This window comes from Agrobacterium salinitolerans, assembly GCF_002008225.1.
Classification (GTDB): Bacteria; Pseudomonadota; Alphaproteobacteria; order Rhizobiales; family Rhizobiaceae; genus Agrobacterium; species Agrobacterium salinitolerans.
This window is the reverse complement of sequence record NZ_MRDH01000013.1, coordinates 1-57671: the sequence shown is the minus strand read 5'-3', so window position 1 is coordinate 57671 and position 57671 is coordinate 1. Positions and strand designations below refer to the sequence as shown.

At 60.3% G+C, this 57671-nt stretch carries 52 protein-coding genes; 29 read left to right on the top strand and 23 right to left on the bottom strand.

What is annotated here, in order from left to right:
- The first annotated feature begins 145 nt into the window (after nt 1-145).
- Nucleotides 146-1174: an alcohol dehydrogenase AdhP gene (gene adhP / locus BS627_RS11435; RefSeq protein ID WP_077983357.1), complete on the top strand. Its 1029-nt coding sequence runs from the start codon at nt 146-148 to the stop codon at nt 1172-1174.
- A 118-nt stretch (nt 1175-1292) separates the two neighbouring features.
- The gene (locus tag BS627_RS11430) at nt 1293-2168 is read left to right on the top strand and encodes a dienelactone hydrolase family protein (protein WP_077983355.1); all 876 of its coding nucleotides are present in this window, start codon (nt 1293-1295) and stop codon (nt 2166-2168) included.
- A gap of 235 nt (nt 2169-2403) precedes the next feature.
- On the opposite strand, the gene moaB is transcribed toward BS627_RS11430, so the two are convergent.
- The 4 genes from moaB to BS627_RS11405 all read right to left on the bottom strand — a co-directional run bounded on the left by moaB (nt 2404) and on the right by BS627_RS11405 (nt 6920).
- Nucleotides 2404-2949 carry a molybdenum cofactor biosynthesis protein B gene (gene moaB / locus BS627_RS11420; RefSeq protein ID WP_162520469.1) on the bottom strand — a complete coding sequence of 182 codons (546 nt, stop codon included), beginning with the start codon at nt 2947-2949 and terminating at the stop codon, nt 2404-2406.
- A 26-nt stretch (nt 2950-2975) separates the two neighbouring features.
- Nucleotides 2976-3860, bottom strand: a complete 885-nt coding sequence (locus BS627_RS11415; RefSeq protein ID WP_077983353.1) for a 4-(cytidine 5'-diphospho)-2-C-methyl-D-erythritol kinase — start codon at nt 3858-3860, stop codon at nt 2976-2978.
- Nucleotides 3861-3866: 6 nt separating this feature from the next.
- Nucleotides 3867-5762, bottom strand: a complete 1896-nt coding sequence (locus BS627_RS11410) for a tetratricopeptide repeat protein (RefSeq protein ID WP_165691227.1) — start codon at nt 5760-5762, stop codon at nt 3867-3869.
- 141 nt (nt 5763-5903) lie between these two features.
- Nucleotides 5904-6920: a polyprenyl synthetase family protein gene (locus BS627_RS11405; protein ID WP_077983421.1), complete on the bottom strand. Its 1017-nt coding sequence runs from the start codon at nt 6918-6920 to the stop codon at nt 5904-5906.
- 111 nt (nt 6921-7031) lie between these two features.
- Between BS627_RS11405 and BS627_RS11400 the strand changes: the two genes are divergently transcribed.
- The 10 genes from BS627_RS11400 (at nt 7032) to BS627_RS11355 (ending at nt 17242) form a co-directional block, all read left to right on the top strand.
- On the top strand, nt 7032-7262 hold the full coding sequence (locus BS627_RS11400; RefSeq protein ID WP_020813603.1) for a putative signal transducing protein: 231 nt from the start codon (nt 7032-7034) through the stop codon (nt 7260-7262).
- Nucleotides 7263-7268: 6 nt separating this feature from the next.
- Nucleotides 7269-8069, top strand: a complete 801-nt coding sequence (locus tag BS627_RS11395; protein ID WP_089153243.1) for a tRNA1(Val) (adenine(37)-N6)-methyltransferase — start codon at nt 7269-7271, stop codon at nt 8067-8069.
- Between the two features lie 91 nt (nt 8070-8160).
- Entirely contained in the window at nt 8161-9027 is an 867-nt protein-coding gene (locus BS627_RS11390) for a S49 family peptidase (RefSeq protein WP_162520471.1), read from the top strand.
- 20 nt (nt 9028-9047) lie between these two features.
- Nucleotides 9048-9242, top strand: coding sequence for an NfeD family protein (locus BS627_RS11385; protein WP_020813606.1), 195 nt, complete (start codon nt 9048-9050; stop codon nt 9240-9242).
- 130 nt (nt 9243-9372) lie between these two features.
- Complete coding sequence (locus tag BS627_RS11380; RefSeq protein ID WP_077767818.1) at nt 9373-10305, top strand: glycine--tRNA ligase subunit alpha; 933 nt, start codon at nt 9373-9375, stop codon at nt 10303-10305.
- Between the two features lie 78 nt (nt 10306-10383).
- On the top strand, nt 10384-10935 hold the full coding sequence (locus BS627_RS11375; protein WP_020813610.1) for a LemA family protein: 552 nt from the start codon (nt 10384-10386) through the stop codon (nt 10933-10935).
- A gap of 87 nt (nt 10936-11022) precedes the next feature.
- Nucleotides 11023-12300 carry a 3-phosphoshikimate 1-carboxyvinyltransferase gene (locus BS627_RS11370; protein ID WP_077983351.1) on the top strand — a complete coding sequence of 426 codons (1278 nt, stop codon included), beginning with the start codon at nt 11023-11025 and terminating at the stop codon, nt 12298-12300.
- Between the two features lie 22 nt (nt 12301-12322).
- Nucleotides 12323-14263 (top strand): DUF2207 domain-containing protein, encoded by a 1941-nt coding sequence (locus tag BS627_RS11365; RefSeq protein WP_077983350.1) that lies wholly within the window; start codon nt 12323-12325, stop codon nt 14261-14263.
- A gap of 98 nt (nt 14264-14361) precedes the next feature.
- Nucleotides 14362-16515, top strand: coding sequence for a glycine--tRNA ligase subunit beta (gene glyS, locus BS627_RS11360; RefSeq protein ID WP_077983349.1), 2154 nt, complete (start codon nt 14362-14364; stop codon nt 16513-16515).
- A gap of 232 nt (nt 16516-16747) precedes the next feature.
- Nucleotides 16748-17242: a 2-thiouracil desulfurase family protein gene (locus BS627_RS11355; protein WP_077983348.1), complete on the top strand. Its 495-nt coding sequence runs from the start codon at nt 16748-16750 to the stop codon at nt 17240-17242.
- A 57-nt stretch (nt 17243-17299) separates the two neighbouring features.
- Here BS627_RS11355 and BS627_RS11350 read toward each other — a convergent pair whose 3' ends face one another.
- From BS627_RS11350 to purD, 3 genes are all read right to left on the bottom strand, one after another.
- Nucleotides 17300-19123, bottom strand: coding sequence for a methyl-accepting chemotaxis protein (locus BS627_RS11350; RefSeq protein ID WP_077983347.1), 1824 nt, complete (start codon nt 19121-19123; stop codon nt 17300-17302).
- A gap of 327 nt (nt 19124-19450) precedes the next feature.
- Complete coding sequence (locus BS627_RS11345; protein ID WP_077983346.1) at nt 19451-19960, bottom strand: plant virulence effector HPE1-like domain-containing protein; 510 nt, start codon at nt 19958-19960, stop codon at nt 19451-19453.
- A 157-nt stretch (nt 19961-20117) separates the two neighbouring features.
- The gene (gene purD / locus BS627_RS11340) at nt 20118-21389 is read right to left on the bottom strand and encodes a phosphoribosylamine--glycine ligase (protein ID WP_077983344.1); all 1272 of its coding nucleotides are present in this window, start codon (nt 21387-21389) and stop codon (nt 20118-20120) included.
- 201 nt (nt 21390-21590) lie between these two features.
- On the opposite strand from purD, the gene BS627_RS11335 reads away from it, so the two are divergent.
- The 4 genes from BS627_RS11335 to ubiA all read left to right on the top strand — a co-directional run bounded on the left by BS627_RS11335 (nt 21591) and on the right by ubiA (nt 27467).
- Entirely contained in the window at nt 21591-23915 is a 2325-nt protein-coding gene (locus BS627_RS11335; RefSeq protein WP_077983420.1) for a Tex family protein, read from the top strand.
- A 168-nt stretch (nt 23916-24083) separates the two neighbouring features.
- The gene (locus BS627_RS11330; protein ID WP_077983343.1) at nt 24084-25340 is read left to right on the top strand and encodes an SAM-dependent methyltransferase; all 1257 of its coding nucleotides are present in this window, start codon (nt 24084-24086) and stop codon (nt 25338-25340) included.
- A 254-nt stretch (nt 25341-25594) separates the two neighbouring features.
- On the top strand, nt 25595-26395 hold the full coding sequence (locus BS627_RS11325; protein WP_077983342.1) for a MipA/OmpV family protein: 801 nt from the start codon (nt 25595-25597) through the stop codon (nt 26393-26395).
- A gap of 118 nt (nt 26396-26513) precedes the next feature.
- Nucleotides 26514-27467 (top strand): 4-hydroxybenzoate octaprenyltransferase, encoded by a 954-nt coding sequence (gene ubiA, locus BS627_RS11320; RefSeq protein ID WP_077983341.1) that lies wholly within the window; start codon nt 26514-26516, stop codon nt 27465-27467.
- 76 nt (nt 27468-27543) lie between these two features.
- On the opposite strand, the gene BS627_RS11315 is transcribed toward ubiA, so the two are convergent.
- The gene (locus tag BS627_RS11315; protein WP_077983339.1) at nt 27544-28110 is read right to left on the bottom strand and encodes a DUF6101 family protein; all 567 of its coding nucleotides are present in this window, start codon (nt 28108-28110) and stop codon (nt 27544-27546) included.
- Nucleotides 28111-28477: 367 nt separating this feature from the next.
- Here BS627_RS11315 and BS627_RS11310 point away from each other — a divergent pair, with 367 nt between their 5' ends.
- Nucleotides 28478-30916, top strand: coding sequence for a DUF1217 domain-containing protein (locus tag BS627_RS11310; RefSeq protein WP_077983336.1), 2439 nt, complete (start codon nt 28478-28480; stop codon nt 30914-30916).
- 36 nt (nt 30917-30952) lie between these two features.
- Here the strand turns inward: BS627_RS11310 and BS627_RS11305 are convergent, their stop codons facing one another.
- Nucleotides 30953-31903 (bottom strand): LysR substrate-binding domain-containing protein, encoded by a 951-nt coding sequence (locus BS627_RS11305; protein WP_077983334.1) that lies wholly within the window; start codon nt 31901-31903, stop codon nt 30953-30955.
- Between the two features lie 201 nt (nt 31904-32104).
- On the opposite strand from BS627_RS11305, the gene BS627_RS11300 reads away from it, so the two are divergent.
- Nucleotides 32105-32398, top strand: coding sequence for a YjiS-like domain-containing protein (locus BS627_RS11300; RefSeq protein ID WP_077983333.1), 294 nt, complete (start codon nt 32105-32107; stop codon nt 32396-32398).
- Nucleotides 32399-32557: 159 nt separating this feature from the next.
- Here the strand turns inward: BS627_RS11300 and BS627_RS11295 are convergent, their stop codons facing one another.
- From BS627_RS11295 to BS627_RS11265, 7 genes are all read right to left on the bottom strand, one after another.
- The gene (locus BS627_RS11295; RefSeq protein ID WP_077983332.1) at nt 32558-33931 is read right to left on the bottom strand and encodes a glutamate--cysteine ligase; all 1374 of its coding nucleotides are present in this window, start codon (nt 33929-33931) and stop codon (nt 32558-32560) included.
- A 118-nt stretch (nt 33932-34049) separates the two neighbouring features.
- On the bottom strand, nt 34050-34787 hold the full coding sequence (locus BS627_RS11290) for a 16S rRNA (uracil(1498)-N(3))-methyltransferase (protein WP_165691225.1): 738 nt from the start codon (nt 34785-34787) through the stop codon (nt 34050-34052).
- Nucleotides 34788-34804: 17 nt separating this feature from the next.
- Nucleotides 34805-36310 (bottom strand): inorganic phosphate transporter, encoded by a 1506-nt coding sequence (locus tag BS627_RS11285; RefSeq protein ID WP_077983331.1) that lies wholly within the window; start codon nt 36308-36310, stop codon nt 34805-34807.
- 162 nt (nt 36311-36472) lie between these two features.
- Nucleotides 36473-36913: an NUDIX hydrolase gene (locus BS627_RS11280; RefSeq protein ID WP_165691224.1), complete on the bottom strand. Its 441-nt coding sequence runs from the start codon at nt 36911-36913 to the stop codon at nt 36473-36475.
- 275 nt (nt 36914-37188) lie between these two features.
- Nucleotides 37189-37959: an HAD family hydrolase gene (locus BS627_RS11275; RefSeq protein WP_077983328.1), complete on the bottom strand. Its 771-nt coding sequence runs from the start codon at nt 37957-37959 to the stop codon at nt 37189-37191.
- Complete coding sequence (locus BS627_RS11270; RefSeq protein ID WP_162520476.1) at nt 37956-39302, bottom strand: glycosyltransferase family 4 protein; 1347 nt, start codon at nt 39300-39302, stop codon at nt 37956-37958. Before BS627_RS11270 ends, BS627_RS11275 begins: the two co-directional genes overlap by 4 nt.
- A 100-nt stretch (nt 39303-39402) precedes the next feature.
- Nucleotides 39403-40176 carry a FadR/GntR family transcriptional regulator gene (locus BS627_RS11265; RefSeq protein ID WP_077983326.1) on the bottom strand — a complete coding sequence of 258 codons (774 nt, stop codon included), beginning with the start codon at nt 40174-40176 and terminating at the stop codon, nt 39403-39405.
- A 395-nt stretch (nt 40177-40571) separates the two neighbouring features.
- Here BS627_RS11265 and BS627_RS11260 point away from each other — a divergent pair, with 395 nt between their 5' ends.
- Nucleotides 40572-41846: a DUF3422 family protein gene (locus tag BS627_RS11260; RefSeq protein ID WP_077983325.1), complete on the top strand. Its 1275-nt coding sequence runs from the start codon at nt 40572-40574 to the stop codon at nt 41844-41846.
- Nucleotides 41847-41856: 10 nt separating this feature from the next.
- On the opposite strand, the gene BS627_RS11255 is transcribed toward BS627_RS11260, so the two are convergent.
- Complete coding sequence (locus BS627_RS11255) at nt 41857-42756, bottom strand: LysR family transcriptional regulator (RefSeq protein ID WP_077983323.1); 900 nt, start codon at nt 42754-42756, stop codon at nt 41857-41859.
- A 110-nt stretch (nt 42757-42866) separates the two neighbouring features.
- Between BS627_RS11255 and BS627_RS11250 the strand changes: the two genes are divergently transcribed.
- The 3 genes from BS627_RS11250 to glcF all read left to right on the top strand — a co-directional run bounded on the left by BS627_RS11250 (nt 42867) and on the right by glcF (nt 47043).
- Nucleotides 42867-44300, top strand: a complete 1434-nt coding sequence (locus BS627_RS11250) for an FAD-linked oxidase C-terminal domain-containing protein (protein WP_077983322.1) — start codon at nt 42867-42869, stop codon at nt 44298-44300.
- 223 nt (nt 44301-44523) lie between these two features.
- Nucleotides 44524-45738: a glycolate oxidase subunit GlcE gene (glcE, locus tag BS627_RS11245; protein WP_077983320.1), complete on the top strand. Its 1215-nt coding sequence runs from the start codon at nt 44524-44526 to the stop codon at nt 45736-45738.
- Nucleotides 45739-45741: 3 nt separating this feature from the next.
- Nucleotides 45742-47043, top strand: coding sequence for a glycolate oxidase subunit GlcF (gene glcF / locus BS627_RS11240; RefSeq protein ID WP_077983319.1), 1302 nt, complete (start codon nt 45742-45744; stop codon nt 47041-47043).
- Between the two features lie 209 nt (nt 47044-47252).
- Here glcF and BS627_RS11230 read toward each other — a convergent pair whose 3' ends face one another.
- Complete coding sequence (locus BS627_RS11230; protein WP_077983318.1) at nt 47253-47912, bottom strand: outer membrane beta-barrel protein; 660 nt, start codon at nt 47910-47912, stop codon at nt 47253-47255.
- A 263-nt stretch (nt 47913-48175) separates the two neighbouring features.
- Nucleotides 48176-48952: a L,D-transpeptidase gene (locus tag BS627_RS11225; RefSeq protein ID WP_077983317.1), complete on the bottom strand. Its 777-nt coding sequence runs from the start codon at nt 48950-48952 to the stop codon at nt 48176-48178.
- Between the two features lie 235 nt (nt 48953-49187).
- On the opposite strand from BS627_RS11225, the gene BS627_RS11220 reads away from it, so the two are divergent.
- Both BS627_RS11220 and BS627_RS11215 read left to right on the top strand, forming a co-directional pair.
- Nucleotides 49188-49817, top strand: a complete 630-nt coding sequence (locus BS627_RS11220) for a DNA-3-methyladenine glycosylase I (RefSeq protein WP_077983316.1) — start codon at nt 49188-49190, stop codon at nt 49815-49817.
- Nucleotides 49814-50257: a hypothetical protein gene (locus BS627_RS11215; protein ID WP_077983314.1), complete on the top strand. Its 444-nt coding sequence runs from the start codon at nt 49814-49816 to the stop codon at nt 50255-50257. Before BS627_RS11220 ends, BS627_RS11215 begins: the two co-directional genes overlap by 4 nt.
- A 15-nt stretch (nt 50258-50272) precedes the next feature.
- Here the strand turns inward: BS627_RS11215 and BS627_RS11210 are convergent, their stop codons facing one another.
- Nucleotides 50273-51316, bottom strand: a complete 1044-nt coding sequence (locus tag BS627_RS11210) for a YeiH family protein (RefSeq protein WP_089153242.1) — start codon at nt 51314-51316, stop codon at nt 50273-50275.
- A gap of 81 nt (nt 51317-51397) precedes the next feature.
- Here BS627_RS11210 and BS627_RS11205 point away from each other — a divergent pair, with 81 nt between their 5' ends.
- Nucleotides 51398-52315 (top strand): LysR substrate-binding domain-containing protein, encoded by a 918-nt coding sequence (locus tag BS627_RS11205; protein ID WP_077983313.1) that lies wholly within the window; start codon nt 51398-51400, stop codon nt 52313-52315.
- Nucleotides 52316-52340: 25 nt separating this feature from the next.
- On the opposite strand, the gene BS627_RS11200 is transcribed toward BS627_RS11205, so the two are convergent.
- Genes BS627_RS11200 through relB form a run of 3 tightly spaced genes read right to left on the bottom strand, consistent with a single transcriptional unit; the run spans nt 52341 to nt 53592 of the window.
- Entirely contained in the window at nt 52341-53105 is a 765-nt protein-coding gene (locus BS627_RS11200) for a hypothetical protein (RefSeq protein ID WP_077983312.1), read from the bottom strand.
- Between the two features lie 6 nt (nt 53106-53111).
- Nucleotides 53112-53381: a type II toxin-antitoxin system RelE family toxin gene (locus BS627_RS11195; RefSeq protein WP_077983311.1), complete on the bottom strand. Its 270-nt coding sequence runs from the start codon at nt 53379-53381 to the stop codon at nt 53112-53114.
- Nucleotides 53365-53592 (bottom strand): type II toxin-antitoxin system RelB family antitoxin, encoded by a 228-nt coding sequence (gene relB / locus BS627_RS11190; protein ID WP_077983309.1) that lies wholly within the window; start codon nt 53590-53592, stop codon nt 53365-53367. The genes BS627_RS11195 and relB overlap by 17 nt, the downstream gene beginning before the upstream one ends.
- A 236-nt stretch (nt 53593-53828) precedes the next feature.
- Between relB and hisS the strand changes: the two genes are divergently transcribed.
- From hisS to hisG, 4 genes are read left to right on the top strand one after another with little or no spacing between them, the layout of a single operon-like run.
- Nucleotides 53829-55352, top strand: a complete 1524-nt coding sequence (hisS, locus tag BS627_RS11185; RefSeq protein WP_077983308.1) for a histidine--tRNA ligase — start codon at nt 53829-53831, stop codon at nt 55350-55352.
- Between the two features lie 4 nt (nt 55353-55356).
- On the top strand, nt 55357-55725 hold the full coding sequence (locus BS627_RS11180; protein ID WP_077983307.1) for a VOC family protein: 369 nt from the start codon (nt 55357-55359) through the stop codon (nt 55723-55725).
- 16 nt (nt 55726-55741) lie between these two features.
- Nucleotides 55742-56869: an ATP phosphoribosyltransferase regulatory subunit gene (locus tag BS627_RS11175; protein ID WP_077983306.1), complete on the top strand. Its 1128-nt coding sequence runs from the start codon at nt 55742-55744 to the stop codon at nt 56867-56869.
- Nucleotides 56866-57558, top strand: coding sequence for an ATP phosphoribosyltransferase (gene hisG, locus BS627_RS11170; protein WP_077983305.1), 693 nt, complete (start codon nt 56866-56868; stop codon nt 57556-57558). Before BS627_RS11175 ends, hisG begins: the two co-directional genes overlap by 4 nt.
- The last annotated feature ends 113 nt before the right edge of the window (nt 57559-57671 follow it).

Genomic DNA, 57671 nt, shown 5'->3' with positions numbered 1-57671 from the left:
GCACCGTGAGGTTGCCTCATAAGTGAGACAATCCCGCATTGCAAAATGCTCCGATTTGCGATGGGTCAATTCCATGACGCCCCATCCCCGCTAATCTCCGCTTGCCGTCGAGGATTTCTGGCGGACAGAGATTAGGGAGTATGTCATGACTAAGACAATGAAGGCGGCGGTTGTCCGCGCATTTGGAAAACCGCTGACCATTGAGGAAGTGGCGATACCGGATCCCGGTCCCGGTGAGATTCTCATCAACTACAAGGCGACGGGCATTTGCCATACCGACCTGCACGCCGCAACGGGTGACTGGCCGGTCAAGCCCAATCCGCCCTTCATTCCCGGCCACGAAGGTGTGGGTTACGTCGCCAAGATCGGCGCTGGCGTCACGGGCATCAAGGAAGGCGACCGTGCCGGAACGCCCTGGCTCTACACCGCTTGCGGATGCTGCATTCCCTGCCGCACGGGCTGGGAAACGCTGTGCCCAAGCCAGAAGAATTCCGGCTATTCCGTCAATGGAAGCTTTGCTGAATATGGCCTTGCCGATCCGAAATTCGTCGGCCGCCTGCCGGACAATCTCGATTTCGGCCCGGCTGCACCGGTGCTTTGCGCCGGTGTTACGGTCTATAAGGGCCTCAAGGAAACCGAAGTCAGGCCCGGTGAATGGGTAGTCATTTCGGGTATTGGCGGGCTTGGCCACATGGCCGTGCAATATGCCAAGGCAATGGGTATGCATGTCGTTGCCGCCGATATTTTCGATGACAAGCTGGCGCTTGCGAAAAAGCTCGGAGCCGATGTCGTCGTCAATGGTCGCGCGCCTGACGCGGTGGAGCAGGTGCAGAAGGCGACCGGCGGCGTCCACGGCGCGCTGGTGACGGCGGTGTCGCCAAAGGCCATGGAGCAGGCCTACGGCTTCCTGCGCTCCAAGGGCACCATGGCGCTTGTCGGCCTGCCGCCGGGCTTCATCTCCATTCCGGTTTTCGACACGGTGCTGAAGCGCATCACGGTACGCGGTTCCATCGTTGGCACACGGCAGGATCTGGAGGAGGCGCTGACCTTTGCCGGCGAAGGCAAGGTGGCCGCCCACTTCTCGTGGGACAAGCTCGAAAACATCAATGACATCTTCCACCGCATGGAAGAGGGCAAGATCGACGGCCGTATTGTCGTGGATCTCGCCGCCTGATGTGAAAAACCGGAGGGGGCGCTCACGCAAATGTGTGGCGCCGCTCGCCCCCGCCTCGTTCCCCGCCCTGCGATCTGCGCTATCTTTCCGCATCCGCGCGTTCAAGGAGGATAGAGCGATGGACAAGCCCAAGATCACGCAGGCCATGATCGACGCTTACGATGAATATACCCATCTCAGCCTCGACCGCCGCAAATTCATGGAAAAGCTCACCGTGCTGGCCGGGTCAGGTGCTGCGGCGGCGGCCATCGCCCCGCTTCTTTCGGCCAACAGCGCCCATGCGGCGGTCATCGCGGCCGATGACGACAGGGTCGTTGCCGAAGAAGTGACCTATCCCGCCCCCGGCGGTGAGATGAAGGGTTACCTCGTTACGCCGAAATCCGCTTCCGGTCCCATCGGCTCAGTTATCGTCATCCACGAAAACCGCGGCTTGAACGACCATATTCGTGACGTGGCAAGACGGGTGGCGCTCGCTGGTTTCCGGGCGCTGGCGGTCGACTTCCTCTCACCGCAGGGCGGCACGCCCGCCGATGAGGAGAAGGCGCGGCAGATGTTCAGCGGTCTCGACATGGATGCGACCGTCGCCAATGCCGAAGCGGGCCGGGTATGGCTTGCGGCCCGGCAGGGCGCGAATGGCAAGGTCGGCGCGGTCGGTTTCTGCTGGGGCGGCGGGCTGGTCAACCGTTTCGCCACCAAATCGGCAGGCCTGAATGCCGGCGTCGCCTATTACGGCCAGCAGGCCCCGGCGGCCGATGTACCTGCCATCAAGACGCCGCTGCTTTTGCACTATGCGGGTCTCGATGAGCGCATCAATGCCGGTATCGACGCCTATAAGAAGGCGCTGGAGGAAAACGGCAAGACCTTCGAAATCTTCGTTTACGACGGCGTCAACCATGCTTTCAATAATGACACGTCCTCGGCTCGTTATGACAAGGCGGCGGCTGATCTTGCTTGGGGGCGGACGGTGGAGTTTTTCAAAAAATATCTGGGGTGATGGTTTTTTTGTCGTGCATCGTCTGCGAACCGGATGTGCGTGGGGCTTTACCCCCCTCTGCCCTGCCGGGCATCTCCACCTCAAGGGGGGAGATCGGCAAGAGGCTCTCTTGTCGCTTCATTCTCAAGCTTCAAGATGGACGAGACATCGCCGCAGATCGATCTCCCCCCTTGAGGGGGAGATGCCCGGCAGGGCAGAGGGGGGGTAAAGCCCCGCATACCCTCGATCCGTTGATCTAAACGCCGCCAGCCCCACGCTTCAAATGCTCATCCAGCCTCGGCATGATTTCCACGAAGTTACACGGCAGATGACGATAATCGAGCTGTGCCTTGAGAATACCGTCCCACGCATCCTTGCAAGCCCCCGGTGACCCCGGCAGCACGAAGATGAAGGTGGCGTTCGCCACGCCACCGGTCGCACGTGACTGGATGGTGGCGGTGCCGATCTTCTCATAGGAAATGCGATGGAAAAGTGCGGAAAACCCGTCCATGCGTTTTTCGAACAGTGGCTCCAGTGCCTCGGGCGTCACGTCGCGGCCGGTAAAGCCGGTGCCGCCTGTCGTGATGACCACGTCCACGCCTTCAGACAAAGTCCATTCGCGCACCGTGTCTGCGATCGCCGCCTTATCGTCAGGCACGATGGCGCGGGCCGCGAGCCTGTGGCCCGCTTCTTCCAGCCTTGCGACGAGCGTATCGCCGGACTTGTCGTTCTCCAGCGTGCGGCTGTCCGAAACAGTCAGAACCGCAATGCCAAGGGGAATGAAGGGTCTATCGCCTGCCATGGCCTTATCCTCGAAATATCCGGCCCTCAAATGGTCCGCGTTGCCTGAAAATACCAGCCGGGACGTTTTTTCCGAAGCGATGTTTCCGCGTTTTTGGCGGCATCGAAGGAATGAAAAATCCCGAAACAGGTTGCCCCGGAACCGGACATGCGAACAAGGGCCGCCCCTTCTTCAGACAGCAGCCCGGTTATCTCCGCGATTTCCGGCAGCAACGCCTGTGCCGGCGGCTGAAGATCGTTACGGCTTTGGGCAAGAAAATCCATCCAGCCAATCGTCGCAGGGTCGGGCAGCGGCGGATTGGTCTTGTTCTGCAATCGCCGGAAAATCTCCGGCGTCGAGACCGCTTTCAGCGGATTGGCCATAACCATGGAGAGTTCCGGCAGATCAGTGAGCGGTTCGATGTCCTCGCCGATGCCGCGAGCGATCAAGGATCGGCTCTCAAGGCACATCGGCACATCCGCGCCGAGCGTCAATGCCATTGGTGCAAGCGTATCCGGTGCGATAGCGGCACGCCAGTGCCGCAAAAGCCCCCGCAGTGTCGCCGCCGCATCCGCCGAGCCGCCGCCTATGCCGGAAGCCACCGGCAGGTTCTTTTCAAGATGAATGGCAACCGGGGGTGCCGGTTGACCTGTCGATGCGAGCGCATCGCGCAACAGGTCCCTGGCGCGGGTGACGAGGTTATCGCCGCCATCGCCCGCACGCAAAAGATCGCCGAAGGGGCCGGAGACGGAGAAACTGTCGGCATCGGCGTTGCGAATACGGATAGTGTCGCCGGCTTCGGTAAAGGTCACCAGCGTTTCGAGCAGGTGATACCCATCCGCTCGCTGGCCGGTCACATGCAGCGCCAGATTGATCTTGGCCGGGGCCGCCTCGATGGTCTCAGCGGCCCCGGAAACCTCATGCCCGCGCATGCGGCGTCAGGATTTCTTGTCCGGAGTGGCAGCCGGTGCCGGTGCCGGAGGAGCCGGCGGCTGTGGCGTGACTTCCTTCTTGGCGGTATTTTCGGCATCCTTTTCGACAGGCGGCAGGCCGTTGGCGATCTTTTCCTTCACCTTGGCCTTGTCCACGTCGTCGCTGTCGCCGATCAATGCGCGGTTCCACTGATAGACCGCCTCGATCTTGCGGCCGACCCGCCAGTAGGCGTCGCCCAGATGGTCGTTGATGGTGGGATCGCCAGCTTTCAGTTCGATCGCCCGTTCCAGCTCGGTCACGGCTTCATCGAAATCGCCAAGGCGATAATGCGCCCAGCCGAGAGAATCGACAATATAGCCGTCATTCGGCCGAAGCTCGACGGCACGGCTGATCATCTTCATGCCTTCATCGAGATTGATGCCCTTGTCCACCCAGGAATAACCCAGATAGTTCAGAACCTGCGGCTGTTCCGGGTTCAGTTCCAGCGCCCGCTTGAAATTCGGTTCTGCCTTGTCCCATTCCTTCAGCCGCTCATAGGCGATGCCGCGCTGGAAGAAGATAGACCAGTCGGATTTCTGCGGCACGGAACCGATGACCTCGATGGCCTTGTCGTAGTTCTCGGCCATCGCCTTGTAGTCCTTGGCGTCGGAAAGCACGCTGCCATAGGCGAGATAGGAACGGATGTCCTTCGGGTCGGATTCGAGCAGCGATTTGAGATGCTTGCGCGCCTCGTCCACCTTGCCCGTCTGCGCGAGCGTCAGTCCGAGCTGCAGCTCGGAGATGCGATACATCGGCGAATCCTTCGGCACCTCACGATAGAAGGCAATGGCGCGGTCAGGCTGTTTCAGCGCTTCTGAAAGGCCGCCGAGAAGGATGAGCGTATCCGGGCTTTTCGGATCGAGCGCGCGCGACGTCTGCAGATAAAGCGTCACGATCTCTTCGGCGCCTTCGCGGTTCAGCGCGCCGGCGATGGAGAACATGACGCTGGCGGCGCCCTCCACGGCATTGGTGATCTGCTGTTCCGGCTTCTCACCGTTTTCGATGGACTGGCGAAGCGCCTTCAGCGGCGCGTAATTCGGCGCGAAAGTGTCCCCGACCGCAATCGCATCCAGCGCCTTCTGCTTGTTGCCGGCGGAAGCCTCCAGCCGGGCAAGCGCCATCACCGCGCGCATATAGGTATCGGAGGCGGTTGCCCCGCCTTCGCGGTCCGTCACCGCTTCGTTGAGGCTTTTGCGGGCCGCTTCATTGTTGCCGGAAACAAGGGCGATGGCCGCCGCATTATATTTCTGGAAGATCGAAATCCAGCCCGGGCCCTTCATATTATTGACCAGCGCCAGCGCTTCCTTCGGCTTGCCGGAACCGGCGCGCGCCCATGCGGTCAAAAGCGTGTTGACCATGCGGTCGAGATCGTTCGGACCGTTATATTTCAGAATTTTCTCGGCCTTGGCGAATTCCTTGTCCTTGATGGCGTCGAGACCGCGCACGATGGTCGTCACGCGCTCCACCGAGGTATCGTCCTTCATCGAATCGGCGATCTTCGCGCCAGCCTCGAAATTGCCGCTCAGAAGTTCGGCGATCATCAGCCGCTGGCGGATTTCCGTATTGGCTGGATCGAATTCCAGCGCCTTTTTATAAAGCGAAATCGCGGTGGGATAATCTTGATCGACATCGGCATTGCGCCCGGCGAGGAAGGCGCCGGAGAAGGTGTTCACCTTGGCCGGATCGAACGTAACAGCCTTGTTTTCCGGTGTCGCCTTCGTCTCCGCAAAGCCGGGGCTTGCACCCGCGCCGATTGCGAGAGCAGCGGCAAGAGCCGCGCTGCAGAGAAGACGGAGTGCTGGTTTACGCCGCATGAGGGAACCTTTGCCTTTGTGCAGAAGCACGGAAAAATCAGTTTCCATTGTTGGTCACGATAGAATGGCTTTTTTGAAGCAGCCCCGCAAGAAATTATGGCCCCGGCCACAATCACGCCTTGCGAAGAAGCTGGCCTGGAACATTGGGCGGACGGTCTTTTCCATCCGCCATTCGTCCGGCCTGCGGCGTCAGTTCAGACGCTCGATGCAGAAGTCGATCACTTCCAGAAGCGCATCTTTCCAGGGGCTCTGCGGCAGGGGCGCCAGCGCGTCGCGGGCAATGGTGCCGTAATGCGTGGCGCGGCCGATCGTGTCGCCAAGACCGTTATATTTGGTGATCAGGCCAAGCGCCTTTTCGAGGTTCGCGTCGCTGCTTTCGCCCTTTTCGATGGCCGTGCGCCAGAAAGCGCGCTCATCCTGCGTGCCGCGACGATAGGAGAGGATGACCGGCAGGGTGATCTTGCCTTCGCGGAAATCGTCACCGGTATTTTTGCCGAGATCGGCGGACTTTCCGCCGTAGTCAAGGACATCGTCGACCAGCTGGAAGGCGAGGCCGAGATTCATGCCGTAGGATTTCAGCGCGCTGCGGGTCGCCTTGTCGGTTTTGGCGACGATGGGGCCGACTTCCGCCGCCGCCGCAAAAAGGGCGGCCGTTTTGGCGCGAATCACCTGCAGATAATCGTCTTCGGTGGTTTCCATGTTCTTGGCGACCGAAAGCTGCAACACCTCGCCTTCGGCAATCACCGAAGCGGCTGTGGACAGCACGTCGAGCGCATCCAGTGAACCGACATCCACCATCATGCGGAACGCCTGACCGAGCAGGAAGTCGCCGACGAGAACGCTCGCCTGGTTGCCCCAGATGGTGCGGGCGGTGGATTTGCCGCGGCGCAGATCGCTTTCATCCACCACATCGTCATGCAGAAGCGTGGCCGTGTGCATGAACTCCACGCTGGTGGCGAGCTTGATGTGATGATCGCCCTCGTAACCGAACATCGAGGCCGAGGCGAGCGTCAGCATTGGCCGCAGGCGCTTGCCGCCTGACGAGATGAGGTGGTTGGCTACCTCGGGTATCATCTGGACATCGGAACCGGCCTTGGAAAGGATAAGCTGGTTCACCCGTTCCATGTCAGGACGGGTCAGATCGACAAGCGGCTTGACGGATGCGAGTTTGTTTTTGCTTTCTTCAAGCGGTATGACGACGCCCAAGGGACAGGACTCCAGTTCGAATTTGAAGTCGACAATAAAAACTGACGCCTTGCGCGGCAAGGGGCGAATTGCCGCTAGCCATTCAAAAAGATGGGAATTTAAGGTCTATCCATGCGTGAACTGATCCGAACCAACGACGCCGTGCTGCTCTCCTTCGCTGAAAGCCTGATGAGGGATGCCGGCATCCATTGCCTCATCGCCGATCAGGCGATGAGCATTCTGGAGGGATCGCTCGGTCTTTTGCCGCGCAGGTTTCTGGTGGAGGAAGATCGGGCCGACCAGGCCCGCCGCATTCTCATCGATGCCGGGCTCGGCGACGAGCTGCGCAACGAAGAGGCGTGAACGGCGGTGAGCGACGGCATTTCCGAAACCATCGACGCCTTTCACCGGGGTCGCTTTCACATCATTCAGCCGAAGGGCAGGGGGCACAGGGCGGGTATGGATGCCATGCTTCTGGCCTCGCTGGTGGCGGATGACCGCGCCTGCCGGATCGCCGATCTCGGCGCGGGTGCGGGTGCGGCCGGCATGGCGGTTGCGGCGCGGCTCGAAAAGGCGCAGGTGACGCTCTATGAACGCTCGCCGGAGATGGTTCAATTTGCTCGCCGCAGCCTCGAATTGCCCGAGAATGCCGCGTTTTCCGCGCGGGTGAATGTGTGCGAGACGGATGTGACGCTGCGTGCGAAAGCGCGTGTCGCGGCCGGATTGCCCGACGATCATTTCCATCACGTCATCATGAACCCGCCCTATAATGATGCGGGCGACCGTCGCACGCCGGACGCCCTGAAAGCCGAAGCGCACGCTATGACCGATGGCCTGTTCGAAGACTGGATCCGGACGGCGGGCGCGATCATGGTGCCGGGCGGGCAGCTTTCCCTGATTTCAAGGCCGCAATCGGTGGCGGAGATTATCGCCGCCTGCGGCAGCCGTTTCGGCGGCCTCGAAATCACCCTCATCCACCCGCGCCCTGGCGAGGACGCGGTGCGCATGCTTGTCACCGCCATCAAGGGTTCGCGAGCGCGGCTGTCCTTCCGCGCGCCGCTCGTCATGCATGAGACCGGCAGCCATGCCTTCACTCCCTTCGTCGATGACCTGAACAATGGCCGCGCCGCCTATTCGCGTAATGTAAGGGCAATCCGGACCGCGTCATAAATATCGCCGTTCCGCCGGCCGCAAACCATTGTGTTTTCCGGGGCGATACATACATCCCTGACGAACGGATAAATGCTGCGAGGATTGAGTAGTGGGTTTTCTGAAGTATCTGGTGCCGAAACGCTTTCGTAAAAAAGAGCTCGTCATCCCGGTTGTGCGTATGCAGGGCGCAATCATGGCCGGCGGCAACCAGTTCCGCCCCGCCCTCAATCTCGCGTCCTATGCGCCGCTTCTGGAAAAGGCCTTCGCCGTCAAGGATGCGCCGGCTATCGCCATTTCGCTCAATTCGCCCGGCGGTTCGCCGGTGCAGGCGCGGATGATCTATAACCGCATCCGCCAGCTCGCCGAGGAAAAGGAAAAGAAAGTCCTGATCTTCGTGGAGGATGTTGCAGCCTCCGGCGGTTACATGATCGCGCTTGCCGGCGATGAGATCATCGCCGATCCCACTTCCATCGTCGGTTCGATCGGCGTCGTTTCCGGCGGTTTCGGTTTTCCGGAAATGCTGAAGAAGATCGGCGTGGAGCGCCGTGTCTATACGGCGGGCGAGAACAAGGTCATCCTCGATCCCTTTCAGCCGGAAAAGGAAGGCGATATCGACTACCTGAAGTCGTTGCAGGTCGAAATCCACAATGTTTTCATCGATATGGTCAAGATGCGCCGCGGCTCGAAGCTGAAGGGCGACGAGACGATCTTCTCCGGCCTGTTCTGGACCGGCATGCGCGGCCTGGACCTCGGCCTGATCGACGGGCTTGGCGACATGCGGGAAGTTCTGCGCCGCCGTTACGGGACAAAGGTCAAGCTTCAACTCGTCAGCGGCGGGCGTTCGCTGTTCGGCAAAAAAGTGCCTGGCGTGAATGCGGCACTCGGCCTCAATGCCGAAAGGCTCGCGGCAGGCGCCGTCTCGGGTCTTGCGGAGGTTGCCGAAGAAAAGGCATTGTGGTCGCGTTTCGGTCTATGATGTCGCGGGAATAGGGCCTTATGGCGCAGCTCATTACAATTCTTCTTCTGGTGGTGGGATCCGTCATCCTCTACCGCCGCTTCGTTCGCGATGCGGAAAAGCTGTCGGCGAAATCCAAGCAGCGCGAAAAGGAACGCGAAACCGGCGCCATCGGCACGCTGATCAAGGACCCCGAAACCGGTGAATACCGCGTGAAGCGTGAGGATGAGACGTAAGCCGGTGTCTCCACGCATAAATCCTTGACCCCCAAGCCATGCCGTGGCACCAGTCCGCATCCGAAGTAAGTCACTGCTTACTTATCCTCCTAACGCCGCGATGACTGAAATGACCGATATTCCCGACCATATGAACCCCAAGCGTTCCTTTCAGGCACTGATCCTGACGCTGCACAATTACTGGGCCGACAAGGGCTGCGCCGTGTTGCAGCCTTACGATATGGAAGTGGGCGCGGGTACGTTTCATCCGGCGACGACGCTTCGTGCGCTTGGCCCGAAGCCGTGGAAGGCCGCTTATGTGCAGCCGTCGCGCCGGCCTTCCGATGGTCGTTACGGTGAAAACCCCAACCGTTTGCAGCATTATTACCAGTATCAGGTCATTCTGAAGCCCAACCCGTCCAACCTTCAGGAACTCTATCTCGGTTCGCTGAAGGCCATCGGTCTCGATCCGCTGTTGCATGACGTGCGCTTCGTCGAAGACGACTGGGAAAGCCCGACGCTCGGCGCCTGGGGTCTCGGCTGGGAATGCTGGTGTGACGGCATGGAAGTCTCGCAATTCACCTACTTCCAGCAGGTCTGCGGCATCGAATGCTCGCCTGTCGCCGGTGAACTGACCTATGGTTTGGAGCGTCTGGCCATGTATGTTCAGGGCGTCGACAATGTCTATGACCTGAACTTCAACGGTCGCGAGGGCGAAGAGAAGATTTCCTATGGCGACGTCTTCCTGCAAGCCGAGCAGGAATATTCCCGCCACAACTTCGAATTTGCCGATACGGCCATGCTGCATCGCCATTTCATCGACGCCGAAAAGGAATGCCAGGCGCTTCTCGCCGCCGGTGCGCCGGGTGATAACGATAATCAGCGCCTGCACAAATGCGTGTTCCCGGCCTATGACCAGTGCATCAAGGCCAGCCATGTCTTCAACCTTCTGGATGCGCGCGGCGTAATTTCGGTCACGGAACGCCAGAGCTATATCCTGCGCGTGCGCACGCTGGCGAAAGCCTGCGGCGAAGCCTTCCTGCTGACGGATGCGGGCGGGGTGAACTGGAACAGGGCCGCCTGAACGTCTATGTAAGGCGGGGCAACAGTCTAACGTGCGGACGCCACCATGGTGTCCGCGCCTCTTGAGGAGGGGTCGGGAATGTTCATCACGCTGGCAATCATCGCGGCAATCGCGCTTTATGTCGTCTTCATCTATAACGGCCTCGTCAAGGCGCGGCAGATGAAGGAAGAGGCGTGGTCGGGCATTGACGTGCAGTTGAAGCGCCGCGCCGATCTCATTCCCAATCTCATCGAGACCGTGAAGGGTTACGCGGCGCACGAAAAGAGCACCTTCGAGGAGGTGATTGCCATGCGCAACCGGGCGCAGGCCGTGCCGGCGGGTGATGTTGAAGGCCGCGCCCAGGCGGAAGGCCTGCTGTCGCAGGCGCTCGGCAAACTCTTTGCGCTCGCCGAAGCCTATCCCGATCTCAAGGCCAATACGAACTTTCTGGAATTGCAGCGGTCGCTGGAAACCATCGAAAGCGAAATCCAGATGTCGCGCCGTTATTACAATGGCGCCGCGCGCGATCTGAACGTCAAGGTGGAAAGCTTCCCCTCCAATCTGGTCGCCGGCCAGTTCGGTTTTGCCAAGGCGCCCTATTTCGAGATCGAAAACCCGGCCGACCGCGCCGTGCCGACGGTGAAATTCTAAGCTCACTGTTCTTCCGGCGGCTTAAAACCACCCGTTCAAATTCCGATAATCCGGCTCTTCGCCGCATTCTTTGACAAGACGACAATCATGATCGAACTGACCATCGCCCCGCCCGGCCACCCGCTTTCCGGTAAGGTCGAGCCGCCCGGCTCCAAATCCATCACCAACCGCGCGCTTCTCCTGGCTGGTCTTGCCAAGGGCAAAAGCCACCTGACCGGCGCGCTGAAAAGCGACGATACGCTTTATATGGCCGAAGCCCTGCGCGAGATGGGTGTCAAGGTAACCGAACCTGACGCCACCACCTTCGTTGTGGAAAGCTCAGGCGTGCTGCAGCAGCCCGAAAAGCCGCTTTTCCTTGGAAATGCCGGCACCGCAACGCGCTTCCTAACCGCCGCTGCCGCGCTTGTGGACGGCGCCGTCATCATCGATGGCGACGAGCACATGCGCAAACGCCCGATCATGCCGCTGGTGGAAGCCCTGCGCTCCCTCGGTGTCGAGGCGGAAGCGCCGACCGGTTGCCCGCCCGTCACCGTCTGCGGCAAGGGTACTGGGTTCCCGAAGGGCAGCGTCACCATCGACGCCAATCTTTCCAGCCAATATGTGTCGGCGCTTCTGATGGCGGCCGCCTGCGGCGACAAGCCTGTCGATATCATCCTCAAGGGCGAGGAAATCGGCGCGAAGGGCTATATCGATCTCACCACATCGGCCATGGAAGCCTTCGGCGCGAAGGTGGAGCGGGTGAGCAACGCCATCTGGCGTGTGCATCCGACCGGTTACACGGCGACCGATTTCCACATTGAGCCGGATGCCTCCGCCGCCACCTATCTCTGGGGTGCGGAACTTCTGACTGGCGGCGCAATCGATATCGGCACGCCCGCCGATAAATTCACCCAGCCGGACGCCAAGGCCTATGATGTCATGGCGCAGTTTCCGCATCTGCCCGCCGAAATCGACGGGTCGCAGATGCAGGATGCCATTCCGACCATCGCGGTTCTCGCCGCCTTCAACGAAACGCCGGTGCGTTTCGTCGGCATCGCCAATCTGCGCGTCAAGGAATGTGACCGTATCCGCGCCGTTTCGCTCGGCCTCAACGAAATCCGTGATGGTCTGGCGCATGAGGAAGGCGACGACCTGATCGTGCATTCCGATCCGGCACTCGCCGGGCAGACGGTCGATGCCTCCATCGATACCTTTGCCGATCACCGCATCGCCATGAGCTTTGCGCTGGCGGCCCTGAAGATCGGCGGCATTGCCATCCAGAATCCGGCCTGCGTCGGCAAGACCTATCCCGGTTACTGGAAAGCGCTCGCTTCGCTCGGCGTTGACTATAGCGAAAAGGAAAGCGCTGCCGAGCCGCAGCACTGAAGCCATCAAGGAGGGATCGCTCGTGAAGACCACCGCCGCAAGACTTCTCGCGCTGTTCGTCTTCCTGGGCGCGGCCTTCCCGGCCTTTGCGGAGGAATTCATCCGCTCCTATCATTCCGTCGTCGAGGTTGCGAAGAGTGGCGAACTGACGGTGACGGAAACCATCACCGCCCGTGCCGAAGGACGAAACATCAAGCGCGGCATCTTCCGCGATTTCCCGCTTTACGCGATGGATGCGAATAACCGCCGGACCAAGGTGGATTTCAACGTCGTTTCGGTGGAGCGCGATGGTGCCCCGGAGAACTGGCGCACCGAAAATATCGATGGCGGCATCCGCATCTATACCGGCAGCGCCGAGCGTTTTCTACCGACCGGCGAACATATCTTCCAGATCACCTACACCACCGCCCGGCAGATCCGCTATTTCAGCGATTATGACGAGCTGACCTGGAACGTCACCGGCAATGGCTGGCAATTCCCGATGGGCGAAATTTCCGCCACCATCACGCTGCCGCAGGGTGTGAAGGCCACCGGCACTGCCGTTTTCACCGGTCCACTCGGTGCCAAAGGCAAGGATGCGCGCATCCTCAGCGAAGGCAACGAGGTGTTTTTCGCCACCACCCGCCCGTTTTCGGTTGGCGAGGGCATGACGGTTGCCGTGAAGCTGCCCAAGGGTGCGATTGCCGCGCCGGACGCCTCACAGGAGGCAGGCTGGTGGCTACGTGACAATCTTGCCATCCTGCTTTCGGGCGGCGGGCTTTTCGCAGTGCTGCTCTATTATCTGCGGGCGTGGTTCGCCGTCGGCCGCGATCCGGCGAAGGGCGTGGTCGTGCCGCGCTGGGATGCGCCGGAGGGGCTTTCGCCGGCTCTGGTCAATTACGTCGATAACAGGGGTTTCTCAGGTGCCGGCTGGACGGCGCTCTCTGCCTCGGCCCTTGATCTTGCGGTCAAGGGTTATGTCGTTCTGGAGGATCTGAAGAACTCCATCGTCATCCGCCGCACGGAAAAGGCAACCGCTGCCGATCTGCCGAGCGGGCAGAAAACGCTGCTTGCCTCCATCGGCGGTTCGGGGAAGGCGCTCACCATCGACAAGGCGCATGGAACGGAAGTCGAAAAGGTCGGCAAGCAGTTTCGCGCGGCGATAGAGAAAGAGCATCGCGGCAAATATTACCGCAGCAATGCCGGTTACACCGTCTTCGGCATATTCCTCAGCATCGCCCTCATCGTCGCGACGTTGATCTTCGGCGATCTGGATGAAAGCGCCATTGCTGCCGTGCTGGTCTTCGGCTTTTTCGCCTTCTTCTTCAGCATCCTGTCGATCGGCATCGGCCGTCAGTTCTCGCGCGGCGCGCCGCTGCGCAAGCGGATCGGTGGCATCGTCATGCTGGCCTTTGCCGGTTTCGTGGCCTTTTCAGCCATTGGCGGCATCGCCACGCAAATCCTGCTGGATGTCACCCATGACACCAAGTCGCTGGCGCTGGCCGCCATCGGCGGCATCGTGCTCACCAATGCGCTGTTCCTGTTCCTGATGGGCGCGCCGACGCCGCTCGGCCGCAAGCTGATGGACGGTATCGAAGGTCTCAGAACCTATCTGACGCTGGCGGAAAAAGACCGGATGAACATGGCCGGCGCGCCCGCCATGTCGCCGCAGCATTTCGAGACATTGCTGCCCTATGCGGTGGCGCTCGGCGTCGAAAAACCGTGGAGCCGCACCTTCGAGGCCTGGCTTGCGACCGCCGCTGCCGGGGCCGCGGCTGCAAGTTATGCGCCCGGCTGGTATGCGGGCAGCAATTACGGCAGTTTTGGCGACAGGATCGGCGGCTTTTCGACCTCCATGGCCAATACCATCGCCTCTACCATTCCCCAGCCCGTCAGCTCTTCCGGCTCCAGCTTTTCGGGCGGTGGCGGCGGCGGTGGTTCTTCCGGTTCGGGCGGCGGCGGCGGTGGTGGCGGCGGCTGGTGACGTCCACCGACGGTAATTTAACCGATAGCTGATGACTTTTGCCGCTGGTCTTGCTAAGTCCGCGACACTCTTTTGCAACAGGTTAAAGTCCTTATCCCATGCCCGATCTTCTGCTTGAACTTCGCTCCGAGGAAATCCCCGCCCGCATGCAGCGCAAGGCGGCGGGCGATCTGAAGAAACTCGTCACCGATGCGCTTGTGGAGAGAGGGCTGACCTATGAGGGTGCGCGCGAATATTGGACGCCGCGCCGCCTGACGCTGGATATTCGCGGCCTCAATGCCCGTTCTGCCGATGTGCGTGAAGAAAAGAAGGGTCCGCGCACCGACGCCAATGAAAAGGCCATCGAGGGCTTTCTGCGCGGCGCCGGCCTCAATGATATTTCGCAGGCTCAGGTCGTTTCCGATCCGAAGAAGGGCGATTTCTATGTCGCCATCATCAACAAGCCCGGCCGGCCGGCGGAAGAGATCATCGCCGAGGTTATGCCCGGTATCATCCGCTCCTTCCCCTGGCCGAAATCCATGCGCTCCGGCCCGGCCTCGATGCCCAAGGGTTCTAGCTACGGCGGCATCGAAGGCAAGGGCTCGGAAAGCCTGCGCTGGGTGCGCCCGCTGCAATCCATCGTCTGCCTGTTCGGCCCCGAACATGACGAAACGCAGGTCATTCCCTTCGTCATCGACGGCATCGTCGCCGGCAACGTCACCTATGGCCATCGGTTCCACGCACCGGGTCCCATCACCGTGCGCCGTTTCGAGGACTATGTCTCGAGCCTCGAAAAGGCGAAGGTCGTGCTGGATGCCGAGCGCCGCAAGGACATCATCCTGCACGACGCCAAGGATCTGGCGTTCGCCAACGGTCTTGAGCTGGTGGAAGACGAGGGCCTGCTCGAAGAAGTCTCCGGCCTCGTCGAATGGCCACAGGTGCTGATGGGCACCTTCGAAGAGGATTACCTGCAAATCCCGGCGGAAATCATCCGGCTGACCATCAAGACCAACCAGAAGTGCTTCGTCACCCGTAATCAGGGTGCGGAAGAGGGGCTTTCCAATCGCTTCATCCTGATCTCGAACATCGAGGCAAGCGACGGCGGCAAGGAAATCATCCATGGCAACGGCAAGGTCGTCCGCGCCCGCCTGTCGGATGCCCGCCATTTCTGGAACCGCGACCAGGGCGATCTGCCCGATCTGGAAACGCTGAAGGATTCGGCTGCAAAATTCGACCTCGATCTCAAAAAGCCGCTCGACCAGCGCATGGCAAAGCTCGATGCGCTCAACGTCACTTTCCACGCTAAACTCGGCACGCAGGGCGAGCGTGTGGCTCGCATTCGCGAACTGGCCAAGGCGCTGGCCCCCGTCGTGGGTGCCGATGCCGATCTGGTGGACCGCGCCGTGGTGCTGGCCAAGGCCGACCTGCGCACGGAAGCAGTGGGCGAATTCCCCGAGCTTCAGGGTCTGATGGGCCGCAAATACGCGACCTTGCAGGGCGAAAACGAAAGTGTGGCCGCCGCCATCGAAGACCACTACAAGCCGCAAGGCCCATCGGATCGCCTGCCGGCCGACAAGGTGGCGATCACGATTGCTCTCGCCGACAAGCTCGACACGCTTGTCGGTTTCTGGGCCATCGATGAAAAGCCAACCGGCTCCAAGGATCCCTTTGCCCTGCGTCGTGCGGCGCTGGGCGTGGTTCGTATTCTGCTTGAGAAGAACGTGCGGCTTCCGCTGCTGAGCGTTGCGAAGGACCCGGATCTCCTCTCCTTCTTCCACGACCGTCTCAAGGTCTATCTGCGCGACCTCGGCGCCCGTTACGATCTGATCGACGCCGTCCTGACGCCCGAATCCGATGATCTCCTGATGATCGCCCGCCGTGTCGAGGCGCTGACCGCCTTCATCGCCGGCGAAGATGGCCGGAACCTACTGGCCGGTGCAAAGCGCGCCACGCAGCTTCTTGCCGCCGAGGAAAAGAAGGGCACCGTGGTAGCCGATGGGGTCTCGGAAGAGCTCCTGAAGCTCGACGCCGAAAAGGCGCTTTACGCGGCGATCAAGACCGCTTCTGCGGATGCCGCAAAGGCCGTCGAAGGCGAGGATTTCCGCTCCGCCATGCAGGCGCTTTCGACGCTTCGCGCGCCCGTCGACAAGTTTTTCGAGGATGTGCTCGTCAACGACGAAGATGCGGCCATCCGCGCTAACCGTCTGGCGTTGCTGAAGGCTATCCGCGAGGCCACTGGTACGGTTGCGGATTTCTCGAAGATTACCGGGTGAGAACATGGGGGTAAACGGGCATTGCAGAATGCTGGGTTTCACCCCCCTCTGTCCTGCCGGACATCTCCCCCTCAAGGGGGGAGATCGACCAGTCGCGACCTCTTAGCCACATTGAACGTTTCGGGAAGAGCGGGGAGCATGCCTCTCGCCGATCTCCCCCCTTGAGGGGGAGATGCCCGGCAGGGCAGAGGGGGGTAATCCACGGTCTCGACTTCTGCAGGATGAGTTCCCATTGACCCACACGCCTCCCAAAATCCTCATCAGCGCCTGCCTCCTCGGCCAGCCCGTCCGCTATGACGGCAAGGGCAAACCTCTATCCCACCCGGCAATCGAGCGCTGGCGAAAGGAGGGCAGGCTGGTGACCATCTGTCCGGAAATGGCGGGTGGCATGCCCGTGCCGCGCCCGCCGGCGGAAATCGAGAAGGGGGCCTCCGGCCTCGATGTGCTGGAGGGTCGCGCCCGCGTGCTGGAGGTGACCGGCGGCGATGTCACGGCGCAATTTATCGCCGGTGCGGAAAGGGCGCTGGCCTTCGCCAGGGCCAATGGCTGTACTTACGCGCTGCTGATCGACGGCAGTCCGTCCTGCGGATCGGTTGCGATCTACGACGGTTCGTTTTCGGGCGTCAAACACGCGGGCAATGGCGTGACGGCGGCGCTGCTCGAAAAAGCCGGTATTGCGGTCTTTTCCCCGGCCGATATCGACCGGCTGGATGCGCTGACCCATTGAAATAAAGAGCGCCGGAGTTCCCCCCGGCGCCGTTTTTATCGATAGCTCTCGGGCCAATCACCCCGCCATGCGCATCCGCTCTGCCATCCCATGCAACTGGTGGCCGGAAGAGACGCGGAAGCCGCGGATGAGGTTCAACAGTTCCTCGGTGTCGACGGCCAGCGCTTCCGCCGAAGCCGTGGTTTCTTCCGCCATCGCTGCATTGTGCTGGGTGGCGACATCGAGCTGGTTGAGCGACGAGGAGATCGAGCGCAGCGTCGTATCCTGTTCGGCGGCCGAATGGGCGATCTTGCTGACGATCTCGTTTGCGGATTTGATCTGGTCGGAGATACGTTTCAGCGCGTCGCCGGCCTCGCCAACAAGGCGCACGCCGTTTTCCACCTGGGCGGAAGAGCGGGCGATCTGGTCCTTGATCTCCTTGGCGGCGGCGGCGGATTTTTGCGCCAGTTCGCGCACTTCCTGCGCCACCACGGCAAAACCCTTGCCGGCCTCACCGGCGCGTGCCGCTTCCACACCGGCATTCAGCGCCAGAAGATTGGTCTGGAAAGCGATGTCGTCGATCACGCCGATGATGTTTGAGATCTGATCGGATGACTGTTCGATACCGCTCATCGCGGTGATGGCCTCTTCCACGACCCGGTCGCTGCGGATCGCTTCGGAGCTGACGGTGGTGACGCGTTTTGCGGCGTCGGCCGCCCCTTCCGCCGTCTGGCGCACCGCAACCGTCAGTTCGTCGAGCGCCGCGGACGTTTCTTCCAGATTGGCTGCCTGCCGTTCGGTACGCTGCGAAAGCTCGTTAGAGGCCTTGCGGATTTCCTCCTTGGAGCCGCCGATGTCGATGCTCTTGGAGTTCACTTTGGCCATGGCGGCATCGAGATGGATCAGGGCCTCGTTGAAATTGTCGCGCAACGCCGCGTAACGGTTGCCGAGATCGCCGCAACGTACGGTCAGATCGCCGCCGGCGAGCTTCTCCAGCGCCTCGCCAATGGTGGTGACGACGCGCGCCTGCAGTTCCGCCTCGTCGCGCTGCATGTCGAGATTGTTTTGGCGCTCGGCATTGAGCTGCCGCTGCTGTTCTTCCTCACGGCGCTGCATGGCATGGCGCTCGCGCACCTTGTCCTGAAGCGAGGCGGTGGCCTTGGCCATCATGCCCACTTCGTTTGTCAGGCCGGTATGGGGAATGGCGAGCGAAACGTTCTCATTGGCCACTTCCCCGAGCGCCCGGTGAATATCGCCAAGCGGCTTCGAAATGCCACGGATGACATAGAAGGCGGCGGCAAGCGCCAGCACGAATATGGCGACGCCCATGGACAGCGCCTTCATCACATCGCCGCGCACTTGTGCGTTCAGGTCGTCGATGTAAACGCCTGTCACGACCACCACCTGCCAGGGGTCGAAGGCAAGCGCATAGGCGCTCTTGGCGTAGTCATTGCCTTCCATGCCGGGCTTCGGACCGTAAAAATCCGTCTGGCCGCCGCCATTGCGGCCAAGCCGCACCAGTTCGTCGCGATAGGCGAAACCCTTGCTGTCAGGCTTGCCCTTGAAGTTTTCGCCGACGCGCTTGGCATCGGGGTGGAACTTCATCGTCACGTCATAGTCGTAACCGAACAGATAGCCGTCCGGCGTGAAGCGCATGGCGCTGACGGTGGCGTAAGCCTGTTTCATGGCTTCGTCGCGCGAAAGTGTTCCGGCCGTTTCCTTGTCGTGGAAGGATTGCAGGATGGAAATGGCCGATTGCACCTGCGTCCGCAGCATGCCGTAGCGTTCCTCATAGATAGCATCGGTGGCGGATTTCAGCTGGTAAAACGTCGCCACGGCGAAGGCGGCCATCAGGGCCAACACGAGAACGATCAGTTGACGGGAAATGGAAAGGTTCTTCATGGGCGCTCACAAGCGTTTGGAATCGCGCGCCTGAAAATGCCGCGCGGTACCGATGTTTCGGAGAGGGGAGAGGCGCATGATGCGCGATAAAAAGGGCCGAAAGCGCGTATCCGCGCCGTGGCCTCATCCTGTGCTGCATCGCACTATAAAATCACTTAGCGGCTAAAAATTTGAATAAATATTTAATTAGCGAAGGCTTTATGAGGCTTCGTGCGCAGAATAAGCGGCGGAGAAAGCAACATTCTCCGCATGGTTGCGGCGTCGTTTTGGGAATGCAGCGATGACGCGATTACTTGACATTCGTCATGATCAAGCGTCATCGGCCGGTCAGTTGCCGCGCAATTTGAAATCCGGGAACTGGGGCGCGCCGATTACCGAGGCGCTGGCCGGCTCGGCTGCATTTGCGGTGGAAAGTTCCTTGACGGCTGCCGTGGTCGTCGTCACGTCGATACCGGCCGGTGTCGAAACCGTCTCAACCGGATGTGCCGCGGGCTCGGCCTCGTCATAGGTCGCAATCGCCGTGCTGGAGGTTTCCGCCATCCATGCCGGATTGGTGCTGACGAAGGTGACGGGCGCGCCGCCAAGCCAGGCTTCGGTGCGCACCAGGGTGCGCTTGCCGTCGACTTCGCGCATTTCCGTGTGCTGCGTGCCCGGCTCAATGGAGGGAACGGCATAACCTTGCGCCACGGCTTTTGCCTTCATGGGTTTGCAGCCCGCGCAATCGCGACGAATGAAGCTGCCATTGGCCACATGCACGCCGTTTATATATTCGATGGAAGACGCCATCGCCGACCCGCCGGTCAGCGCGATAACAGCTGTCAGAAAAAGACGACGCATCGAAAAACCCCCGAAATGACGGCGCGGCCTCGTGGTCGAGACACAGTGCGCCATTCAATGTTCCGGCAAGTATTACCGATGTTTCGTTTCCATCGGGTCAGCAAACTTGGTAAAAATTGAACGAAATATTCGCGTCCAATCCCGTTTGCCTTCAGGATCAGGCCTTTTCGCGGGCGACGGCCTGCCAGCCGATATCGCGGCGGCAGAAGCCGTTTTCCCACTCCACCTTGTCGGCCAACGCATAAGCGCGTGCCTGCGCTTCCGTCACGGTCTTTCCAAGGGCGGTGACGTTCAGTACGCGTCCACCCGTGGCCACCAGCCCGCCATCCTTCAGCGCGGTTCCGGCATGGAACACCTTCGCCTCTTCGCTGGCCTCGGGAATATGGGCGATCGGCGTGTTCTTGTCGTAAGCGCCGGGATAGCCCTTCGAGGCGAGGACGACGGTCAGCGCCGCATCGTCGTGCCATTCGGCCTCAACCTTGTCCAGCGTGCCGGTGGCGGTGGCATAGAGGATCGGCAGCAGATCGCTTTTCAGGCGCATCATCAGCACCTGGCATTCGGGGTCGCCGAAACGGACGTTATATTCGATCAGTTCCGGACCCTTGGCGGTAATCATCAACCCGGCGAAGAACACGCCGGAGAAGGGATTGCCATCCTTGGCCATGCCCGAGATCGTCGGCTCGATGATCTCCTTCATGGTGCGCTCCACCATATCAGGTGTCATGACAGGGGCGGGGGAATAAGCGCCCATGCCGCCGGTATTCGGACCGGTATCGCCATCGCCGACGCGCTTGTGATCCTGCGCGGTGGCGAGCGCCAACGCGGTCTTGCCGTCGGACAGGCAGAAGAAGCTCGCTTCCTCACCGTCGAGGAAAGCTTCCACCACAACCTCGGCGCCAGCCGCGCCGAAAGCGCCGTCGAAACAGTCGTCAATCGCGGCAAGCGCTTCCGCTTCCGTCATGGCCACGGTCACGCCCTTGCCGGCGGCAAGCCCGTCGGCCTTTATGACGATGGGCGCGCCCTGTTGACGAACATAGTCCTTGGCCGGTTCAGCGGTCTTGAAACGCTGGTAAGCGCCGGTCGGAATATTGTAGCGCGCGCAGAGATCCTTGGTGAAGCCCTTGGATCCCTCCAGCTGGGCGGCGGCTTTCGAGGGGCCGAAAGTAGCGATGCCGGCGGCGCGCAGATCATCCGCAAGACCCGCCACCAGCGGTGCTTCCGGGCCGACGACGACGAAGTCGATTGCCTTTTCTTTCGCAAAGGCGATGACGGCCGCGTGGTCTTCCACGTTCAGCGTTACCAGCGTTGCGTGGTCGGCGATGCCGGGATTACCGGGGGCGGCATAAAGCGCATCGAGCAGGGGAGATTGGGCGATTTTCCACGCCAGCGCATGTTCGCGTCCGCCGGAACCGATCAACAGAACTTTCATGGTCAATACCCCTGCAAATTCGCCAGTAACCTTGTGGCACGGGCGTTAAGGGCAGGGGGGCGAAAGGTCAAGGAGAAAGCGCCGTCAATGCCTGTCTTTCCCTTGAACTCAGCCTTTCCTGTGGAATCGTTGCCGCCTCTTGTTGTCACGCCACAATCAGACATTATGTTCGCCGCTCCAGATGTGACATCAGAGAACCTCATGACCGCAGATAATGCCCGCCTCGCCACGCTCATCGCCTCCGAAATCAACGCCCGCCCCGATCAGGTGAAGGCTGCGGTGGCCTTGCTGGACGAGGGCGCGACCGTTCCCTTCATCGCCCGTTACCGCAAGGAAGTGACCGGAGGCCTCGATGACACCCAACTGCGTACACTCGCGGAACGCCTAGTCTATCTGCGCGAATTGAATGCACGCCGCGGCTCCATCGTGGAGTCCATCACCGGTCAGGGCAAGATGACCGATGAGCTGTTGGTAAAGATCATGCAGGCCGGCACCAAGGCGGAGCTGGAAGACCTCTACCTGCCCTATAAGCCGAAGCGCCGCACCCGTGCCGAAATCGCCCGCGAACGTGGCCTCGGTCCACTCGCCGAAGCCATCTGGGAAAACCGTGCGGCCGATCCGGCGAAGCTGGCGGAAGCCTATGTGCAGGGCGAGGTGGCCGATGTGAAGGCCGCACTTGAGGGCGCGCGCGATATATTTGCCGAAACCATGACGGAAAACGCCGATCTTCTCGGCCGCCTGCGTGATTACATGCGCCAGAACGCCACCTTCCGCGCCAAGGTCGTGGATGGCAAGCAGGCGGCGGGCGAGAAGTTCTCCGATTATTTCGACCATTCCGAACGCTGGGCAACGGTGCCGGGCCACCGGGCGCTGGCCATGCTGCGCGGCTGGAACGAGGAAATTCTCACACTGACGATCGATGTCGATGCGGATGATCCCTCGCCTGTGAAGCCGTCGCAGCGCACCATTGCTGCCGCTTTCGATATCCGCAATGCCGGACCTGCCGATCAATGGCTGATGGACGTGGCGGGCTGGACCTGGCGCGTGAAGCTTTCCATGTCGCTGTCGCTCGATCTGATGCGCGAGTTGCGCGAGAGGGCGGAAGAAGAGGCGATCAATGTCTTCGCCCGTAACCTGAAAGATCTGCTGTTGGCCGCTCCCGCCGGCTCCCGCGCCACCATGGGCCTCGATCCCGGCATCCGCACCGGCGTCAAGGTGGCCGTGGTCGATGGCACCGGCAAGCTGCTGGATACCAGCACGGTTTACCCCTTCCAGCCAAAGAACGACGTGCGCGGCGCGCAGGCCGAACTTGCCTTGCTCATCCGCAAACACAATGTCGAGCTGATCGCCATCGGCAACGGCACGGGTAGCCGCGAGACGGAAAAGCTGGTTGCTGACCTTCTGGCACAGCTGCCCGCTTCCGCGTCCGGTGCAAAGCCCACCAAGGTCATCGTCTCGGAGGCGGGCGCGTCTGTCTATTCCGCTTCGGAACGGGCGGCCGCCGAATTCCCCAATCTCGATGTGTCCTTGCGCGGTGCGGTTTCCATTGCCCGGCGTCTTCAGGATCCGCTGGCGGAACTGGTGAAGATCGAGCCGAAATCCATCGGCGTCGGTCAGTACCAGCACGATGTCGATCAGGGCCGCCTCAGCCGCTCGCTCGATGCTGTGGTGGAAGATGCCGTGAATGCCGTGGGTGTCGATCTCAACACGGCCTCGTCGCCGCTTCTGGCACGGGTATCGGGCCTTGGCAGCTCGATTGCCGACGCCATCGTTGCCCATCGCGATCAGACCGGTCCTTTCGCCAGCCGTAAGGATTTGCTGAAAGTGCCGCGCCTTGGCCAGCGCACCTTCGAACAATGCGCCGGCTTCCTGCGCATCCCAAACGGCAAGGAACCACTGGATGCGTCTTCGGTGCACCCGGAAGCCTATGGCGTGGCAAAGAAGATCGTCGCTGCCTGCGGCCGTGATCTGCGTTCGCTGATGGGTGACAGTGCCGCGCTGAAGGCGCTTGACCCCAAGCGCTTCATCGACGAGCAATTCGGCCTGCCGACCGTCAAAGACATCATCGCCGAACTGGAAAAGCCCGGCCGTGATCCGCGCCCGAGCTTCAAGACTGCGACCTTTGCCGAGGGTGTGGACGAGATCACCGATCTGAAACCCGGTATGTTGCTGGAAGGCACTGTCACCAATGTCGCCGCCTTCGGCGCTTTCGTGGATATCGGCGTGCATCAGGATGGCCTGGTGCATGTGTCGCAGCTCGCCGACCGTTTCGTGAAGGACCCGCATGAGGTCGTCAAGGCGGGCGATGTCGTTAAGGTCCGAGTCGTGGAAGTGGATGTGAAGCGCAAGCGCATCGGGCTGACCATGCGGAAGGACGGCGGCGAGGCCGCGCCGCAGCCGATGCGTGAAAAGAACAATGCGGGCGCCATGCGCCATGCCACAGCAAAGCCGAAAGAGCGCAACGAGGGGTCGCAATCCGGTGGTGCGCTTGCCGCAGCTCTGGCTGAAGCCATGAAGCGACGCTGACCTGCGGTTGAAATGATTTTTTACCAAAAAGCCTCGCCGCACACCCCGGCGGGGCTTTTTGCTTGATGAAATCGTTCAATTTTTTTGAAATAAGACTATCTTGCAACTTGTGCCGAAAGGAATACGGTCAGCGAAATTGATAAGCGAGACTTAGCAATTGGGGGTGCCATGGCGTCGTCTCTGCATGTTCTTCTCGAAAAGATAATCAAGAACGGTGATCTCACCGTGAATAGTCCGGGCGGCAGCCGCACATTTGGCGACGGCACGGGAAAAAAAGTGGTTCTGAATTTCACTGACGAAGCCGCCATGCAGGAGATTGCCGCCGATCCGGCGCTCAAGCTCGCTGAAATGTATATGGAAGGCCGGGCGAAGGTCGCGGAAGGCGACATTTACGATTTTCTGGCGCTGGTCAAAGGCAATACGCTGAGCGAGGCGCTCTCCTTCGGCATGATCTGGCGTGGTATGGCGCGCATCATCGCCGCCCGCATCAAGATGCATCTGCCGGTCAACCACAACAAGAGCAACGTCGCCCATCATTACGATCTGAGCGCCAAGCTGTTCGATCTCTTCCTCGACGAGGACTGGCAATATTCCTGCGCCTATTTCAATCCGCCCGGCATCAGTCTCTATGAAGCGCAGGTCGCGAAAAAACGGCACATAGCCGCCAAGCTGATGACCGAGCCGGGCCAGAGCGTGTTGGAAATCGGCTCCGGCTGGGGCGGCATGGCGATGTATATTGCCGAAAGCGCCAGTGCGGATGTAACCGGCATTACGCTCAGCGAAGAACAGCTGCGCGTTTCCCGCGACCGCGCCGCCAAACGCGGCCTTGAGGCAAATGTCCGTTTCGAATTGCAGGACTATCGCTACCTGCCGGCTTCGAAAAAATACGATCGCATCGTCTCCGTCGGCATGTTCGAACATGTCGGCCCGACCCATTATCGCGATTATTTCGACAAGGTGGCGGAGGTGCTGGACGACAAGGGCGTGATGGTGCTGCATTCCATCGGCCAGCCCTATCCGGCGCTGGCGACCAATCCCTTCATCGAAAAATATATTTTCCCCGGCGGTTATATTCCCTCGCTTGCCGAGGTGCTGCCGGCCATCGAAAAATCGCGGCTGCTGGTGAAGGATATCGAAATCCTGCCCATGCATTACGCCCATACGCTTCGCCACTGGCGCGAGCGTTTCGTGGCGCGCAGGGCCGAAGCGGTGGCGCTTTATGACGAACGCTTCTTCCGCATGTGGGAGTTTTATCTGGCGGGGTCGGAAATGGCCTTTACCCATGAAAATTTTCACATTTTCCAGATCCAGATCGCCAAGGATCGCGATGCCGTGCCGCATAGTCGCGACTACATTGCGCAGAACGAAGCGAAGCTGCTGGAATTCGAGAAGACGCGCACGCCGCTGGAGAAGGTGACATTCTGACCACGGCCGAGTGACGAACGTTTCCGCACACGCGGCGTCATCCTCGGGCTTGTCCCGAGGATCTATCCACGTTGCGTAAAGTCCTTCGGTTACAGATGCTCGGGACAGGCCCGAGCATGACGGCGGTGGTGTTTGAGGCCGTGTCGCCATCCTCCGCAGGAGTCGAATTTCCACCCGCGCTGGTTAATGGAATGGAAAGACAATCCCTCTAATTCTACGGACACCTGTCTGTATTGCGTTTCTGGGGTTGTTTCATGTTAAAGCCGTCAGCGGCCATTGCCGCCTGTGTCGTGTCGCTTTTTGCCGTGGGTAACGCCCATGCCGATGGCTGGTTTTCCGGTGACTGGTATCTGAAACTCGGCGGAGCCGGTTTCACCGCGCCGAAATATCAGGGCGATAACAAGAATGAATTCGGCTTTTCGCCGATCATTTCGCTCGGCCGTCAGGGCCAGGGCGCGCGTTTCACCTCGCGCAACGACAGCGCCTCGATTTCGCTTCTGGATAATGGCCCGATCAGCATGGGTCTTGCTGGAAAGCTGGTGTCCCCGCGCGACGAGGGCGACTCGTCCGATCTTAAGGGCATGACCCGCATCAAGCGCGGCGGCGAGCTTGGCGGTTTCGCCGAGGCCTATCCGACCGACTGGCTGCGCGTTCGCGGCGAAGTCCGTCAGGGTATTCGCAGCCATAGCGGCGTTGTCGGAGACGTTGCCGTCGATGCCTTCACCGACATCGCCCCCGGCATCCAGATTTCCGCCGGTCCGCGTGCGACATGGGTGAGCAGCAAATATAATGAGCGTTATTACGGCGTAAGCGCAGCCCAGACGGCTGCCGGCGCGCCATCGCCCTACAGCCCCGGGGGCGGCCTGCATTCGGTCGGCGTTGGCGCAGCCATCACCTGGAAGGTCACCGAAAACGCCGAAGTCGGTTCGTTTGCGGAATATCGCCGCCTGACCGGTGACGCCGCCGACAGTTCGCTGGTGCGCGAACGCGGTTCGAAGAACCAGTTCATCGTCGGTGTTCAGGCCAGCTACAAATTCAATTTCTCGCTGCCCTGAGGGGCGGACAATAAGGTCTTGCAAAGCCCCGTTGCCAAGCCGCAGCGGGGCTTTTTCGCATGCGGGGCCGATGCTGAAATCCATTCCGATTTTTTTGCCAATGCTGTAGAACCATCCCATGGTTCACCACAGCGATTTGTCAGACCGCGTTTCCGACGCGCCATCCAACAACTGGGTCTATCGGATTTTGCCGAGGGCTCTCTGGCCCTATGCGCAATTGGCCCGGTGGGATCGTCCCATTGGCTGGCAATTGCTGATGTGGCCGTGTTTCTGGTCCGCAGCCCTTGCGGCCAATGCAGCATTGGCGACGGGCGGCTTTTCCTGGGAAACGCTGATCTGGCACTTGGTGCTGTTTTTCATTGGATCGGTGGCGATGCGCGGCGCGGGCTGCACCTATAATGATCTTGCCGACCACAAGATCGACATGGCCGTGGCCCGGACCCGGTCGCGGCCGCTGCCATCGGGCAGGGTGAGCCGCGGGCAGGCCAAGCTCTTCATCGTACTGCAGGCGCTCGCCGGCCTTGTCGTGCTTTTGCAGTTCAACGGCTTCGCGATCGTCACCGGCATAGCTTCGCTGGTCTTCGTGGCAATCTATCCTTTCGCCAAGCGCTTCACCCACTGGCCGCAATTTTTCCTCGGGCTGGCCTTTTCCTGGGGCGCGCTCATGGGTTGGGCCGGGCAGTTCGCTTCACTCGCCTGGCCGCCTGTCCTGCTTTATGTCGGCGCGATCGCCTGGACGATCGGTTATGATACAATCTACGCCCATCAGGACAAGGAAGACGACACGGCCGTGGGCATCGGTTCGACTGCCCTGCTGTTTGGAGAAAACACACATCGCTGGCTGGTTTTCCTTTATGGCACAACCCTTGTCATGATTTTCCTGTCGTTCTGGACGGCAGGCGTTAACATCATTGCCTATAGCGGTCTCGCCGCCGCTGCCCTTATGCTGTTCCGGCAGGTGTGGGTGCTCGATATCGATGACGTCGACCAATGCCTCGTGCTGTTCAAATCCAACAACCGTGTCGGCGTGCTGATTTTCGCTGGCCTCATCCTGCCGCTGCTGCTGGCTTAAGCTGCGGGAGTAGCGAATACGAAAAAGCCCGGTCGCGTCATCCGCGCCGGGCTTTTGATTGTCTTGCTGAAGAAGATCAGCTGCGGGCGATGATTTCCTTGCCCTCGATCTTCATGCTCATGCCCAGCGAACCGGTGGAGCGGCGAACGAGGAAGCGCGGACGGCGATCCGCGAAATAGGAATGGCGGCGGCGCGGGCGGGTGTTCTGGGTGCGCACCTTGCCGAGATGTTCTTCCAGCGGACGGGCAACGCCATCGGCTTCCACCATCAGCATGGGAATGCGGTAGGCCTCGGACCAGCTGCGCCAGTCGGCGGCGATATCGCAGAGATCGTGGGCGACGAGAAGCGGAACGCAGAGGTCCGGATCGTCATGGTGCAGTTCCAGCGTCACGGTGACCTGTCCATCGCCATGGTCGATGGCGCGGGCGGCAACACCCTTGAAGGCGCGGGCTGGCAAAGCGAAGGACAAAGGCAGGCCGGAAGAGGTGAGAACCTTTCTCAGAACGGCGCCCCGTTCATCGAGAGTGACGGCGACATCGGTCGCGCCATTGCCTTTTCCATAGGTGACCTGTTGCGGAAAACGTGCCGGGTCTAACCTGAGTGTGGCGACGGCCCAGTCGGGCTTCAGAACGGTCTTGGTCATGTTTAATCTACCCTTGTTTTACCTGAGAGCCGGTTTCCGGTCTTCTCATCGGGACTTTTCATCCTCTGATGTCAGGAGATTATCCGCCGCCTGTTCGAGACTGCTTAAAAATCGCGGTTAAGAAAACTTTGCATTCCCAGATGGTTAGCAAAACCCACTGTGGCATGGTTTCGCGTAGGTAAAAGAGATCGAGACAATGCGATTTTTATGCCCGCCGAAAATGTGCTCTTTCAAGCTACGGGCAAGGCGCGTCACGCATAGTCGCGCCAAGGCTTGCCGTGCGCCCGGATGGGACGTGCGAGGGGTGGATTTAAAACCGGAGCTTTTGGTGCCCTAAGGGATGCACTGCGCTCCAGGGGGCATTCGGATGGTATCGACTTTTCTCAGCTACGACCTCATCAACCGCGATATGAAGACGAGCATTTCGCGCGTGTCGCAGCAGGGACTCGTGGAGCGGCAGACGAAATATTACAAGGAAAACATCGGCAATGTGAAAAGCGTCGATGAGTTCCTCGATAATTACCAGCTCTATTCCTATGCCATGGACGCCTTTGGTCTCGGCGAGATGACCTATGCCAAGGCGTTCATGAAAAAGGTGCTCGATAGTGACCTGAATGATCAGAACAGCTTCGCGAACAAGCTGACCGACGAGCGTTATCGGGAATTTGCCGCCGCCTTCAATTTCAGCTCTTCGACGAAGACCGTGCAGACGGACGCGCAGCTCGACAAGATGATCGGGCTTTATGATACGTCGATCACCAATCTGAACGACAGCCTTGCGGAAGAGACGCGTTATTACAAGGCAATCATCGGCACGGTCACCAATGCCGATCAGCTGCTTCGCAACGACCGCACCCGCGCCTATATCTTCCAGGTCTTCGGCATTGATGAGAAGACCTATTCCTATGCCCACATCAAGGGCTTGATGACGAGCGACGTTTCCGATCCGGACAGCTACATCAACCAGAAATTCGGCGCGGCCTATAATGACGCGGTCGAAAAGCTGGCGATGAAGGGCAATATCGAACTGCACGGGCAGGTCACCGCGCGTATCACGGCAATCGATACCGAACTTGCCGGCACCGGCCTGACGGCTGATGAGCGCTCCAAACTCGAGGCGGAGAAGGTGACGCGTCAGGACCAGCTGACCCAGCTGGAGGCCGTTCTGCCGCCGCAGGATCAGTGGGAGGCAAAGCTCGCGGCAATCAAGGCGGAACAGACGACGCTGTCGAACACCGTCAACCAATATAACAAGATGGCGCAACTGGCCAATGCCTTCGAATTCGGGAATGACGGTACGGTCGTCGCCGGCGGGGCAATGACAGCCGAAAATCTGAAAGCCGTCACGGACTCCTATATCGGCAGCGCGCCGCGTGTGACGCCGACCGTCGCGACGCTGAATCGGGATTATTTCGAATCCAAGATTGGGTCCATCACGACGGTAGAGGAACTGGTGTCGGATGCGCGGCTTCTCAATTACATCAGAACGGCCTTCGACCTGAACGACCTGACCATCGTGCCAGCGACGATCAAGAACATCCTCACCAGCGATCTCAGCGATCCGAACAATTACATCGCGACCCTGGGCAGGAACGACAAACGTTACCTCGCCCTGAAAAACGCATTCAATTTTCTCCCCGATGGGACGCTCGCGGCCGGCGCGACGCCGCAGACAACAACACAGACCGCGACGACCACCGGCGGTTACATGACACATTACAATGATGCGGACGAGGCAGCTGACGCAAAGGCGCTCACGCTGTTCAAGAGCAGTATTGGCAATGTTAGAAGCGTCAATGATTTTCTTGGAACCAATGCCGTCTATACCTATGCGCTGAAAGCCGTCGGTCTCGATCCTGCCAAGGTGAACATCTCCGATATCAAGAAGGTGCTGACCAGCGACCTTCAGGACAAGAAGAGCTACGTTTATACGCTGAAGGACGACCGGTATGTGAAGCTTGCCGAACTCTTCAACTTCGCCAAGGACGGTTCGGTCGGCACACCCATTCTGGCGCAGTCCGAAATCGAGCTGCAGACCATGTCAGCCGACTACATCAAGAAGAAATCGGCTTTCGGCACCGACAAGGACAAGGAAGCGGCAACGACCGAGGCAAAATATTTCTCGGGCGAGATGCAGAAGATCAAGACGCTGAGTGAATTCCTCGCCAATGATCGCCTGACCAAATTCGCGATGGAATCGCTCGGTATCGACCCCAAAAGCGTGACCAAGGAACAGCTGCAGAAAATCTTCACGTCCGACCTCGATGACAAGAACAGCTACGTCAACAAGGAGATGGACCCGGTCTTCCGCCGCCTCGTCACCGCATTCAATTTCGACAAGGAGGGCAAACTCCTTCATGAAGACCGCAGCCTGATCCAGACACGGCGCGGACTTTATGAAACGCTCGACAATTATCTGACCCAGACGCTGGAAACGCAGGCGGGTGAAGAAAACGCCGGTGTGCGACTGGCGCTCTATTTCAAGCGCATGGCGGCGGGGACGACGTCCTATTATTCGATCCTTGCCGATACTGCGATCCAGAACTTCATCAAGACCACCTTCGGCATTCCCGATGAACTCGGCAATGCGGGCGTCGATACCCAGGTGGCGATGATGAAGAAATATTTCGACATCAAGGATTTTCAGGATCCGGATAAGGTCAAGAAGCTGATCGCCCGCTTCACCATCATGTACGACAACCAGCAGAACGTCGCCGATCCCATCATGACGCTGTTCAACGGCAGCGGCTCGGCGGGTATCAGCGGCGACACGCTGCTGGCGGTCGCAACGTTGCGAGCACGGTAGGTGAGAAAGGCCGGGTTTGCCCGGCCTTCAAGAGAGTCACCATCCCGGCAGCATATGCCCGGCGCGCAGGCGCGGCATCTTGGGGAACGTCTTCACGTCGCTATCCATCTCATCAACCACGGCCATCGGTGAGATGTTGTCGAGGCAGGCTGTGATGTGGTCTGTAATGGCATTCACCAGTGACGGTGAGAGGCCCGGCCTTTTCATCAGGCCGATCTGCACCGGCGGCAGGGGCGGGAAACCGTCGGCGGCGGTCAGAACCTTCATGCCGGTGCGTAGCGCCGATTCAGGCAGGACCGAGACGGCCATGCCGGCCAGCACGGCGGCGGCGACGACGGTCGAGGACCAGCTCGTGAACAGCACCTGATAGTCCCGCCCATCGGCGTCGAGCGCCGAACAGGCAAGCTGACGCCAGTGGCAGTCGCGCCGCCCGACGGCGAGCGGCACGGGTGCATCGTCCTTCAGCGGGTGGTTGGCGGAGGCGACCCAGCAGAGCGGTTCGGTGCGCACCACATCGGAGGAACGGGCGCGCGGATTATGGGTAACAAGCGCGATATCGAGATCGCCGCGGTTCATTTTTTCGGCAAGGCTGGCTGAGGGTTCGCAGACGATATAAAGCTCGACATTCGGATGGGTCTTTGCGAAACGCCCGATAATTTCAGGCATGTAGCGGTCGGCGTAATCGTCAGGGGTGCCGATGCGTAGCGTGCCTTCCAGCCGGTTGTCGTCGAAGGCGGCGATCGCCTCATTATTCAGACGGATGATACGCCGGGCGTAATTCATCAGTTTTTCACCCTCCGCCGTCAGACGGTTACCACGCCCGTCCTTGGCGAAAAGCTGCTTGCCGATGCGCTCTTCCAGCCGCCGCATCTGCATGGAGACAGCGGATTGCGTCTTGAAAACGCGGTCAGCGGCTTTGGTAAAGCTGCCCGTATCGACGATGGCGATGAAGGTATGCAGCTGGTCTATGTCGAGAGGTGCGGACATGGATAGTCATCCATCAGAATGATTGATGTCTCACATTAGAAACATTCGTTGGACTGATCAATAGTCTTGCGACATTTTGACACCAAGCAAATCAGGATCAACCCGGGCCGACGGGATGTCGGGCCCTAACCCAAGGCAGCTTCTCGCGCGTGGTGCGTCGGGGGCGGTGCCGCCTCGTGCCGTTACGAAAGGATAAGTATCATGCGCACGGCAGAACGGAGAATGGAACTGGAACTTGTAACCGCACGGCCGGGGGACGCCTGGCGTCGCGCCGCTGTGCTGGGTGTTTCCGGCGTTAAAACCTTCGTGCAGCGCATCTACAATCGTATCGTGGCCAATGGTCTCACGGAACTTGATGACCGTCTTCTTGCCGATATCGGTCTGGCGCGGTCGGATGTCAGCGATGCTCTCAATACCGGCCTGTTGGAAGATCCGACGGCACATCTCACCCGGGCCGCGCGCAAACGTGCGGTCACGCGCTTCAAGACGCTTTGAAATTCCGCCTCCGGCAGACCTCCAGCTGCCGGACGTGGCTTCCAGCCGCAAGGTTTTCCCCGCAGGGTGATTTGCCAATAGCCCTGCCTTTGCCCGGTGTCAGGCCCCCTCGGCCGCGCCGGGCTTTTTTAATTGGGGTGCAGCTTCAGCACCAATACCTCAATATTGATATTCTTCGAAGACGGGTAGCACCGAGCCGCCCCAGCGGCCGTGATAAAGCGCAAGCAGGTCTTCCGCGAGCGTGGTCTTCTTGGCCAGCACCTCGTCCAGCGACGAGAGGAACACGGTCTCGTCCTGACCTTCGCCATTCAGCCGCTTTCGGTTTTTGAGGCCGGTGCGGGAAATGTCGAGAACCTCGCGGGCAATGCCGAGAAGCGGCTTGCCGGCAATCTCGGCATTGAGCCCCTTGGCCGGCACAGCGTTGCGAAGCGCGATCACCTCATCGAAGCTCCAGCCGGCGGTCAGCGCATCGGCAGCGGTCAACGCCTCGTCATCGTAAAGAAGACCGACCCAGAAAGCGGGAAGGGCGCAGATACGTCTCCACGGGCCGCCATCCGCACCGCGCATTTCGAGGAAACGCTTCAGGCGGACATCGGGGAAAAGCGTGGAGAGGTGGTTCGTCCAGTCGCCCATGGTCGGCTCCCATGCGGCGATTTCGCCCTTCAGAGCCCCATTCATGAACTGACGGAAGGTGACATGGGTGCAATCGTGATATTTGCCGTCGCGCACGATGAAATACATCGGCACATCAAGCGCCCATTCGACATAATCCTTGAAGCCGAAATCGTCGTTGAAGGTGAAGGGCAGCACACCGGAGCGGCGATTGTCGGTATCGCGCCAGATATCGCCGCGCCAGGAAAGAAGACCGTTCGGCTTGCCCTCGGTAAAGGGCGACGAGGCAAAAAGCGCGGTTGCCAGCGATTGCAGCTTCATGGAAACGCGCATCTTCCGGCGCATGTCCGCTTCGGAGGAGAAGTCGAGATTAACCTGAATGGTGCAGGTGCGGTACATCATGTCGAGACCCTTGGTCCCGACCTTCGGCATATAGCGCGTCATGATCGTGTAGCGCGATTTCGGCATGCGCGGCGTTTCGTCGTAGCTCCACAGCGGGCTGCCGCCGATGCCGAGGAAACGGATGCCCATGGGCTCGGCTACTTCGCGCAGCATCGCCAGATGCTGGTTGGATTCCTTGCACGTCTGGTGCAGGTTTTCGAGCGGCGCGCCCGATAGTTCGAACTGGCCGCCCGGCTCGATGGAGATGGCGCCCATGCCGTGCTGCTCGCCAAGGCCGATGATGTTCCCGCCGTCCATGATCGGCTCCCAGCCGAGCTTTTCCTGCATGCCCTTCAAGAGCGCGGAAATGCTGGCCTCGCCAAAATAGGGGACGGGACTGTTATCCTCTCGGAAAAACGCGAATTTTTCGTGCTCGGTGCCGATGCGGAAGTCGGCTTCAGCTTTGCAACCGCCCGCCAGATAGTCTGTAAGCTCCTTGACGGAGGAGAGGGGGGTCTGGTCGGTCGTGTCGCGTGCCATGGCTTACCTTGTTATGACGTCTCTGTTGCGGCGAGGCATATGATTGGCAGATAGGGCCGGATCGTATCCGCTGGCAAATGAATTTCTTTTAAAGATGCATGAAGCGCAACGGGGCCGTTCAATTCCAGTCGCCGATCGCCGCCTGAATGACCGCGAGCGCGGCGACGGCGGCCGTATCGGCCCTCAGGATGCGCGGCCCGAGCGGAATGGGGGTAACGAAGGCAAGGCCGCGCAGAAGCTCCCTTTCTTCCTCGGAAAATCCGCCTTCCGGACCGACCAGCAGGGCAAGTTTGCGCTCAGTCACGGCTTGCAGGATCGGCAGCGGATTTTGCCCCGCATCGCCTTCGTCGCAATAGACGATGCGCCGGTCGTGGGGCCAGGTCTCGAGCATGTCCTTCAGTTTCACCGGCTCGGCTACCTCGGGCAGGGACAGTATGCCGCACTGCTCGGCGGCTTCGATAGCGTTGGCGCGCAGTTTTTCGGTATTGTGGATCTTGCCCTGAACATGCTGCGTCATCACCGGCTGCAACAGCCCGGCGCCCATCTCCACCGCCTTCTGCACCAGATAATCCATGCGCCCGGTTTTCAGCGGCGCGAAAAGATAATGCAGGTCCGGGGCGTTCGGCTGGGGCCGTGTCTGCTCGATGGGGACGAGAACGATCTTCTTGCGGCTCGGAAACGCGAGTTTCGCTTTCCATTCGCCGTCGCGACCGTTGAACAAAAGGATTTCCGCACCGTCGGCCATGCGCAGCACATTGGCGAGATAGTTGAATTGTTCGGCTGTTGCCTCCTGCGCGACGCCTTCGGCAAGGCTGGCTTCGATATAAAGGCGTTGCATCCGGAAATTTGCGCGCATGGGGTTCTGTTTCAGGTTCAGAGAAAGAGAGAGGACATGAGCCAGTAGAGCAGCGCCGCAAGCGTTGCACTGGAAGGAACGGTGACCAGCCAGGCGGCGATGATCGTCATGAAGTGGGAGCGGCGGACGAGATAACGGCGGCGTATCTCGGAAGGATTGTCGACATATCTTTCGGATCGGCGGGGCCTACCGTCACCAGCCTGAACAAGTTCCTGTCGCCGCCGCGACGATTGCGTGTACCATTCGCGGAAGAAACCAACGCCGAACACCGCGCCGATTGCCGTGTGGGTGGTGCTGACCGGCAGACCGAAGCGCGAGGCAATGAGCACGGTGAGCGCCGTGGCCACGGAAACGCAGAAGGCGCGCATCGGATTGAGCTTGGTGATCTGCTCGCCGACGAGGCGGATGAGGCGCGGGCCATAAAGAAGAATGCCGCAGGAAAGCCCGAAGGCGCCAACCAGCATTACCCATAGCGGCGCACGGGCGGATGTCTGCACCGCCTCGTCATGCAGGGCCCGCACGATGGCCACGACCGGACCGATGGCGTTCGATACGTCATTCGCCCCATGAGCGAAGGACATCAGGCCGGCGGCGAGAACCAGCGGCCACTGGAACAGCGTCCGAAGCGACTGGTTGCGGTTTTCCAATCCCTCCGATTGTTTTCGGATGATCGGCACGCAGAGCCGCCAGACCACGAGCCCGGTCACAAGCCCCATGAGGCTGGCATGGCCAAGCGACACATGCATCAGCTGCCGCAATCCGACCCAGATGAGGTAGGCCATGAAGACGCCCGCCATCAAACCGATGAGAACCGGCACCCACAGCCGGGCGGCGGCGAGCTTGTCCTCGCGGTAAATGATGAATTCCTTGATGAAAGCAAGGATGGCGACGGCGATGATGGCGCTGATGAAGGGTGCCAGCACCCATGCGAAGGCGATGCTGCCGAGCGAAAGCCAGTCGACCGCCTTCGCTCCATAGGCCGCCATTCCAGCGCCCGCAACCCCGCCCACCACCGTATGGGTGGTGGAAATCGGCGCCCTTGTCCATGTCGAGACATTGACGAGAAGGCCGGCGGCGAGAAGCGCCGAGAGCATGGCCCATGAAAAGGCGGTCCTGTCGGGAATGGTGCCGATGTTGATGATGCCGCTGGAAATGGTCTCGACGACGTTGCCGCCGGTTATCAGCGCCCCGGCAATCTCGCAGATGGCGGCGATGATGAGGGCGGCGGCAAGCGGCATGGCCTTGGCGCCCACCGCCGGGCCGACATTGTTCGTAACGTCGTTCGCACCGATGTTGATCGCCATATACGCGCCGATGGCGACGGCGGCGATAATTATGACCGAACCCGCGGTGCCGGTGACGAAGACGCCGGCGAAGATGGCCGCCAGAACAACGAACATGAACCCTGCGCCAAGGCCGGCGAGCTGCTGCGTGACGTGCAGCGTCGCTTCCTCGACACGGGTAATCTTGTCGAGATCCTTATCGAGCGTTTGTTTCATGTTCAATGGCGGCTTGATTGCCATTCACACCTCGTTTGCCAGCATTCCCTTTCGTCCGGCAGCGTCGCAGGTTGAAGGCAATTTTACAGAAAGACTGTTACATCTCGCACATCTTTCCAAAAGGAAAGACGATAAAGGCCAGGTTGGAAAAACAAACTGCTCATTGCCATGTCAAGGGCGGTCGCACTATTTCGAATGCGCCATCCGCTTGTCGAAAGCGAGCATCAGTGCTTTCAGTTCCGGCTCGTTGACACGTTTTCCCGCCTCCTGGGGGCTGACCCATTCCAGCCGCCTCGATTCCTTCTCGGGAAAGCTTTCCTGCATCTCCGAGACTTCGAGCAGATGCACCTGAACCCTGCACGGCACATTGACGCCGCTGTTCAGCTTTTTCTCGTATTCGTAATAACCGAAAGGCGCCTTTTCCACCGTGCCTTTGACGCCGGCTTCCTCATAGGCTTCCTGCTCGGCCACGGCATGGGCCTTCTTGTTGGCCATAGGCCAGCCCTTGGGAATGACCCAACGTCCCGTATCCCGGCTGGTCAGCAGCAACACTTCCGGTCCCGGATTCTTCTTGGGCAATCGATAGCACAGCGCCGCATATTGCTGTCGCGGCGGTCTGCGCAACATCAAGCCAACATCTGTCGCCAATCGATTCAAAATCTTCAATCCGAATAGGTCCTTCTTTGCCCGCTAATGATAATTGCTAATATAGATACTCCGTAAATTCCGCCAATCCCTCATCACCCATAACCCACTACTGTCTTCATGCTGATGAAGCCTGCAGGCCCGGAAAAAATACGGAAGATGTGCGAACAGGGCTTCGACCGGGCAGCTTCCCGGGCAAACAGCCGATTGCGGCAATCGCGGTTTTGTCTGCTTTCAGGTCCTGAAACGCAAAACCGCTATGAATAATTGCCGATATTGCGCCTGTCGGGATTTAATCCCCAATGTCGGAGACCTTCGATCACGCCATCGGCTTCCGTCGCACGCGCCTGGAAGAAGCGATTGCCGCGGCCCGCCAGTGAGACAAGCTCCGGCAATGCATTGCCCACGATCACGCCGCGAATATCATTCAGTTCGAACATCGCCCGATCATTGCCAGTATCGCCCGCGACCGCTGATTCGTCGAGGCCGATGCGCAATTGTCCACATAACCATGCAAGCGCCGCACCCTTGTCAGCGGCCTTTGGCAATATGTCGAGATCGCGGTCGCTGGAATAGACGATGCGGGCATCGATATCGGCCGCCACAAGCGCTGCTTCGATCTCGCCAAGCGCCGCATCATCAGCGCCATGCAGGAACCAGCTGGATTTCAGGCCGTGCTGATAGCGCTCCTCCTGCATCGTCACGCCAGGCACTCCGGCCATCACGTCGATGATCCTCTGCGGATCGAAACCGGTGCCGAGAGAGGTTTTATAGGCGCTTTCGAGTTCGCCATGCTCTTTCGCGTGCAGCATGGTGCCGACGCCGCCGATGATATAGTCGGGCTGCGGCAGTGGCACCTCTTCGAGCAGCGCAAGCTGGTCGTCGATCAGCCTGCCGCTGTTGAAAACCAGAAGGGGACGTTGACCGTCCGGCAACGAATACCAGAAATCGCGGAACCGGCGCGTGGCGTCGTTATCGCCGACGACGGTTCCGTCGAGATCTGTGGAAAAAAGGCGAAGCGGTCTCAATCGCCATCATTCCATGGTTCGGCCCAATCGGCTTCTTCCAGAACCGGCATCATGGTCCTGCCTTCCACAAGGGCGAGAAGCTGCTGGGCGATGCCGGTCCATGTGAACAGGCTGCGCGCCTTATGCGCCCCCATGCGGGAGAGCCGCCCGTAAAGCCGCTCATGTTTGAACGGCTTCATCATGGTGATGCCAAGGTCTTCCTTGTCGAAAGGATCGGCAAACAGCGCATGGCGGCCATAGCTGATGGCCCGGAACAATCCGCCATGGGTGGTGACGACGGTGGGCGTACCGCTCGCCATCGCCTCGATCGCCGTCATGCCAAAGGGTTCATAACGGCTTGAGAGCACGAAGAGATCGGCGGCGCGATAAATGTCCGGCAGGTCCTCATCCGTGACGTAGCCGGAAAAGGCCACCTTGTCTTCGAGACCGAGCGCTCTCACCCGCTCCTTCAGTTGGTTGAGGATCGTGGTTTCCTGCTCGTCCATATTCTCGCCGCCGACCGCCAGATGCAGCCGGGCTTCCGGTTCTCGTTCGGCAAGAACGGAGAAACCGTCGATCAGCAGGTCGTAACCCTTGTTGGTGGCGAGGCGTCCAAGCGCCAGCACCGTCTTGCCCTCGAAACCGAAGCGCTGGCGGATCATCTGCCGCGTCGCATCGGAAACCGGGAAGAAACGGTTGTCATCATAACCCGGCGGGATCATGTGGATGTGCTTGCGCTTCAGGCCATAATCCTCGATCAGAACATCGAGCTGCACCGGCGTCGTGGCGATTACCATGTCGCAGCTGCGATAGATGATCAGCTCGTGCTGGATACGTTCCCTGAAGTTGAATTCCAGTTCGAACGTATCGGCCTTTTCCGGATAATCGGTCTCCATCTGGCGCTTTTTCCAGATGCCGAGCGAATGCGGCGTGTGCAGATGGGGGATTTTCAGCGCTTCGGAGAGCCGCTGCCCCGCCACGCCAGCATCCCAGTAATGGCTGTTGATGAAAGAATAATTCAGGTCGTTCTTCTTGATGAAACGCAACGCATTTTCGCACCACTCCATCAGGTGGCGGTGCAGGTATTCCTTGGGAATGAAATCGCGGCCGCCGCAGGGAATGCGCACCACGCGGACGCGCTCGTCAACCTCATCAAATTCCGGCTGGTCTTCAAAACGGCGGGTGTAAAGATCGACAGTATAACCGAGCTGTCCGAGTTTGCGTGCAAGCTCAAGCACATAAACCACCTGCCCCCCGGTGTCCGCCGCGCCGAGTGGCGGGTGCGCGGCGACATAGCCATGCGTCGATATGAGAGCTATCCGCGGATAGCGTTCAGTTTCGCTCGTGGTCGTCATGGGTCCCATCTTGGTAAATTTTTCCAATTAACCCGATAAAAAGACCGAAGGGCACAAAAGGTTCCATCAAAAACTGAAAAAAGATGCCGTATTTTGCCGGATAGTTTTTTCAACCGCTGCGCTGCTGCTGCCTCAGACGCGAAATTCGGTCCCATTCCCGCGCCTGGTGGGCCTTGGATGTCGTCTCCACGATGAAGTCGATATGGACCTCCGCCGCCGCCCTTGCCGCTGCCGGGTCGCCGGCGGCGATCGCATCGTGAATTGCGATATGCTGTCTCAGCACCTCATCATGGGCGCTGGACACGGTGAAGATGAGATGGCGATTATAAAAGATGTCGTCGCTCAGAAGCCGGTAGCAGGACCGCAACGTGTGCATCAGCACGATATTATGCGCCGCCTCGCCGATGGCGTTGTGAAACTCCACATCGCCCGCAAGCTCCTCTTCGAAACGGCCCGCCTCATGCGCTTCCCGCATTCTGTCTACGATGGCGGCAAGGTTGCGCCTGTCCGGTTCCGTCGCCCGCTGTGCGGCAAGTTCGGCGGTCATGCCTTCGATATAGCGGCGATATTCGAGGAAATCCCGCGTCGCCCGGCTGTGGCGGGTGATCAGCGCGCTCAAGGGATCGGAAAAGACCGGGCCGACAATATCGGCGACATAGGTGCCGCCGCCATGCCGGCTGGTAAGGAGGCCACGGGTCTCAAGCTCCTTCAGCGCTTCCCGCAGGATCGGCCGCGAGACATCGAGGCGTTGCGCCAGTTCGCGCTCGCCGGGCAGCCTGTCGCCGTCCCGCAATATGCCATCGAGGATCAGTTCCTCGAAACGCAAGATCACCTCCTGCGATGTGCGGCTGTGCTCGATGCGCGCAAAAAGCGTTTCGTCCATCGCAGAAGTCTCCGGCGAAATCCCGCCCCGTATTTCGATGGGGCAAATTATCAGCGAAGCAGCGCACTGGTCAAATATTCTATCCAGTTCCGCGCCTCATCCGCGCCATGCCTGCGGCAACACGGCATCTGCCTTTTCGAATTGGCTTTTGTTAAAGCAGCAGTAGGACAGGGCGACGAGGGCGGATTTTTCCGCCAGGTGGATCAAAACAATGACAGCGGCGTCGATTGCGGTGTTTTCATCGTGATCGATGTTTTAGAGTTTTTTCGCTTTTCTTCGAATCGCGAAAACACTCTAACTCTTTATTTTTGCGCATTTCCGGACGGAAAACCGGGGTCCACTTTTCCTGGAAATGCTCCAATGAAACCAGCGCAACAGGCGGGGACGATATTGCAATGGCCAAAGGTAGATTTGCTTTCGCAAGCGCGCCGGAAAGATCGCTGGCGCTCGGGGAGGTTCATGCGCGGCCAACGGTGCTTCTCGCACCCTCGCGCATCATCGTTCAGCTCGCCTTCATGATGGATGGCGGTTCCGCCGTGCATCACTCGGTCATCGCGGAAATGTCGCGCAGCCGCGGTGTTGCGCCGCCGGAGCGCGATGCCCGTCACCATGCCATGCCCTGGGGGCAGGGCACCTTGCGCTGGGAGCGGCATACCGAATTTTCGACCTGGTTCTGGGATGGCCCCGCGCCGGAAAAATTCGGCGGCGAGATTGCCGGCGATCCCTTCGGTGATGGCTTTTCGCCGCCCGGCTCGCTGATCTCGGGCGTGCGGCTTGAAATCCGCCCGGAAAATGGCGTGGCGTCTCAGGCGGAGACAATCTTCGAGCCGACCAGCCTCTGTCACAGTGACGTGCGTGACGGTCAGGCGGCGATCCTCACCGATTTCCGGCAGGATCGCGACGGGCTGACGCAGATATTGGTGATCGACCGGGGCCTCAGCGATTACAGCCGCGGTGCGCTGGTGCAGCGGCTGCTGGATATCGAGACCTATCGCACCCTTGCCATGCTCGGCCTGCCGATGGCGCAGACGCTGTCGCCGGAAATCCGCCGCATCGAGGACGGTTTGACGGGTATCACCCAGCGCATGAAAAACGGTGCGCGCGACGAGGCCGATGCGCTCTTGGCGGAAATGACCCGGCTTGCCGCGGAGCTGGAGGCCAATGCCGCGCTCAGCCTCTATCGCTTTGGCGCCAGCCGCGCCTATGACGGCATCGTGCGCGAACGCATCCGGGCGCTCGCCGAAACCCCGGTACAGGGCCATGAGACCATGGGTAGCTTTCTGGAACGGCGCATGGCGCCGGCCATACGCACCTGCCAGTCGGTGGAGGAGCGGCAGGCCAACCTGTCGCGCAAGCTCTATCGCGCCACGGCGTTGGTTCGAAGCTGGATCGATGTGGAACTGGAACGGCAGAATACGGTGTTGCTGAACACCATGAACAAACGCGCCGCCATGCAGCTTCGCCTGCAGCAGACCGTGGAAGGCCTCTCGGTCGCCGCCATCTCCTATTATGTTGTCGGCCTTATCGGTTATCTCACCAAGGCAGTCAGCCATGACGTGCTGCCGGTCGACCCGACCGTCGTCACCGGCATTTCCGTTCCCTTCGCAGTGCTTGGCGTCTGGTGGGTGGTGCGCCGCATCCGCCGCTCCCATGCCGAGGGCGGGCATTGAAATCAGGATGTCAGCCCTGCTCCCAATAGGGTGAAGGCCCATAGAGCCCGGCCAGATAATCGATGAACAGCCGCACTTTCGCAGGCAGGAATTGCCGGCTCGGATAAACCGCCGAAAGCGTGACGTTTCGCGATCCCTCATAACCCGGCAGAACCTGCACCAGCTTGCCGCTGCGCAATTCATGGCCGATATCCCAGGTGGAGCGCAGCGCAATGCCGAGCCCTGATATCACCGCCTCGCGGATCACCTCGCTGGAATTGGTGATGAGCATCCCCTCCGGGCGAATGCTCATCGCGCCGCTCGGTCCCTCCAGCCGCCAGACATCGTTATTATGGGCAGGCAGGCAGCGGTGCTTCTTCAAGTCCTCGATTGTTGTCGGCATACCGTGGGCAGCCACATAGTCCGCTGACGCGCAAAGCATGCGACGCACCGGCGCCAGCCTGCGAGCCACGAGGCTGGAGGAATTGAGATCGGCGATACGGATCGCCAGATCGTAACCACCCTCGATGATGTCGATGAATTCGTCGCTCAGCACCAGATTGACCGAAAGATCCGGATGCCGCTCCATGAAACCCTTCAGATGCGGCGCGATATGCATGCGCCCGAAGGAGGTCGGCGCGGAAACCTTCAGTGTGCCGTTGACCGTATTGGCGCGGCCGGACACGAAATCCTCGGCCTCCTCCAGCCCTTCCAGCACGGCAAGCACCCGCTCGTAAAAGCCCTGTCCCGCTTCGGTTAAAGAGATTTGCCGCGTGGTGCGCTGGAAAAGCCGTGCGCCCAGCTTTTCTTCCAGCCGCTTGATGCGCTTGGAAATGACGGCGGGCGAATAACCGAGCTCCCTTGCGGCCAACGACATGCTGCCGGAGGCGGCAACGCTTGCGAAGACTTCCAGATCGCCCAGATTCGTCATAGTTGCCCTCGATTGTTTCCAGAATGGAAAAAATCTATAACATTTGATTGCGTCGTTTCAAAGTGGTAAAGAAAGAATACCAGTTGGTAAGATGGCATGGAGGAGGGGCGGTGACGCAGCCGATCAAGTTTCTGGAGCCGCGCGCGAAAGTCGTCGCGGGGCGTGACCGCATCATAGCGGACCTCAAGGATATTCTGCCGGCGGATTGTCTTGTGCACGAACCGCGCGAACTCGTGCCTTTCGAAACCGACGCCTTCGTCTCCTATCGCCGCCTGCCGCTGGCCGTGGCGTTACCGAAAACGACGGAGGAGGTGGCGGCGGTGATGACATATTGTCACCGTTACGGCATACCGGTTGTGCCGCGCGGGGCTGGCACCTCGCTCTCCGGCGGGGCGATCCCGCAAGAGGATGCGGTGGTGGTCTGCCTTTCCAAGATGGCCTCGATCCTCGAACTGGATTTTTATAACCGTACAGCGCGGGTGCAGGCGGGCGTCACCAATCTTTCCATTTCCGATGCGGCAGGTGCTGAAGGTTTCTTTTACGCGCCGGACCCCAGCTCGCAGCTTGCCTGCACCATCGGCGGCAATATCGGCATGAATTCCGGCGGCGCGCATTGCCTGAAATACGGCGTCACCACCAATAATCTGCTCGGCGTGAAAATGGTGCTTGTCGATGGCACAGTGCTGGAACTGGGCGGCAAGCACCTCGATGCGGCCGGCTACGATCTGCTCGCCCTCGTCTGCGGCTCGGAAGGTCAGCTCGGTATCGTCACGGAAGCGACAGTGCGGCTGATCGCCAGGCCGGAAGGCGCGCGACCGGTGCTGTTCGGCTTCGAGACGTCCGAGGAGGCCGGTTCCTGCGTGGCCGATATCATCGGGGCGGGCATCATCCCGGTCGCCATCGAATTCATGGACAAGCCAGCCATCGAAATTTGCGAGGCCTTCGCCAAAGCGGGCTATCCGCTGGATGTCGGCGCGCTGCTGATCGTCGAGGTCGAAGGCTCCGAGGCGGAAATGGATGCCATGCTGGCTGACATCGTGGCGATTGCCCGAAAACATGGGGTGAAGACGGTGAAGGAATGCCAGTCGGCCATGGAAGCGGCGGCAATCTGGAAAGGCCGCAAATCCGCCTTCGGCGCGACCGGCCGCATCGCGGATTATATCTGCATGGATGGAACGGTGCCGCTTTCGCAACTTTCTTATGTATTGAAAAAGACAAGCGAAATCACCGACCGGCTCGGCCTGCGCGTCGCCAATGTCTTCCATGCCGGCGATGGCAACATGCACCCGCTCATCCTGTTCAACGCCAACGATCCGGAGGACGCAGCCCGTGCGGAAGAGGCAGGCAATGAAATATTGAGGCTCTGCGTCGATGCCGGCGGTTGTCTCACCGGCGAACATGGTGTCGGTATCGAGAAACGGGATTTGATGCGCCACCAGTATGGCGAGGCCGATCTTGCCCAGCAGATGGCGGTGCGGGCGGCTTTCGACGAGGGCTGGCTGATGAACCCTTCCAAGGTGTTTCCGCTGGAGGGGAGAGGGTGATGGGTGTGAGATTTGTGACGCTTGCGGGTGTGGCTTACCCCCCTCTGCCCTGCCGGGCATCTCCCCCTCAAGGGGGGAGATCGGCAAGCGGAGAACACACCGCCCATGGAACGAGCGAGTGCGGCATATCTATCTCTCCCCTTGAGGGGGAGATGCCCGGCAGGGCAGAGGGGGGTGCCCCTCGCGCAAACGTCGCTGTCCCATGCCCGGAGCCCGCCGCCCCATGCTGACCCCCTATGCAGAAACCCAGGTCGCCGACATCATCCGCGACCACGCCGCGCGAAAATCCGCACTGAAAATCATCGGCGGCAACACCCGCTCCGGTTTCGGCAATGCTGTCACGGCAGATGAAGCACTCTCTTCCCGCGCGATGAACGGCATCGTTTCCTATCTGCCCGCCGAAATGGTCATGACCGTCAGGGCCGGCACCCCGCTCGCCACCGTCGAGGCGGCTCTCACTGAAAACCGCCAGATGATGGCCTTCGAGCCGATGGATCACCGCCCGATCATGGGCACCGAAGGTGAGCCGACCATTGGTGGCGTCTTCGCCGCCAATGTTTCCGGCCCGCGCCGTTATGTGGCCGGTGCGGCCCGCGACAGCCTGCTGGGTATCCGTTTCGTCAATGGCAGCGGTGAGGTCATCAAGGCCGGCGGCCGGGTGATGAAGAATGTCACCGGGCTTGATCTTTCGAAATTCCTGGCTGGGTCTTTCGGCACGCTCGGTTTCCTCACCGAAGTCACATTCCGCGTGCTGCCGAAACCGCCGGTGGAAAAAACCGTCGTCGTTTCCGGTCTCGACGATGAAGCGGCGACGCGCATCATGGCGGCGGCGATGGCGATGAGCGTCGAGGTTTCCGGCGCGGCGCATCTGCCGGAAAGCGTTCGTTCCCGTTTCATCGATGGCGGATTGCCGGACGGCCCGGCGACCATTCTGCGTCTGGAAGGCCTTGCGGCTTCGGTGGAGGCGCGCACGGCCAAACTCCTTTCCGTCATGGACCGGGTCGGGCCGTGGGCGCTGCTGGAGGCCGAGGAGAGCAGGCTTTTGTGGCGTCAGGTGCGCGATGTCGCACCCTATGCCGGGCGGGCGGCGAAGCCCTTGTGGAAAGTATCGGTCGCGCCTTCGGTGGGGCATCAGCTTGTTGCGGCGCTGCGCATGGAGGCGGGCATAGACGCCTTTTACGACTGGCAGGGCGGCCTTGTCTGGATGCAGATGGAGGCGGACCCCGAGGCGGATTTGCTGCGGGGCGCGATCCGGGCGCTTGGCGGCGGCCACGCGACTTTGGTGAGGGCAAGTGATGCGGCGCGCGCCACGGTCGCGGCCTTCGAACCGCGCCCGGCGGCGGAAGCGCTGCTTTCTGCGCGTATCAGGGAGAAGCTCGATCCGGCGGGCATCTTCAATCCCGGCAAGATGGCCGTAACGATGGAAGGGGCCGTCTGAACCATGCAAACATCATTCACATCAGAACAACTGGCCGATCCGCATGTGGCGGAATCCGAAAAAATCCTGCGCAAATGTGTGCATTGCGGCTTCTGCACCGCCACCTGTCCCACCTATGTCACGCTCGGCAACGAGCTGGACAGTCCGCGCGGCCGCATCTACCTCATCAAGGACATGCTGGAAAACAGTCGCCCGGCCGACCGCGAGGTCGTCACCCATATCGACCGCTGTCTTTCCTGCCTTGCCTGCACCACCACCTGTCCCTCCGGCGTGGATTACATGCATCTGGTCGATCATGCTCGCGCCCATATCGAACAGACATACAAGCGCCCCTTCAGGGATCGGCTGATCCGTAATCTTCTGGTTGCCGTCCTGCCCCATCCAGCCCGTTTCCGGCTGGCCCTGCATCTGGCCCGGCTGGCGCGGCCTTTCTCCGGTCTGCTTGCCAAGGTTCCGGCGCTGAAGCCGCTGCAATCCATGCTCGCTCTCGCCCCCGTCGCCGTGCCTGCGGCCTCCGCATCGACCCGTCCGGGAGAGCGGCCGGCCGAAGGCGAGAAACGTGGACGCGTGGCAATCCTCACCGGCTGCGCCCAGCCGGTGCTCGATCCCGGCATCAACGAGGCGACGTTGCGCCTGCTGGCGCGGCTCGGCATTGAGGTCGTGGTGCCGAAGGGGGAGGGCTGCTGCGGTTCTCTCGTGCATCATATGGGGCGCGAGGAAGAGGCGCTCACCTCCGCAAGGCGCAACGTTGACGTCTGGACGCGCGAGATGGAACGCGGCGGTCTCGACGCCATCATCATCACCGCTTCCGGCTGCGGCACCACCATCAAGGATTACGGCCATATGCTGCGGCTCGATCCGGCCTATGCCGAAAAAGCCGCGCGGGTCTCGGCTTTGGCGAAGGACATCACCGAATATCTCGCCACCCTCGATCTGCCGCAAAAGCAGAACCAGGGTCTGACGGTGGCCTATCATTCCGCCTGCTCCATGCAGCACGGCCAGAAAATAACGCTCGCCCCAAAACAATTGCTGAAGGCGGCGGGTTTCACCGTGCGCGATCCGGCGGAAGGGCATCTCTGCTGCGGCTCGGCCGGAACCTACAACATTCTGCAGCCGGAGATTTCCGCCACGCTGAAGGCGCGCAAGGTGAAGAACATCGAGGCCACACGGGCGGATGTCATCGCGACAGGCAATATCGGCTGCATCACGCAGATCGGAACCGGCACGGATATGCCGATCCTGCACACGGTGGAGCTGCTGGACTGGGCCTATGGCGGGCCGAAACCGGCGAGGCTTTCGGTTTAGAACGCCGTGTGCCGATAAGGCAGTGATCCAGCGCGCCATGACGTGTGCCGCAAAGATTGGGTCGTGAGGGTTTTCTTTGTTCTCTCCTCATCCCTGTGCTTGTCACAGGGATCCAGCCAGCCCAAGTCTTGGGCTTGAAGGACTCTCCCCGCCGCGCAGACGCGCGTCGGCTGGATTCCTGTGACAAGCACATGAATGACGGAAGAGAGCTAGAACTTATACGCCACGCCGAAATTCACCGCATTGGTGATGATATCGGTCTTCAACGAGCCGCCATTGTCGATATCGACGTCGACGAAGGAATAGGTGCCCTTATATTCCACGAAGGTCGACCAGTTGTCGGTGATGCGGTAGCTGAGGCCGGCCTGCGCCTGCAGGGTTGCGCCGCCGAACTGGTATTCGAAGGTCCTGCCTGACGGGCGATACACTTCCACATGCGGCACGTTGATGCCGACGCCGGCACCCACATAAGGGGTGATCGGCAGGGATTCCAGCGGGAAGCGATAGAGCGCATTCAGCGTCAAAAGGTTCAGGCCGTCGGTGAATTCGAAATGCGACCAGCCGGAACGGGCAAGCGTCTCGTCGTCGGCATAGACCTTGTCATGGGTGAAATCGAGCGAGATGCCGAAATTCCGGAGCTGGCCCTCATCGAACCAGTAGGTGCCGCGCAAGCCCCAATAGGGTGGATTGGAAAACGACTTGCCTTCCCACCCGGCCCGGAAATCAGGCCCGTCGGAAACCGTCACATCGCTGTGCGGCGCGCTTTGCCAGCCGCCATAACCGGAAATTTCAAATTCGCCCGCGATTGCGGCAGAGAAGGAAACGCCGCTGAAGAGCAGGGCGCAAACAAATGAAGTATGGCGCGGCATGAAGTGAATCCAGATTGATATCAGTAATTCACCAAACCGTTTTTTGATAACATTTGAATGACAGAAACGAAAAACGGGCGGTCAGTTGACCACCCGTTTCAAGGCCGTTCCGTCATCTTTGTGAGAGAGGTCCGGCGCCTGGCGTCCCCCGCCAAGTCTCCTTCAATCAATCTAGCGCCGATTGTACCGCTGCGGGACGTCAATTCAAGCGCGATGCGCCGCCACGCCGAATATAAGCCTACGTATTAGCGGTGCCGTTGCCATCATATCACTATGACCTTGGTGCCCACATTCACGCGTTCATAGAGATCGGTGACATCCTCGTTGCGCATGCGGATGCAGCCGGAGGAATTGTTGCTGCCGATTGTCCAGGGTTGGTTGGTGCCGTGGATGCGGTAAAGCGTCGAGCCGAGATACATGGCGCGCGCCCCCATCGGGTTCGCCGGGCCGCCTTCCATGAAGGCCGGCAGGTAATGTCCCTTCCTCGCCTCGCGGGTGATCATTTCCTTCGGCGGGGTCCAGCTCGGCCATTCCGCCTTGCGGGTCACCTTGTGGGTGCCTGCCCATTCGAAACCGGGCTTGCCGACACCGACGCCGTACCGCCGGGCCTTGCCATCGGCGAGAACGAGATAAAGGAAACGGTTCGGCGTATCGATGACGATGGTCCCGGGTTTTTCACTGGTCGTATAGGTGACGATCTGCGGCAGGAATTGCGGTGCGATCTGGGTGCGCACCGGCGCGTTGGGGCGTACTGCGGCATTCTGCACCCTTGCCGGGCGCTGCGATGTGACGCCGGAGCTGGGGCGCTGCGGTATGGCGGCCTGACGCCGCTGGAAGAACGGCTGGCGTGCGGCAGGGGCGCGCGGATAAACCACGGGGCGAACATTGCCGCGACCGCCGAGCTGGGTGACCCAGGGGGCGGAAAGATCGGGGCTGACGACAATGGGCGGACGCTCGCGATAACGCTCATTGGCCATGGCGGCCGGAACGGCAAAGGTGGAAACGAGGCTCAGCGCCAGAAAAACGGACTTTATCGTCATCGGGTGGACTCTCTCTGCGGGATGTCGCAACTATGGATTTGCGGGGCTGTTCGCCCGCTTTGCCGGACAGGTTCGCACCTCGACGCCAGCGAATCGTAAATGGCGGCTCATTAAAAAGCGCTTGATTAGGGAAAGCTGTATTTAAGGTTAGCACCCGGTTTTGAAACGTGGTGAATGAGTGGTAAGTGCGCGGTCTGAACCGGTCGCGGGCTGGAGTGAGAAGGGTGATTGCGGAATGAATGAAGCGGGACTTGAAACGGGCGCGGATGGCCTGGTGCGGTGTTTCTGGCAGCAGGGGCTTGCGGATTACAGCCGTTACCACGACGAGGAATGGGGTTATCCCGTCACCGACGATCGCCGCCTTTTCGAGAAGATTTGCCTGGAAGGTTTCCAGTCCGGCCTTTCCTGGCTGACCGTTCTGCGCAAGCGCGAGGCTTTCCGTCTCGCTTTCGCCAATTTCGAATTCGAAAAGGTGGCGGAATTCGGTGACGCCGATATCGAGCGCTGCCTTGCCGACAAGGGCATCATCCGCCATCGCGGCAAGATCGTTTCGACCATCAACAATGCCCGCCGCGCCATGGCGCTGCGCGATGAATTCGGTTCGCTCGCCCGTTATTTCTGGGGTTTCGAACCGGCCGCCGCAGAAAGGCCGCAAAGGCTGGACTATGCGACTTTAAGGGCCAACCCCACCAGCGCCGCCTCCATCCGCCTTTCCAAGGATTTAAAGAAACGGGGCTGGACCTTTGTCGGCCCGACGACCGTCTATGCATTCATGCAGGCCATGGGTATGGTCAACGACCATATCGAAGGCTGTCATTGCCGCCAGCCGATTGAGGCCATGCGGCGGGAGTTTGTACGTCCATGAAGGTAACCTCCCTTCTTCTGGCTCTCACCCTGGCCGTCGCCGCCCTGCCGCATGCCTCCTTCGCGGAAGGCCGCAATGTCGACGGTATCTGGCTCGATGACGGTGAAAGGTTGAAGGAAGTGGCCCTGCCGCCGGAGGGACCGCTGAAGCTGGATGGCTGGACGCGGCGCGGGCGCGGCGATGTCTATCGCATGAAGGTGAAGGCTGGGCAGACGGTGAAGATCGAGCTTGCAGCTTCCAGCGAATTCGTGCTGATGGCGGTCTTCGATTTTTCGACGCCGGATGAGGACGCGATCTTCTTCAGCGATTCCCAAGGGAAAACTGCAACCCTGACGCCCACGGCGGATACGGAATGGCTGATCCGCCCGACGCTGATCCTGGGTTCGCCGCGCCGTGGGCTCGGCGCGCACTACACCTTGACGATCAGCACCGGAAAATAACGCCCCGCCTTTTGCTCAGGCGGCCTGGGTCAGCATGATCAGACCGAAACTCAGAACGCCCAGCAGCACGAGCGACAGGCTGGCGGCAATGATGACCTTGCCACCGGCATGTCGAAGGCTGCGAATATCGACGGATAGTCCCAGAGCCGCCATCGACATGATCGTGAGGATGTTGGAGAGCGAGGCGACGGGGGAAAGCAGGACCTCGGGGATGAGGCCGAAGGAGCGTGCCATGATCATCAGCACGAAGCCGATGATGAACCACGGAACCATCTGCTGCAGCTTCAGGCGTCCCTTGCCGGACTGGCCGTGAATGACGGAGAGAGTGGCGATGACAGGCCCCAGCATCAGCACGCGGATGAGCTTGACGATGGTGCCCGTCTGCACGGCCACGGCTCCAAGCGGTGCGGTGGCGGCCAGAACCTGCGGCACGGCATAGACCGTAAGCCCGGCGAAGATGCCGTATTGGGTGGCGTCGAGACCGAGGAGCTGCGGCAGGAACGGCATCAAAAGCACGGCAGCGACACCGAGAACGGCAGTAAAAGCAATCGAGGCGGCGACATCTTCAGGCTTGGCGCCGATGGCGGGTGCTGCGGCTGCGATGGCGGAATTGCCGCAGATGGAATTGCCGCAGGCGATAAGGGTTGCGAGTTTGGGCGGTAGACCCAGCATTCGTCCGGCTGCGTAGCTCACAGCCAACGACAGCGCCACGATCAGCGCGATGCCGCCGATCAGCAAGCCGCCAGCGCCTTTGAGAATGGAAAGGCTCAAGGATGCGCCGAGAAGCGCCACGGCGATTTCAAGCAGCGTCTTGGCACTGAACTTTATCCCCGCCGAAGCGACTGAAGGCAGCGACACCAGCGAACGCAAAAGCGTGCCGATCAGGATGGCAAGCACCAGATCGCCAAGCCAGGCGTGACCAGCAATCCGCACCTGAAAACGCTCCGCCAGAATGGCGGCACAGCTGACCGCCGCGCAGATGAGAATGCCCGGCAGAAGCGGGCTGAGCCAGCGGAGAGAAAACTGAAAGGGGTGAGCGAGGGTGCGATGGTGTGCCATGGGCAGACAATGACGTAGCCGCCTGTTTTATTCTATCAAATAATATGGCATATATCGTTCGATAAAATCGAATGAAACGCCATGACCTTCGAACAACTCCGCATCTTCATCGCCGTCGCCGAACGCGAACATCTGACCCGCGCCGCCGAAGCCATCGGCCTCACGGCGTCCGCCGTCAGTTCCGCCATCAAGAATCTCGAGGCCTTTTATAATGTCGAGCTGTTCCATCGCGTCGGCCGCAACATTGAATTGACCGAAAGCGGCCGGGCCTTTCTGGGTGAGGCCAAGGCGACGCTGGCGCGTGTACGCAATGCCGAATTGATTCTCTCAGAAATGGGCGGCTTGACGCGCGGCGAAATTACCGTCTGCGCCAGCCAGACGATTGCCAGCTACTGGCTGCCGCCAATCCTGATGCAGTTCAAGAAACTCTATCCCGGCGTGACCGTGCGGCTTGATATCGGTAATACCAAGACGGTGACGGAGGCGGTGCTGGAAGGTCTGGCGGAGGTCGGGTTCATCGAAGGCAAGATCGATGAGCCGGCACTGATGGTGCAGCCGGTCGTGTCGGACAAGCTGCTGGTCGTCACCGGTTCGGCCCACCCCTTTGCCGATGGCCGTTATCTCACAGCACTTGATATGCTTTACGGCACATCTTGGGTGCTGCGTGAGCAGGGCTCCGGTACCCGTTCCGCCTTTGAAGCGGCGGTACGGCAGATGGGGGTGGATCCGGGTGAGCTCTCCGTCATGCTGGAATTGCCATCCAACGAGGCCGTGGTGATGGCTGCCCGCTCCGGCGGCGCGGCCACCGCCGTCTCCGCTTCCGTCGCGTCGCTTTTCCTGCGGCAGGGCCTGCTAGTTCGTGCCGGCATCGATCTGCCGGCACGCAATTTTGCCCTGCTGCGCCACAAGGAGCGCCATACCAGCCGCGCTGCGATGGAGCTGGAGCGTCTCAGCCGGGCGGCGTCGGAGGATTATAAGGCGGGACTTGCGGGGTTGTAGGCCGCAGGCGCAAGGCGCGTGATGATCACGTCATTTCCCGCGCAATGACATGATGCACGATGCGATAATCCCTGCTTTCCTCCCCGAAGGGGGCTAGTGGCCAGTCCCATGCGGCAGCAGGCGCGGCAATCTCGATGCCATGCAGCAGGTCTTCATGCTGCTGCACGCTTCCATCCTTGCCGATGACATCGAAGGCTGTATCCGTCACAAGGCAGACCTTGCAGGGCAGGCCGGCCAGTGCATCGACATGCGTATGGATGAGCTTTGGCAAGAGATCATCCGGCGCAGCAGCGATTTTCTCCCGTTCCAACCGATGCTGCGCGCCCGTGCCGATCTGCGACAGGAGGTTGGCCGAGACGACGAAATCGAGATAGGGCACCCGCCGCAGGAAATCGAGCGGTTCCGCCGTCCGGCCCGCCAGGAGATCATCGAAGCCGGAGAGATCGCGATTGGCGATGCGGACATTCTTTTTGGCGTTCAGCCGCAGCTTCGCCTGGACGCTGGCAAGATGCACCAGATCGACCAGAACGACGGTATCGAACATCGCTACCAGCGCATCATGGGGTACATCCCGCAACAGGCCGGAACCCAGAACGACTGCCGTCCGTCGCTGCTTCAGCTTTCTCGCCGCTTGCAGCACGAATTGCCGGCTGTTGTTCTCATGCTCCGCCCAGGCTTTCGCGCACCGATTGGCGCGCGCCCAGAGGTTGACGGAATAGCGGACATGCGGCCGGAATTCTTTCGGCGTGACCGCGCGGGTGGCGGCATATTGCAGGGCTTCGAGGATCATGAATGCCTAACGGTAAATTTCACGGCGATGGCCGATTTCGACCACCAGAACGACCAGCTTGTGGTCCTGTATATCGCAGATGATGCGGTAATCGCCCACCCGGTAACGCCAGTAGTTTCCGAGTTCGGAACCCTGTAGGGCCACGCCGGTTTGGCGCGGGTCGTCCAGCGCCGCCAGCCTTTCATGGAGAAAGCTGCGGATACGCCGGCGCACTTCCGGGTTTATTTTGCGCATCTCTTTCTGGACAAGCGTGTGATATTCAATTGTCCAGATCACGCCAGAACTCCTCGGCGCTTATTACCTTCGATTCACCGTTCTGAATGCGGCGCGTCGCCTCCTCAGCAAGATAGAGGTCTTCCATATCCTCGATATGTTTCTCGATCGCCTCGCGGATATAGTAAGCGGATGTGCGGCCCGTGCGCTCAGACAGGGCCTTCAGCCGCTCATAGGTCTCATCAGGCAGGCGGATAGCCGTCTGTTTGCTCATGGGGGCAGGTCCTTTACGATCCGAAGTGGGATACACGTATCCCATATATCATCACTTGCCTTGCGGGGCCAGCAGAACCGCAGCCTTTGCGGCTTGCCGCACCGGGCTTCATCCTCTAAAGCATGTCTCCCAAAAGTGCGCAGCGATTTTGGGATAAAGACATGCGCAAAAACAGAAATTAAAGCGCGGCGCGCTTTAACACCGGCATAATTTCAGGAAAATATCGGATCGGCATCATGAGCGAAAAAGCAAAAAAGCCTCAGAAACTGAAAGCCCGCCTGCCGCGCGGCTTCGTGGATCGTTCTGCTGCCGATATCCATGCCACCAATGAGATGATCGAGAAAATCCGCAAGGTCTACGAGCTTTACGGTTTCGATCCGATCGAGACCCCTCTGTTCGAATATACCGATGCGCTCGGAAAATTCCTGCCCGATAGCGACCGTCCGAACGAAGGCGTGTTTTCGCTACAGGATGACGACGACCAATGGATGAGCCTGCGCTACGACCTGACCGCACCGCTCGCCCGTCATGTCGCTGAGAATTTCAACGAAATCCAGCTGCCTTACCGCACCTATCGCGCCGGTTATGTCTTCCGCAATGAAAAGCCAGGCCCCGGCCGCTTCCGGCAGTTCATGCAGTTCGATGCCGATACGGTGGGCGCCTCCGGCGTGCAGGCCGATGCCGAAATGTGCATGATGATGGCCGATACGATGGAAGCGCTCGGCATCAGCCGCGGCGACTATGTCATCCGCGTCAACAACCGCAAGGTGCTCGACGGCGTCATGGAAGCGATCGGCCTCGGGGGTGAGGACAATGCCGGTCGTCGTCTCAACGTGCTGCGCGCCATCGACAAACTCGACAAGTTCGGCCCGGAGGGCGTGAAGCTGCTGCTCGGTCCCGGCCGCAAGGATGAGTCGGGTGATTTCACCAAGGGTGCGGGCCTCGGTGACGAGCAGATCGAAAAGGTTCTGTTTTTCGTCGGTATCACGAATTATGCCGATAGTGCCGATGATCTTGCAAAACTGGTTGCGGGTACGGCGAAGGGCGAGGAAGGCGTTGATGAACTCAACACCATCGGCGCCCTGGTCTCCAGTGCCGGTTATGATGCGACACGCATCAAGATCGACCCTTCCGTCGTTCGAGGCCTCGAATATTATACGGGTTCGGTCTTTGAGGCTGAGCTGACTTTCGACGTCAACAATGAAAAGGGCGAAAAGGTCGTGTTCGGCTCGGTCGGCGGTGGCGGTCGTTACGATGGTCTCGTTTCGCGTTTCATGGGCCAGCCGGTTCCGGCTACTGGCATCTCCATCGGCGTTTCACGCCTGATGACGGCGCTGAAGAACCTCGGCAAGCTCGGACAGGTCAAGCCGCTCGCCCCGGTGCTCGTCACGGTCATGGATGGCGATGTGGAGAGCATGGGCCGTTACCAGCGCTTTACCCAGGCGCTGCGCGCCGAGGGCATCCGCGCCGAAATGTATCAGGGCAACTGGAAGAAATTCGGCAACCAGCTGAAATATGCCGACCGTCTCGGCTCCCCCATCGCCATCATTCAGGGCGGTGACGAGCGCGCCGAGGGCGTGGTGCAGATCAAGGATCTGATCGAAGGCAAGCGCCTTTCCGGCGAGATCGAGGACAATGCCAGCTGGCGCGAGGCGCGGGTGGCGCAGGTCAGCGTGCCGGAAGCCGAGCTGGTCGCGAAGGTCCGCGAGATTCTGGAGCATCAGGCAGAGGACGTTCGCCGCGCCGCCGAAGGGCGCTGAAGCCATGGCGATCCTTGCGCTCGACCATGTTCAACTGGCAATGCCGGCGGGCCGCGAAGAAGAAGCGCGCCGGTTTTACGGCGGCCTGCTTGGTTTTGCGGAGCAGGCAAAGCCCGCCAATCTGGCCGCGCGCGGCGGGTGCTGGTTCACCTGCGGCCCGATAAAACTGCATCTCGGCGTCGAGCAGGATTTCCGCCCGGCGAAGAAAGCCCATCCGGCCCTTCTGGTCGATGATCTGGCAAGCTTGCGAAAAACACTTGAAACAGCAGGCTGCCATGTGGTTGAGGATGAGCCGCTGGAAGGGTATCACCGGTTTTATGTCCATGATCCCTTCGGAAACCGCATCGAAATGATGCAGCCGCTCGAACCGTGACGAAAAGTACCGTTCCATGCCCCTGATCGACATGCCGGAATTTGCCGGAGAGCTACTGGAAGAATTCTCCGCGCGCCGCACAAGCCGCGTGAACACGCCCGTCATCCAGCCCGCCGAACCGTTTCTGGATATGGCAGGCGAGGATTTGCGCCGCCGTATCTTCATGACGGAGAGCGAGACGGGGACAAGCCTCTGCCTGCGCCCCGAATTCACCATCCCCGTCTGCCTGCGCCATATCGAGACGGCGACCGGTACGCCGAAGCGTTATTCCTATGTGGGTGAGGTCTTCCGCCAGCGCCGTGAAGGTGCAAGCGAGTTCTATCAGGCCGGCATCGAAGATCTCGGCGATACCGATATTGCCACTGCCGATGCCCGTGCCGTGATCGACGCCACCGGCATTTTGAAGCGGCTGCTACCCGGCCGTTCGCTTACGGTGACGCTGGGTGACCAGCAGGTATTCGAGGCGGTGGTTGCAGCGCTTGGCCTGCCGCTCGGCTGGCAGAAGCGGCTGGTGCAGGCCTTCGGCGATATGGCGCAGCTGGACGCGCTGCTGGAAAGCCTTGTGCATCCGAAGCCAATGACCGGCCTCGACGCGCGGGTCGCCGGCCTTCTGGCGACGGGCGACGAGGCGGTGCTGGTCGATTATCTCGACACGGTGATGCAGGAAACCGGCTATTCCACCAATTCCAGCCGCTCACCGCTCGAAATTGCCCGCCGTCTGCGGGAGAAGCTCGCGCTTGCGGCGACGCGCCTGCCGGATGAGAGTTTCGAGTTGCTGAAACAGTTCCTCGCCTTGCAGGCGCCTTTGCCTCGGGCCTCGCAGGTCCTTGGCGATTTTGCCGCCAAGGCCAAACTGAAGCTGGACGGCGCGCTTTCCGCTTTCGATAAACGCGTTGCGGCCCTTGCCAATGCCGGTGTCGATCTTGAAACCGTGACCTATGGCGCTGCCTTTGGCCGCCCGCTCGATTATTATACCGGCCTTGTTTTCGAGGTGGTGGAGGCTGGCAGCGACAGCGTGCTGGCGGGCGGCGGCCGTTACGACCGGCTGCTCACGCTTCTCGGCGCACAGGAAAAAATACCGGCCGTGGGCTTCTCGCTCTGGCTGGATCGCATCGAGACGGTGCGCGGGAGCGACAAGCCATGATCACCATCGCATTGCCCTCCAAGGGCCGGATGAAGGAAGACGCGTCCGCCGTTCTGGAACGCGCCGGGTTGAAGGTTGCGTCGGTCGGTAACGACCGCTCCTATCGCGGCCGCATTGAAGGGCGCGACGATATCGAGATCGCCTATCTGTCGGCCTCCGAGATCGCCCGCGAGATTGGTGCCGGCACGGTGGATTTCGGCGTGACGGGTGAGGACCTTGTACGCGAGGGGCTGACCAATGCCGACGCGCAGGTGGAATTCTGCGCCCGTCTCGGTTTCGGTCATGCGGATGTCGTTGTCGCCGTGCCTGAAATCTGGCTCGATGTGGACAGCATGGCCGATCTTGGCGATGTGGCGTCCGAATTCCGCGCCCGTCATGGCCGAAGGCTCGCCATTGCCACCAAATATTGGCGGCTGACGCAGCAGTTCTTTTCGCGCCAGCACGGCATTCAGCTGTATCGTATCGTTGAAAGCCTCGGCGCGACCGAGGGTGCGCCGGCGGCGGGGCAGGCGGATATCATCGTCGATATTACTTCAACCGGTTCGACGCTGAAGGCCAACCACCTGAAAATCCTCTCGGACGGCATCATCGTCCGTTCGGAAGCCTGCTTCGTGCGTGCCCGCAAGCCCGACCATGAAGGCGATGCGGCGGTTCAGGAAATCGCCTCGCGCATCAGGGCTGCGGTCTGATGACGTAAAAAAAGCCGCCGGAGTGATCCGGCGGCTCAGACCGCTGACAAACCCGTCGATATTTTCGGCGGGTTTTTTCTTTTTCGGGATGATGACGTTTTGTTGTGGTCTTT

Coding starts and splice junctions, on each gene's coding strand:
- adhP (WP_077983357.1), top strand. CDS start 146: ATGACTAAGACAATGAAGGCGGCGGTTGTCCGCGCATTTGGAAAACCG.
- BS627_RS11430 (WP_077983355.1), top strand. CDS start 1,293: ATGGACAAGCCCAAGATCACGCAGGCCATGATCGACGCTTACGATGAA.
- moaB (WP_162520469.1), bottom strand. CDS start 2,949: ATGGCAGGCGATAGACCCTTCATTCCCCTTGGCATTGCGGTTCTGACT.
- BS627_RS11415 (WP_077983353.1), bottom strand. CDS start 3,860: ATGCGCGGGCATGAGGTTTCCGGGGCCGCTGAGACCATCGAGGCGGCC.
- BS627_RS11410 (WP_165691227.1), bottom strand. CDS start 5,762: ATGGAAACTGATTTTTCCGTGCTTCTGCACAAAGGCAAAGGTTCCCTC.
- BS627_RS11400 (WP_020813603.1), top strand. CDS start 7,032: ATGCGTGAACTGATCCGAACCAACGACGCCGTGCTGCTCTCCTTCGCT.
- BS627_RS11385 (WP_020813606.1), top strand. CDS start 9,048: ATGGCGCAGCTCATTACAATTCTTCTTCTGGTGGTGGGATCCGTCATC.
- BS627_RS11380 (WP_077767818.1), top strand. CDS start 9,373: ATGAACCCCAAGCGTTCCTTTCAGGCACTGATCCTGACGCTGCACAAT.
- BS627_RS11375 (WP_020813610.1), top strand. CDS start 10,384: ATGTTCATCACGCTGGCAATCATCGCGGCAATCGCGCTTTATGTCGTC.
- BS627_RS11370 (WP_077983351.1), top strand. CDS start 11,023: ATGATCGAACTGACCATCGCCCCGCCCGGCCACCCGCTTTCCGGTAAG.
- glyS (WP_077983349.1), top strand. CDS start 14,362: ATGCCCGATCTTCTGCTTGAACTTCGCTCCGAGGAAATCCCCGCCCGC.
- BS627_RS11350 (WP_077983347.1), bottom strand. CDS start 19,123: ATGAAGAACCTTTCCATTTCCCGTCAACTGATCGTTCTCGTGTTGGCC.
- BS627_RS11345 (WP_077983346.1), bottom strand. CDS start 19,960: ATGCGTCGTCTTTTTCTGACAGCTGTTATCGCGCTGACCGGCGGGTCG.
- purD (WP_077983344.1), bottom strand. CDS start 21,389: ATGAAAGTTCTGTTGATCGGTTCCGGCGGACGCGAACATGCGCTGGCG.
- BS627_RS11335 (WP_077983420.1), top strand. CDS start 21,591: ATGACCGCAGATAATGCCCGCCTCGCCACGCTCATCGCCTCCGAAATC.
- BS627_RS11330 (WP_077983343.1), top strand. CDS start 24,084: ATGGCGTCGTCTCTGCATGTTCTTCTCGAAAAGATAATCAAGAACGGT.
- BS627_RS11325 (WP_077983342.1), top strand. CDS start 25,595: ATGTTAAAGCCGTCAGCGGCCATTGCCGCCTGTGTCGTGTCGCTTTTT.
- ubiA (WP_077983341.1), top strand. CDS start 26,514: ATGGTTCACCACAGCGATTTGTCAGACCGCGTTTCCGACGCGCCATCC.
- BS627_RS11315 (WP_077983339.1), bottom strand. CDS start 28,110: ATGACCAAGACCGTTCTGAAGCCCGACTGGGCCGTCGCCACACTCAGG.
- BS627_RS11310 (WP_077983336.1), top strand. CDS start 28,478: ATGGTATCGACTTTTCTCAGCTACGACCTCATCAACCGCGATATGAAG.
- BS627_RS11305 (WP_077983334.1), bottom strand. CDS start 31,903: ATGTCCGCACCTCTCGACATAGACCAGCTGCATACCTTCATCGCCATC.
- BS627_RS11300 (WP_077983333.1), top strand. CDS start 32,105: ATGCGCACGGCAGAACGGAGAATGGAACTGGAACTTGTAACCGCACGG.
- BS627_RS11295 (WP_077983332.1), bottom strand. CDS start 33,931: ATGGCACGCGACACGACCGACCAGACCCCCCTCTCCTCCGTCAAGGAG.
- BS627_RS11290 (WP_165691225.1), bottom strand. CDS start 34,787: ATGCGCGCAAATTTCCGGATGCAACGCCTTTATATCGAAGCCAGCCTT.
- BS627_RS11285 (WP_077983331.1), bottom strand. CDS start 36,310: ATGGCAATCAAGCCGCCATTGAACATGAAACAAACGCTCGATAAGGAT.
- BS627_RS11280 (WP_165691224.1), bottom strand. CDS start 36,913: ATGTTGCGCAGACCGCCGCGACAGCAATATGCGGCGCTGTGCTATCGA.
- BS627_RS11270 (WP_162520476.1), bottom strand. CDS start 39,302: ATGGGACCCATGACGACCACGAGCGAAACTGAACGCTATCCGCGGATA.
- BS627_RS11265 (WP_077983326.1), bottom strand. CDS start 40,176: ATGGACGAAACGCTTTTTGCGCGCATCGAGCACAGCCGCACATCGCAG.
- BS627_RS11260 (WP_077983325.1), top strand. CDS start 40,572: ATGGCCAAAGGTAGATTTGCTTTCGCAAGCGCGCCGGAAAGATCGCTG.
- BS627_RS11255 (WP_077983323.1), bottom strand. CDS start 42,756: ATGACGAATCTGGGCGATCTGGAAGTCTTCGCAAGCGTTGCCGCCTCC.
- glcE (WP_077983320.1), top strand. CDS start 44,524: ATGCTGACCCCCTATGCAGAAACCCAGGTCGCCGACATCATCCGCGAC.
- glcF (WP_077983319.1), top strand. CDS start 45,742: ATGCAAACATCATTCACATCAGAACAACTGGCCGATCCGCATGTGGCG.
- BS627_RS11230 (WP_077983318.1), bottom strand. CDS start 47,912: ATGCCGCGCCATACTTCATTTGTTTGCGCCCTGCTCTTCAGCGGCGTT.
- BS627_RS11225 (WP_077983317.1), bottom strand. CDS start 48,952: ATGACGATAAAGTCCGTTTTTCTGGCGCTGAGCCTCGTTTCCACCTTT.
- BS627_RS11220 (WP_077983316.1), top strand. CDS start 49,188: ATGAATGAAGCGGGACTTGAAACGGGCGCGGATGGCCTGGTGCGGTGT.
- BS627_RS11215 (WP_077983314.1), top strand. CDS start 49,814: ATGAAGGTAACCTCCCTTCTTCTGGCTCTCACCCTGGCCGTCGCCGCC.
- BS627_RS11210 (WP_089153242.1), bottom strand. CDS start 51,316: ATGGCACACCATCGCACCCTCGCTCACCCCTTTCAGTTTTCTCTCCGC.
- BS627_RS11205 (WP_077983313.1), top strand. CDS start 51,398: ATGACCTTCGAACAACTCCGCATCTTCATCGCCGTCGCCGAACGCGAA.
- BS627_RS11200 (WP_077983312.1), bottom strand. CDS start 53,105: ATGATCCTCGAAGCCCTGCAATATGCCGCCACCCGCGCGGTCACGCCG.
- relB (WP_077983309.1), bottom strand. CDS start 53,592: ATGAGCAAACAGACGGCTATCCGCCTGCCTGATGAGACCTATGAGCGG.
- hisS (WP_077983308.1), top strand. CDS start 53,829: ATGAGCGAAAAAGCAAAAAAGCCTCAGAAACTGAAAGCCCGCCTGCCG.
- BS627_RS11180 (WP_077983307.1), top strand. CDS start 55,357: ATGGCGATCCTTGCGCTCGACCATGTTCAACTGGCAATGCCGGCGGGC.
- BS627_RS11175 (WP_077983306.1), top strand. CDS start 55,742: ATGCCCCTGATCGACATGCCGGAATTTGCCGGAGAGCTACTGGAAGAA.
- hisG (WP_077983305.1), top strand. CDS start 56,866: ATGATCACCATCGCATTGCCCTCCAAGGGCCGGATGAAGGAAGACGCG.